This is a genomic window from Novosphingopyxis iocasae, assembly GCF_014334095.1.
In the GTDB taxonomy this organism is placed as follows: Bacteria; Pseudomonadota; Alphaproteobacteria; order Sphingomonadales; family Sphingomonadaceae; genus Novosphingopyxis; species Novosphingopyxis iocasae.
This window is the reverse complement of record NZ_CP060495.1, coordinates 1-56,263: the sequence shown is the minus strand read 5'-3', so window position 1 is coordinate 56,263 and position 56,263 is coordinate 1. Positions and strand designations below refer to the sequence as shown.

55 protein-coding genes, 1 other RNA gene and 1 pseudogene (1 of these 57 cut by a window edge) are annotated in these 56,263 nt (G+C 64.1%); 34 read left to right on the top strand and 23 right to left on the bottom strand.

Translation table 11 applies throughout. From position 1 onward, the window contains the following. The 5 genes from H7X45_RS00285 to dapA all read right to left on the bottom strand — a co-directional run. Positions 1–1,704, bottom strand: the 5' portion of a protein-coding gene (locus H7X45_RS00285) for a hybrid sensor histidine kinase/response regulator (RefSeq protein ID WP_187336903.1). Its footprint begins 654 nt before the window's first position; the window shows 1,704 of its 2,358 coding nt (coding positions 1–1,704); its start codon is at positions 1,702–1,704; its stop codon lies off the left edge, out of view. Between the two features lie 78 nt (positions 1,705–1,782). Continuing rightward, complete coding sequence (locus H7X45_RS00280) at positions 1,783–3,882, bottom strand: M13 family metallopeptidase (protein WP_187335610.1); 2,100 nt, start codon at positions 3,880–3,882, stop codon at positions 1,783–1,785. A gap of 158 nt (positions 3,883–4,040) precedes the next feature. Then, complete coding sequence (locus H7X45_RS00275; protein ID WP_246449514.1) at positions 4,041–4,643, bottom strand: DUF2062 domain-containing protein; 603 nt, start codon at positions 4,641–4,643, stop codon at positions 4,041–4,043. Beyond that, positions 4,636–5,118, bottom strand: a complete 483-nt coding sequence (gene smpB / locus H7X45_RS00270) for an SsrA-binding protein SmpB (protein WP_187335609.1) — start codon at positions 5,116–5,118, stop codon at positions 4,636–4,638. The genes H7X45_RS00275 and smpB overlap by 8 nt, the downstream gene beginning before the upstream one ends. Before the next feature lie 223 nt (positions 5,119–5,341). Continuing rightward, complete coding sequence (dapA, locus tag H7X45_RS00265; RefSeq protein WP_187335608.1) at positions 5,342–6,217, bottom strand: 4-hydroxy-tetrahydrodipicolinate synthase; 876 nt, start codon at positions 6,215–6,217, stop codon at positions 5,342–5,344. 104 nt (positions 6,218–6,321) lie between these two features. Here dapA and H7X45_RS00260 point away from each other — a divergent pair, with 104 nt between their 5' ends. After that, positions 6,322–8,577, top strand: a complete 2,256-nt coding sequence (locus H7X45_RS00260) for a lytic transglycosylase domain-containing protein (protein ID WP_246449513.1) — start codon at positions 6,322–6,324, stop codon at positions 8,575–8,577. 11 nt (positions 8,578–8,588) lie between these two features. Beyond that, positions 8,589–9,098 carry a GreA/GreB family elongation factor gene (locus tag H7X45_RS00255; RefSeq protein ID WP_187335607.1) on the top strand — a complete coding sequence of 170 codons (510 nt, stop codon included), beginning with the start codon at positions 8,589–8,591 and terminating at the stop codon, positions 9,096–9,098. A gap of 16 nt (positions 9,099–9,114) precedes the next feature. Here H7X45_RS00255 and H7X45_RS00250 read toward each other — a convergent pair whose 3' ends face one another. The 3 genes from H7X45_RS00250 to aspS all read right to left on the bottom strand — a co-directional run bounded on the left by H7X45_RS00250 (position 9,115) and on the right by aspS (position 12,050). Then, positions 9,115–9,309, bottom strand: a complete 195-nt coding sequence (locus H7X45_RS00250) for a hypothetical protein (protein WP_187335606.1) — start codon at positions 9,307–9,309, stop codon at positions 9,115–9,117. 47 nt (positions 9,310–9,356) lie between these two features. Next, the gene (locus tag H7X45_RS00245; protein ID WP_187335605.1) at positions 9,357–10,163 is read right to left on the bottom strand and encodes a polyphosphate kinase 2 family protein; all 807 of its coding nucleotides are present in this window, start codon (positions 10,161–10,163) and stop codon (positions 9,357–9,359) included. 69 nt (positions 10,164–10,232) lie between these two features. Next, positions 10,233–12,050, bottom strand: a complete 1,818-nt coding sequence (gene aspS / locus H7X45_RS00240) for an aspartate--tRNA ligase (protein ID WP_187335604.1) — start codon at positions 12,048–12,050, stop codon at positions 10,233–10,235. Positions 12,051–12,318: 268 nt separating this feature from the next. Here aspS and rnd point away from each other — a divergent pair, with 268 nt between their 5' ends. Next, complete coding sequence (rnd, locus tag H7X45_RS00235) at positions 12,319–13,491, top strand: ribonuclease D (protein ID WP_187335603.1); 1,173 nt, start codon at positions 12,319–12,321, stop codon at positions 13,489–13,491. A gap of 44 nt (positions 13,492–13,535) precedes the next feature. Further along, a complete protein-coding gene (locus H7X45_RS00230; protein WP_187335602.1) occupies positions 13,536–13,808 on the top strand; it encodes an I78 family peptidase inhibitor in 273 nt (90 codons plus the stop codon). A gap of 10 nt (positions 13,809–13,818) precedes the next feature. On the opposite strand, the gene H7X45_RS00225 is transcribed toward H7X45_RS00230, so the two are convergent. From H7X45_RS00225 to H7X45_RS00210, 4 genes are read right to left on the bottom strand one after another with little or no spacing between them, the layout of a single operon-like run. Then, on the bottom strand, positions 13,819–15,312 hold the full coding sequence (locus tag H7X45_RS00225) for a Ppx/GppA family phosphatase (protein ID WP_246449512.1): 1,494 nt from the start codon (positions 15,310–15,312) through the stop codon (positions 13,819–13,821). Next, a complete protein-coding gene (locus H7X45_RS00220) occupies positions 15,309–17,474 on the bottom strand; it encodes an RNA degradosome polyphosphate kinase (RefSeq protein ID WP_187335601.1) in 2,166 nt (721 codons plus the stop codon). The genes H7X45_RS00225 and H7X45_RS00220 overlap by 4 nt, the downstream gene beginning before the upstream one ends. A 1-nt stretch (position 17,475) precedes the next feature. Beyond that, on the bottom strand, positions 17,476–18,078 hold the full coding sequence (locus H7X45_RS00215; protein WP_187335600.1) for a P-loop NTPase family protein: 603 nt from the start codon (positions 18,076–18,078) through the stop codon (positions 17,476–17,478). Positions 18,079–18,095: 17 nt separating this feature from the next. Next, positions 18,096–19,376, bottom strand: coding sequence for a heavy-metal-associated domain-containing protein (locus H7X45_RS00210; RefSeq protein WP_246449511.1), 1,281 nt, complete (start codon positions 19,374–19,376; stop codon positions 18,096–18,098). A gap of 62 nt (positions 19,377–19,438) precedes the next feature. On the opposite strand from H7X45_RS00210, the gene purM reads away from it, so the two are divergent. The 3 genes and pseudogenes from purM to H7X45_RS00195 all read left to right on the top strand — a co-directional run bounded on the left by purM (position 19,439) and on the right by H7X45_RS00195 (position 21,830). Continuing rightward, on the top strand, positions 19,439–20,545 hold the full coding sequence (gene purM / locus H7X45_RS00205; RefSeq protein WP_187335599.1) for a phosphoribosylformylglycinamidine cyclo-ligase: 1,107 nt from the start codon (positions 19,439–19,441) through the stop codon (positions 20,543–20,545). A gap of 85 nt (positions 20,546–20,630) precedes the next feature. Further along, positions 20,631–21,143: pseudogene (gene purN / locus H7X45_RS00200) on the top strand (phosphoribosylglycinamide formyltransferase); the annotation flags it as partial. 30 nt (positions 21,144–21,173) lie between these two features. After that, on the top strand, positions 21,174–21,830 hold the full coding sequence (locus H7X45_RS00195; protein ID WP_187335597.1) for a YoaK family protein: 657 nt from the start codon (positions 21,174–21,176) through the stop codon (positions 21,828–21,830). 9 nt (positions 21,831–21,839) lie between these two features. On the opposite strand, the gene H7X45_RS00190 is transcribed toward H7X45_RS00195, so the two are convergent. From H7X45_RS00190 to H7X45_RS00175, 4 genes are all read right to left on the bottom strand, one after another. After that, positions 21,840–21,998, bottom strand: a complete 159-nt coding sequence (locus tag H7X45_RS00190) for a DUF2256 domain-containing protein (RefSeq protein WP_187335596.1) — start codon at positions 21,996–21,998, stop codon at positions 21,840–21,842. A gap of 11 nt (positions 21,999–22,009) precedes the next feature. Then, entirely contained in the window at positions 22,010–22,432 is a 423-nt protein-coding gene (gene ndk, locus H7X45_RS00185) for a nucleoside-diphosphate kinase (protein ID WP_187335595.1), read from the bottom strand. An 87-nt stretch (positions 22,433–22,519) separates the two neighbouring features. Beyond that, on the bottom strand, positions 22,520–22,960 hold the full coding sequence (locus H7X45_RS00180) for a DNA polymerase III subunit chi (RefSeq protein ID WP_187335594.1): 441 nt from the start codon (positions 22,958–22,960) through the stop codon (positions 22,520–22,522). 9 nt (positions 22,961–22,969) lie between these two features. After that, positions 22,970–24,418, bottom strand: coding sequence for a leucyl aminopeptidase (locus H7X45_RS00175; RefSeq protein ID WP_187336898.1), 1,449 nt, complete (start codon positions 24,416–24,418; stop codon positions 22,970–22,972). A gap of 154 nt (positions 24,419–24,572) precedes the next feature. Here H7X45_RS00175 and H7X45_RS00170 point away from each other — a divergent pair, with 154 nt between their 5' ends. The 9 genes from H7X45_RS00170 to H7X45_RS00130 all read left to right on the top strand — a co-directional run bounded on the left by H7X45_RS00170 (position 24,573) and on the right by H7X45_RS00130 (position 34,818). Beyond that, positions 24,573–26,876: an LPS-assembly protein LptD gene (locus H7X45_RS00170; RefSeq protein WP_187335593.1), complete on the top strand. Its 2,304-nt coding sequence runs from the start codon at positions 24,573–24,575 to the stop codon at positions 26,874–26,876. A gap of 110 nt (positions 26,877–26,986) precedes the next feature. After that, the gene (locus H7X45_RS00165; RefSeq protein ID WP_187335592.1) at positions 26,987–28,327 is read left to right on the top strand and encodes a peptidylprolyl isomerase; all 1,341 of its coding nucleotides are present in this window, start codon (positions 26,987–26,989) and stop codon (positions 28,325–28,327) included. A gap of 13 nt (positions 28,328–28,340) precedes the next feature. Then, complete coding sequence (gene pdxA, locus H7X45_RS00160; protein WP_246449510.1) at positions 28,341–29,348, top strand: 4-hydroxythreonine-4-phosphate dehydrogenase PdxA; 1,008 nt, start codon at positions 28,341–28,343, stop codon at positions 29,346–29,348. Continuing rightward, positions 29,345–30,166: a 16S rRNA (adenine(1518)-N(6)/adenine(1519)-N(6))-dimethyltransferase RsmA gene (gene rsmA, locus H7X45_RS00155; RefSeq protein WP_246449509.1), complete on the top strand. Its 822-nt coding sequence runs from the start codon at positions 29,345–29,347 to the stop codon at positions 30,164–30,166. The genes pdxA and rsmA overlap by 4 nt, the downstream gene beginning before the upstream one ends. A 58-nt stretch (positions 30,167–30,224) precedes the next feature. Then, the gene (locus H7X45_RS00150; protein ID WP_187335590.1) at positions 30,225–31,433 is read left to right on the top strand and encodes a hydrolase; all 1,209 of its coding nucleotides are present in this window, start codon (positions 30,225–30,227) and stop codon (positions 31,431–31,433) included. Beyond that, positions 31,430–32,452, top strand: coding sequence for an arginine N-succinyltransferase (locus tag H7X45_RS00145; protein WP_187335589.1), 1,023 nt, complete (start codon positions 31,430–31,432; stop codon positions 32,450–32,452). The genes H7X45_RS00150 and H7X45_RS00145 overlap by 4 nt, the downstream gene beginning before the upstream one ends. 9 nt (positions 32,453–32,461) lie before the next feature. Next, the gene (locus tag H7X45_RS00140; protein ID WP_187335588.1) at positions 32,462–33,715 is read left to right on the top strand and encodes an N-succinylarginine dihydrolase; all 1,254 of its coding nucleotides are present in this window, start codon (positions 32,462–32,464) and stop codon (positions 33,713–33,715) included. Positions 33,716–34,003: 288 nt separating this feature from the next. Beyond that, positions 34,004–34,471, top strand: a complete 468-nt coding sequence (locus H7X45_RS00135; protein ID WP_187335587.1) for a DUF1203 domain-containing protein — start codon at positions 34,004–34,006, stop codon at positions 34,469–34,471. 110 nt (positions 34,472–34,581) lie between these two features. Continuing rightward, positions 34,582–34,818, top strand: a complete 237-nt coding sequence (locus H7X45_RS00130; RefSeq protein ID WP_343061088.1) for a hypothetical protein — start codon at positions 34,582–34,584, stop codon at positions 34,816–34,818. Here the strand turns inward: H7X45_RS00130 and H7X45_RS00125 are convergent. The 3 genes from H7X45_RS00125 to H7X45_RS00115 all read right to left on the bottom strand — a co-directional run bounded on the left by H7X45_RS00125 (position 34,811) and on the right by H7X45_RS00115 (position 36,162). Continuing rightward, a complete protein-coding gene (locus tag H7X45_RS00125) occupies positions 34,811–35,155 on the bottom strand; it encodes a hypothetical protein (protein ID WP_187335586.1) in 345 nt (114 codons plus the stop codon). The two genes, H7X45_RS00130 and H7X45_RS00125, sit on opposite strands and share 8 nt — an antisense overlap. A gap of 74 nt (positions 35,156–35,229) precedes the next feature. Further along, positions 35,230–35,572, bottom strand: a transfer-messenger RNA (tmRNA) gene (gene ssrA / locus H7X45_RS00120). Between the two features lie 44 nt (positions 35,573–35,616). After that, positions 35,617–36,162 (bottom strand): hypothetical protein, encoded by a 546-nt coding sequence (locus tag H7X45_RS00115; RefSeq protein ID WP_187335585.1) that lies wholly within the window; start codon positions 36,160–36,162, stop codon positions 35,617–35,619. A gap of 180 nt (positions 36,163–36,342) precedes the next feature. Here H7X45_RS00115 and astD point away from each other — a divergent pair, with 180 nt between their 5' ends. The 14 genes from astD to dapE all read left to right on the top strand — a co-directional run bounded on the left by astD (position 36,343) and on the right by dapE (position 47,855). Continuing rightward, positions 36,343–37,779 (top strand): succinylglutamate-semialdehyde dehydrogenase, encoded by a 1,437-nt coding sequence (gene astD, locus H7X45_RS00110; protein WP_187335584.1) that lies wholly within the window; start codon positions 36,343–36,345, stop codon positions 37,777–37,779. A 109-nt stretch (positions 37,780–37,888) separates the two neighbouring features. Further along, positions 37,889–38,680 (top strand): uroporphyrinogen-III C-methyltransferase, encoded by a 792-nt coding sequence (gene cobA / locus H7X45_RS00105; RefSeq protein ID WP_187335583.1) that lies wholly within the window; start codon positions 37,889–37,891, stop codon positions 38,678–38,680. Beyond that, complete coding sequence (locus H7X45_RS00100; protein WP_187335582.1) at positions 38,677–38,967, top strand: DUF2849 domain-containing protein; 291 nt, start codon at positions 38,677–38,679, stop codon at positions 38,965–38,967. The genes cobA and H7X45_RS00100 overlap by 4 nt, the downstream gene beginning before the upstream one ends. A gap of 5 nt (positions 38,968–38,972) precedes the next feature. Then, on the top strand, positions 38,973–40,607 hold the full coding sequence (locus H7X45_RS00095; RefSeq protein WP_187335581.1) for a nitrite/sulfite reductase: 1,635 nt from the start codon (positions 38,973–38,975) through the stop codon (positions 40,605–40,607). After that, positions 40,600–41,028 carry a DUF934 domain-containing protein gene (locus H7X45_RS00090; protein WP_187335580.1) on the top strand — a complete coding sequence of 143 codons (429 nt, stop codon included), beginning with the start codon at positions 40,600–40,602 and terminating at the stop codon, positions 41,026–41,028. Before H7X45_RS00095 ends, H7X45_RS00090 begins: the two co-directional genes overlap by 8 nt. Beyond that, entirely contained in the window at positions 41,021–41,779 is a 759-nt protein-coding gene (locus H7X45_RS00085) for a phosphoadenylyl-sulfate reductase (RefSeq protein ID WP_187335579.1), read from the top strand. Before H7X45_RS00090 ends, H7X45_RS00085 begins: the two co-directional genes overlap by 8 nt. Positions 41,780–41,928: 149 nt before the next feature. After that, the gene (locus H7X45_RS00080) at positions 41,929–42,339 is read left to right on the top strand and encodes a BLUF domain-containing protein (RefSeq protein ID WP_187335578.1); all 411 of its coding nucleotides are present in this window, start codon (positions 41,929–41,931) and stop codon (positions 42,337–42,339) included. Positions 42,340–42,433: 94 nt separating this feature from the next. Continuing rightward, complete coding sequence (gene rpmH / locus H7X45_RS00075; protein WP_187335577.1) at positions 42,434–42,568, top strand: 50S ribosomal protein L34; 135 nt, start codon at positions 42,434–42,436, stop codon at positions 42,566–42,568. 29 nt (positions 42,569–42,597) lie between these two features. Then, positions 42,598–42,972, top strand: coding sequence for a ribonuclease P protein component (gene rnpA / locus H7X45_RS00070; RefSeq protein WP_246449507.1), 375 nt, complete (start codon positions 42,598–42,600; stop codon positions 42,970–42,972). Then, positions 42,969–43,181: a membrane protein insertion efficiency factor YidD gene (gene yidD, locus H7X45_RS00065; RefSeq protein ID WP_187335576.1), complete on the top strand. Its 213-nt coding sequence runs from the start codon at positions 42,969–42,971 to the stop codon at positions 43,179–43,181. Before rnpA ends, yidD begins: the two co-directional genes overlap by 4 nt. A 51-nt stretch (positions 43,182–43,232) precedes the next feature. Further along, positions 43,233–44,987 carry a membrane protein insertase YidC gene (yidC, locus tag H7X45_RS00060; protein ID WP_187335575.1) on the top strand — a complete coding sequence of 585 codons (1,755 nt, stop codon included), beginning with the start codon at positions 43,233–43,235 and terminating at the stop codon, positions 44,985–44,987. Positions 44,988–45,390: 403 nt separating this feature from the next. Next, positions 45,391–46,011: a ribosome biogenesis GTP-binding protein YihA/YsxC gene (gene yihA, locus H7X45_RS00055; RefSeq protein ID WP_187335574.1), complete on the top strand. Its 621-nt coding sequence runs from the start codon at positions 45,391–45,393 to the stop codon at positions 46,009–46,011. A gap of 45 nt (positions 46,012–46,056) precedes the next feature. Continuing rightward, on the top strand, positions 46,057–46,728 hold the full coding sequence (locus tag H7X45_RS00050) for a glutathione S-transferase family protein (RefSeq protein ID WP_187335573.1): 672 nt from the start codon (positions 46,057–46,059) through the stop codon (positions 46,726–46,728). After that, a complete protein-coding gene (gene dapE / locus H7X45_RS00045; protein ID WP_187335572.1) occupies positions 46,725–47,855 on the top strand; it encodes a succinyl-diaminopimelate desuccinylase in 1,131 nt (376 codons plus the stop codon). The genes H7X45_RS00050 and dapE overlap by 4 nt, the downstream gene beginning before the upstream one ends. Positions 47,856–47,967: 112 nt before the next feature. Here dapE and H7X45_RS00040 read toward each other — a convergent pair whose 3' ends face one another. Genes H7X45_RS00040 through H7X45_RS00030 form a run of 3 tightly spaced genes read right to left on the bottom strand, consistent with a single transcriptional unit; the run spans position 47,968 to position 50,536 of the window. Further along, on the bottom strand, positions 47,968–48,522 hold the full coding sequence (locus H7X45_RS00040; RefSeq protein WP_187335571.1) for a Smr/MutS family protein: 555 nt from the start codon (positions 48,520–48,522) through the stop codon (positions 47,968–47,970). A gap of 16 nt (positions 48,523–48,538) precedes the next feature. Then, a complete protein-coding gene (gene mltA, locus H7X45_RS00035) occupies positions 48,539–49,846 on the bottom strand; it encodes a murein transglycosylase A (protein WP_187335570.1) in 1,308 nt (435 codons plus the stop codon). A gap of 33 nt (positions 49,847–49,879) precedes the next feature. Next, positions 49,880–50,536: a Tim44/TimA family putative adaptor protein gene (locus H7X45_RS00030; RefSeq protein WP_246449505.1), complete on the bottom strand. Its 657-nt coding sequence runs from the start codon at positions 50,534–50,536 to the stop codon at positions 49,880–49,882. A gap of 256 nt (positions 50,537–50,792) precedes the next feature. On the opposite strand from H7X45_RS00030, the gene secB reads away from it, so the two are divergent. The 4 genes from secB to H7X45_RS00010 all read left to right on the top strand — a co-directional run bounded on the left by secB (position 50,793) and on the right by H7X45_RS00010 (position 54,812). Continuing rightward, positions 50,793–51,314, top strand: coding sequence for a protein-export chaperone SecB (gene secB / locus H7X45_RS00025; protein WP_187335568.1), 522 nt, complete (start codon positions 50,793–50,795; stop codon positions 51,312–51,314). 58 nt (positions 51,315–51,372) lie between these two features. Further along, entirely contained in the window at positions 51,373–52,965 is a 1,593-nt protein-coding gene (gene murJ, locus H7X45_RS00020; RefSeq protein WP_187335567.1) for a murein biosynthesis integral membrane protein MurJ, read from the top strand. Positions 52,966–52,967: 2 nt separating this feature from the next. Beyond that, the gene (gene trpS / locus H7X45_RS00015; protein WP_187335566.1) at positions 52,968–53,960 is read left to right on the top strand and encodes a tryptophan--tRNA ligase; all 993 of its coding nucleotides are present in this window, start codon (positions 52,968–52,970) and stop codon (positions 53,958–53,960) included. Between the two features lie 177 nt (positions 53,961–54,137). Then, entirely contained in the window at positions 54,138–54,812 is a 675-nt protein-coding gene (locus H7X45_RS00010) for a DUF4136 domain-containing protein (RefSeq protein WP_187335565.1), read from the top strand. Positions 54,813–54,895: 83 nt separating this feature from the next. On the opposite strand, the gene dnaA is transcribed toward H7X45_RS00010, so the two are convergent. Then, entirely contained in the window at positions 54,896–56,263 is a 1,368-nt protein-coding gene (dnaA, locus tag H7X45_RS00005; RefSeq protein ID WP_187335564.1) for a chromosomal replication initiator protein DnaA, read from the bottom strand.

The window sequence follows — 56,263 nt, the reverse complement described above, 5'->3', positions numbered from 1 at the left end:
GATATAGTCCCCTTCCGGCAACACATCGCTCTCCATCGCGCGCACATCGGCGGGGCCGACGGCGGCGGTCTCGATCGTCACCGTGCCGTTCTTCGCGCCGGAGCGGCGCACGGCATCGAGGATCGCATCGCGCGCGTTAACGCCCAGGTTCACGATCACCTGTTCCAGCTGCCCCGGATCGGCGCGCACGGGCCCCAGGCCCCGCCCATGCCGCACCTCCAGCTTCACCTGCTCACCCAGCAGCCGCTTCAGCAGGTTCGATACGTCGGAAACCAGATCGGGTAGCTGCAACACCTGCGGGCGCAGCGTCTGCTGGCGCGAGAAAGCGAGCAGCTGGCGCGTCAGGCTGGCGGCGCGGTTGGAGTTGTTCTTGATCTGTTGAATGTCGTCATAATGGCTGTCGCCCGGCGTCAGGCGCAGCAGCATGAGATCACAGTGGCCGATGATCGCGGTCAGGATATTGTTGAAATCATGCGCGACGCCGCCCGCCAGCTGGCCGACCGCTTCCATCTTGGTCTGCTGCGCGATCTGGCGCTTCAGCTTGGTCTCCTCGCCCGAATCCTTCAGGCTCAGCATGACCGCGGCCTCGCCGAGGCCGCGCACGCCCGACAGCGTAAGTGAGAGCACCTCGTCCGGCCGTCCATGCGGGCGCACCGCCAGGTCTCCGCTCGTCAGCTGGCCACCGGCATGGCGGCGCACCGCATCGGCCAGCGCGCCCTTGTCCTCGCGGATCACCAGATCGCCCGGGTACGGCGGCAGGCTGCCATCGGCGAGGCCGGCCATTTTCGCAAAGCTGTCATTGGCGAACAGGAAGCGCCCGTCGCGGTCCAGCAGGGCAAGGCCCAGCGGCAGATTGGCGAGCAGGTTCTCGACATGCGCAAGCGCGGCCGTGCGATCATGAACCGCGCCGTCATCGTCGCGCAGCAGAACGAGTGCGGGGCCATCATCCCGGTCCGCCTCGATCGGCAGATGGACCAGCCGCAGCGGCACGCCGCGCCGCCCTTCGGTCTCGAAAAAGATCGCGCCGCGTTCGTCCGACCGCAAATAGGATGCGAAATCGCGTCCCGTCAGGTTTGCCGCGCCGTCGCCCGTCGCGCGCAGGGCAAAGGCGCTATTGCAGGCGCGGATCCGGCCTTCGGGGCCAAGCGTGACCGCCATGAGGCCGGAACGGGCGAGCAGATCACCCAGATTGCCGGAAACGAGCTCGGCCGCTTCCACTGCAAGGCTGCGGCGCAAAAACGGCTCGAACTGCCAGACCATATAATCGTCGCTCGCGCCCGACCGGCGCAGCGCCACGCGATATTCGGCGGCGCCGCGCGACAGCATCGGCAATTCGGAGCGGCCATCGCGCCAGGCGCCGCGCAGCGCGGTGGCGATGTCTTCGGCACCCTTACCGTCGAACTGGAGCGCCGCCGGTGGACGCGGCCCACCCATCCAGCGAGAATAGAGATCGTTGGCGCAGACCAAGCGTCCGGCGCGGTCCGTGATCGCCAGGCCGAAATCGGCGAAGTCGGCGGCGGCATGGGTGACGGACCAATCCGGCGGCAGCACGTCCTGACGCGGGGCATGGTCCACATTCTGGCGGAAAAGCAGCGCAAATGCGCCCAGGCACGCCATGCCCGCAACAAGCCCGGCGGCCAGCACGACGCTGTCCGTTGCGGCCCATAAACAAAAGGCGGACAGCGCAAGCGCACCGCCCACCATCAAGGATAGGGGGAGCCGGGCCGCGGCATCGAAACCGCTTGTCGCTGCCTTGGCTCCCCCGTCGTTCAAATCAGTTCCTTACCAGATGCGCACCCGCTGATCCGGTGCGAGATAGAGCTTGCTATCAGGCTGCGGATCGAAGGCGTCATACCATTTGTCAAGGTTGCGCACGACCCATGCGCGCTGCTGCGACGGGCTGTGCGGATCGGTGTTGAGCCGCTGCGAGAGATTGGCCTCGCGATAATTGCGGCGCCACACCTGCGCCCAGCCGAGGAAGAAGCGCTGATCGCCGGTCAGGCCGTCCAGCACCGGAGCTTCCTTGCCGTTCAGCGAATGGCGATAGGCGTCATAGGCCACGGTGAGGCCGGCAAGGTCGCCGATATTCTCGCCGAGCGTGAACTCGCCCTTCACATGTTCGCCGGGCAGCGGCTCATATTCGTCATATTGCGCGACGAGCGCCTTGGTCGCCTTGTCGAAGGCGGCGACGTCTTCGGGCGTCCACCAGTCGGACAGGCGGCCGTTCTCGTCATATTTAGAGCCCTGATCGTCGAAATGGTGGCTGATCTCATGGCCGATCACTGCGCCGATGCCGCCATAGTTGATCGCCGGATCGGCATTGGGATCGAAGAAGGGCGGCTGCAGGATTGCGGCCGGGAACACCACTTCGCTCATGCCGAAATTGGCGTAGGCGTTGACGGTTTCGGGCAGCATACCCCATTCCCAGCGGCGGATCGGCTCGCCGAGCTTCGAGATATTATCGGCATATTGCCAGTTATTGCCGCGGATCTGGTTGCCGAACAGGTCGTCCGACGTGATTTCCAGATCGCCATAGTCCTTCCAGCGGTCGGGATAGCCGACCTTCACCGTGAAGTTGGCGAGCTTGGCCAGCGCGCGCTCCTTGGTTTCGGGCTGCATCCATTCCAGACCCTGGATGCGGCGGCCCATGGCAGCGAGCACATTGTCGACCAGCTTGTTCATCGCCGCCTTGGTTTCCGGCGGGAAGTAACGCGCGGCATATTCCTGGCCGACTTCCTGGCCGAGCACGTCCTCGGTGAAACCGACGCCGCGCTTCCAGCGCACTTCGCGCTCGGGCGTGCCGTTCAGCGTGGTGCCGTAAAAATCGAAGCTTTCATTGGCGATCGCTTCAGGCAGAACGTCCGACAGATTGTCGAGGCTGCGGATCATCAGCTGATCCTTCAGCACGCCCATGTCCGCATCGCCGATGATGCGGGCGATGCCCTGCACCGCGCTCGGCTGCGCCACGATCAGCTCCTGAATTTTGGGGCTGGTCTTCTGCAGCATCGCGGCAAGATCGAGGCCGGGTGCCATCGCCTGCAGATCGGCAACGCTCATCTTGTTATAGGTCTTGGTGGCGTCGGAACTGTCTTCCTTGTTCCAGTGCACCTCGGCAATGTTCTTCTCAAGATCGAAGACCGCCTGCGCGCGGGCGGCGGCATTATCCTCGCCCGCCAGTTCGAACATCTTCGTCAGATGCGCGATATATTTCGTGCGAATATCCTGAAAACGCTCGGAGTCGCCCAGATAATAGTCCCGGTCGGGCAGGCCGAGGCCGGCCTGATACATGTTGAAGATATAGGTGTCAGGGTTCTTGTCGTCCTGGCCGACATAGCTCGCAACCGGCCCGCGCACGCCGTTCTTGGCGGCATCGACCAGCAGCAGCGCATAGTCTTCCTTGTTCTGCAGACCATCGATCTGGCTCAGCCAAGGCTGGATCGGCGCGAGGCCCTTGGCCTCCACCGTATCGGTGTCGAGATAGCTAGAGAAAGCCCGGCCGATGCGGCTGTTCGGGTCCATCTTCGCCTGCTCGAGCACATTCTTCACGCGCTCCTGGCTGAGGTCCGCCAGCGCGGTAAACATGCCGTAATTGGACTTGTCGGCAGGGATGGCCGTGCTTTCTGCCCAGCCGCCATTGGCATAGCCGTAAAAATCGTCACCGGGACGGATCGAGGTGTCCATGCCTTGCATATCGAACCCGAAATCGCCGATTTCAGCCTTACCATCGGCGCGGCTTGCCTCCGCCGAGGCATCAGCATCGGCGGACAGGGCGCTCTCGGCCTTGGACTCGGTGTTCGCGCCCGCCTGCTGTGCGGCGGCGGGATTTGCGGCCAGCGCCAGCGGAGCGGCGGCCAGAAGAAGCATGGTGCGCAATGCAGTCATATTCGATCCTCGGTGAATTATTTTGTTGTCGGCCCCGATGAACCGGGAACCGGTGCCGCGCAAGCCATGCGGCCTGCCAATCGGCGGACGGCGAAAATCTGACGATAAACGACGGCGGTTTACGCCAGGCTGAATGGAAGCAGGAGCAACATCGACCTCTACTGGGCAGCGCGTTCGCGTTCGCGCTCCCGCTCGCGTTGCCGGCGGCGGATGGCATAGGCGCGCAAGCGCCCGCGCCGCTTCTTGCCCTGCTTGAAACGCCAGGCGAAGCTTGCCAGCAAATAGCCGACCGAGGCGAACAGGATGCCGAGCACCACCATGCCAAAAGCGGTCACCCCCGCCTCGCGCAGCAGCCAGCTTAGCCAGCGGCCGAACTCGCTCTGCACCTGATTGTTGAGCGGCGCGCCCACCGTCATCGCATCGATGCGCAGGATAAACCGCCCCAGCTTGTTCGCCACCACGACCCAAAAGGGATAGGTGATCGGGTTGGTGATGAAGGTGGTTGCCGCCGCGATCGGCACATTGGCACGGATCGGCCAAGCCAGCAGCGCGGCCGCGAAGATCTGTCCCACCGGAATCCAGAACCCAGCCAGCATGCCCAGTGCGATACCGCGCGGCACGGATCGGCGCGTGAAGCGCCACAGGTCCGGCCGCATCACACGGTCAGCAAAGGGTTTCAGGAAGCGATTGCGCCCCATCTCGTCGCGCGTAGGCATCTTCATGCCCAGCCGATGATGCAGCGGGCGCTTTTCGTCAGCCATGCTGACGCATCAGGCGGCCCTGTTCCCGTTTCCAGTCGCGTTCCTTCTCGGTCGCGCGCTTGTCCGGAGCCTTTTTACCCTTGGCGAGCGCCAATTCGACCTTCGCTCGCCCGCGCGAATTGAAGTAGATCGACAGCGGCACCAAGGTCATGCCCCTGCGCGCCACCGCGCCGTAGAGCTTCTCGATCTCGCGGGCATGCAGCAGGAGCTTGCGCGGCCGCTTGGGCTCATGGTTGAAGCGGTTGCCGTGGCTGAATTCGGGGATGTTGGCGTTCACCAGGAACACCTCCTCGTCGCGCACCTCTGCGAAACTCTCGGCGATCGATCCCTCGCCGAAGCGCAGCGACTTCACCTCGGTGCCGGTGAGCGCAATTCCCGCCTCGAACGTCTCATCGATAAAGAAATCGAACCGCGCGCGCCGGTTCTCGGCGACGGTCTTGGCTTTATCAAAGGTGGTGGGGCGAGGTCGGGCCATGGGAGGGGGCGTATATAGGAAGGTTGCAGCGAATGCGAAGGGGCGTTTGCGATCCGGGCAGGAAAGTTCGGTGCCGATCGAAAACCGCTGCGCCAAGCTTGACGAAGGGCGCCTTTCCCCAGCGAGCAGCGTCGTGAATACTGCGCACCATCTGCGCCTCTGACAGGCTCAGAACTTACGAATCCGTGTCTGTTGCCCCTCCTGCTTGTGGGAGGGGAGAAGGTCAGATCAGCCCGGCATGTTCCAGCGCCGCATCGATCGTCCTGCGGGCTTCCTCGCGCGGCTCCAGAATCGGCAAGCGTACCTCCGTCGGGAAGTCGGGGCGCATACGCGAAACCGCATATTTGGCCGGGCCCGGAGAGGTGTCGCAGAACATCGCGCTGTGCAGCGGATAGAGCTTGTCCTGCAACTCCAGCGCGCGGGCATAGTCTCCGGCAAGACAGGCATTCTGGAAATCGGCGCACAGCTTCGGCGCCGCATTGGCGGTAACGGAGATGCAGCCTTTGCCCCCCATCGCCATGAATCCCAACGCCAGATAGTCGTTGCCCGAAATCTGCGCGAAATCACCGCCGCAGGCGATGCGCTGGCGCGGGATGCGTTCCATATCCGCCGTCGCATCCTTCATGCCGACAACGGACGGAAGCGCGGCCAGCTTCGCCATCGTCTCCACCGAAATGTCGACCGCGGTGCGCCCCGGAATATTGTACACCACGATCGGCAGGTCGCAGCCCGCGGCGACATGTTCGAAATGTGCCAGAATGCCTTCCTGGCTGGGCTTGTTGTAGTAGGGCGGCACCATCAGTCCGGCATCGGCACCCGAATCCTTGGCGCGCTGCAGATTGACAAGCGCCACTGCGCTGTCGTTGGAGCCGCAGCCTGCGATTACGGGCACCCGGCCCGCCGCCTGCTCCACGCACACGCGCACAACGTTGAAATGATCGTCGATCGTCTGCGTCGCCGCCTCTCCGGTGGTGCCGCAGGGGACAAGCGCGTGACTTCCGCTCTCGATCTGCCACTCGACGAATGCGCGAAACGCCTCCTCGTCGAACGCTCCGTCGCGAAAGGGCGTCACCAGAGCGGGAATGGAGCCGGAAAACATTGATCGGATTCTCCCGAAAGGGCAGTGCATGAAGATCAACGGCGCGGCGCGCAGTTCGCGCCCGCCATCCCCGTTCAGCGCCTGATAAGGAGCCAAGCCCTATCATGTCCAGCATGGTAAAGCGTCTCTCCGTTCCCCTCGCCCTCCTCTGTTCCACCAGCGCCATGGTGCCCGCCTCCGCGCAGCAGCAGCTCGTGCCGGAAAGTTTTGCCGCGCGAAAGAGTGGTGCGCCAACCGCTCTTTTGCCGGCTGCACGGCAGGCCGCGCAGCAATCCGGTGGTGGTTATCGCAGTTCTCCGGAGTTCGGCGAGCCCAAGCCGCTTGCGCCCGCACCCGGCCAGCAGGCGCAGTCCACGATCGACTGGACCCCGCCGCCGACGCAGCAGGTCCAGCAGCAGGCACCTGTTCCGGCTCAACCGCAGCCAGCCACGGTTCAGCCGCTCGATCCCGCCGCCGCCTCGCAGCTTCAGCAGCAGTGGGATGCTGCAGCCGCGCAGCTCGCCGACCCGAGCCGCGGCAACATTCCTGCCGCCTTCCAGCGTTGGAAGGCCCTGAGCCAGAGCGATAATCTGGGCTTTGCCGATTATGCCGGCTTCCTGATGAGCTATCCCGGCTGGCCCGGCGAAGAGCGGATGCGCAAGAATGCCGAACAGTCGATCGAGCTGGGCAATTATTCGCCGTCGCAGCTTATCGGCTTCTTCCAGCGCTTCGAGCCGGTGACCAATACCGGCCGCGCGCAATATGCCATCGCGCTGGCCAATAGCGGAGACCGCGTGCGGGCGCTCGACTGGGCGCGAAAGGCATGGACCGGCGGCCCGCTGTCAGACACCGCCGAGACAATGCTGCTCGGCATGTTCGGCGCGCAGTTCACGCCGCAGGATTATGACCGGCGCATCGATTCGCTGATTTGGGCGGGCGCGACTGGCGATGCGGGCGATCTGCTCGCTTATGCGACGCCCGAAAAGCGCCAGTTGTTCATGGATCGCCTCGCTATCAAAACCGGTAGCGGGGACCGCGCTTCGGCGCTGGCCCGCAATGATCAGGCCGCGCTCAGCGATCCGGGCTACCTGACCGACCGCGCCACCTATGGCCGGGCCAATGGCCAAAGCTGGGAAACGCGCCAGCTTCTCGCCAATCGTCCCAACCTCGCCAGCTATCCGGAAGACCCGGAGGAATGGTATGAAACGCTGCTCGTCAACGCACGTGCGGCGGAGAACGACAACCAGAACGAGCTGGCCTATCGCATCGCCAGCCGCGTCGAAGATGCGTTTCCGCTGGGCACCGACATCACGGCGCAGCCGCTCGGTGTGCGCGACGATTACACCAGCCTCACCTGGCTTGCCGGGCAGACCGCTTATTACAAGCTGGGCCGACCCAGGGATGCCGCGCGCATGTTTGCGCTTTACGGCGCTGCCGCACGCTCGCCGCAGACTATCACCAAGGGCCTCTACTGGGCGGCAAAGGCTTCCCAGCAGGCCGGTGACACGGCCGCGGCCAACCAATATTGGGAGCAGGCCGCGAAATATTACGACCATTTCTACGGCCAGCTCGCGCTCGAAAAACTCGGCCGACCAATTCCGAAGGTGACAAAAGACGTCGCCAAGCTGACGGCATCGGGCAAGCCCGATTCCCGGCCGATCTACATGGCCGCACAGGCCGCCGGGCAATATGGCAGCTGGCAGGATCAATCGACCTTCCTGCGCGCCATCGCCAACGAGGCGAAGAGCGAGCAGGAGCATCTCGCCGCGGTCAACCTGTCCACCTATCTCGGGCGGCCCGACCTTGCCGTGATGGCAGGCCGGAATGCGCGGGTGAACGAGCTCGACGCCCTCATCCCCTTCGCCTTTCCCACCGTGCCGGTGCCCAGCGAGGAATCCTATAACTGGACGATGGTCCACGCCATTGCGCGGCAGGAAAGCCAGTTCGACCGGGAGGCGCGCAGCCACGCCGGGGCAAGCGGCCTGATGCAGCTGATGCCGGGTACCGCGCGCGAAGTCGCCGGGCGGCAAAACCTCAGCTATTCGCCGAGCGCGCTCACCAGCGATCCCAGCTACAATATCCGCCTCGGCTCCAGCTACTTCCAGCGGATGCTCGATTATTATGACGGCAATTATCCGCTGGCCGTGGCGGCGTATAATGCCGGGCCGGGGAACGTGAACAAATTCATCCGCGCCAATGGCGATCCGCGAAACGGCGGCGTGGATATCGTCAAATGGATCGAGGAAATCCCGATCTACGAGACCAAGAACTATGTTCAGCGCGTGCTCGAAAACGCGGTGATGTACGATCAGCTTTATCCCGAGCATGCGCGCTTTGGCAGCGGCAAGACACGCACGATCAGCAATTATCTGGGAAACTGAGCATCGTTTCCATGAGCGAGCGTACCAACCCGATTACGCATGCGGGCTATGCGGCTCTGCGGGCGGAATATGAGGAGCTGTTCCAGGTCGAGCGGCCAAAGCTCGTCGAAACGGTGAGCTGGGCCGCCGGCAATGGCGACCGCAGCGAGAATGGCGACTATATCTACGGTCGTAAGCGCCTGCGCGAGATCGACCGGCAGCTGAACCGCCTGTCGAAGAAGATGAAGCGCGCTCAGCCAATCGACCCTGCCGAGCAGCCGGACCGCAGCCGCATCTATTTCGGCGCCACGGTTGAACTGGCGGACGAAGACGATGAGCGCCGCACGGTGACGCTGGTCGGTGATGACGAAGCCGACCCCGGCGCGGGCCGAATCGGCTGGAACAGCCCGCTATCAAAAGCGCTGCGGCGCGCGGCGGTGGGCGATCTGCGCGTGGTACAGCTTCCCGCAGGGCCGAAAGAATGGGAAGTGATGGCAATCAGCTACCCGGACGCGGGCGACGGCATTAGCGGATCAGCTTGAGAAGGCGGCTTTAGCTTTACGCCTCTTCCCCGGTTGCCTTTTCCCACGCCACTTTTGCGCCCTTCTGCACGGCATAACCGATGGCAAAGGTGACGATCACCGGGAACACAACCTTCACCGCTTTCTCGGCCACCGCGCCCCAGAGAGCGCCTTCCACGCCGCTGTCGCCGTCTTGCCTGTCGATAAGTGCGCCGATGATGGATCCGAGCATGGTGGGTCTTTCTGATCTGGGATTGATCCCACCAAAGCGCCGGAAAGCTATTTCGGTTCCGCGCGGCCCTTCTCGTTCTTGCCCCAGCCGAGCGCCTTTTTCGCCGCCTTGGCGACCTGCTTGTCAAGCTCGGGAAAGTCCGCTGGCAACGCAGCATCCAATCGATCCGCCACCGTGGTCAGCGCAGCAATGCGCGCGGCTTTCTTGTCATTCCCGTCGACCACGGTCCACGGCGCCCAGCGCGTGTCGGTCCGCGCGAACATGTCGTGCATCGCCGCCAGATAGTCACCGCGCTTCTTGCGATTGCGGAAATCGTCGGTGGTGATTTTCCAACGCTTGTGGGGCTTTTCCAGGCGATCGATGAAGCGCCGGTCCTGCTCCTCCTGGGTCACATGGACAAACAGCTTGATCAGGATCGTGCCCAGATCGGCCTGGCTCGCCTCGAACTCGTTGATCTCGTCAAAGCCCCTCGTCCACTCCGCCTCGCTCGCAAAGCCTTCGACACGTTCCACCAGCACACGGCCGTACCAGCTCCGGTCGAAGATCGACCAGTCGCCCTCGCCCGGCAGATCGCGCCAGAAGCGCCAGAGGAAATGACGCTCCTTCTCCGGCGGGGTGGGCGCGGCGATCGGGAAGACTTCGAAATAGCGCGGATCGAGACCGGCGGTGAGGCGCTTGACGATGCCGCCTTTGCCCGCCGCATCCCAGCCTTCCAGTAGCAGGATCGCGCGCTTGCCGTGCACGATCATTCGCGCCTGCAGCCGTGCAAGCCGATCCTGCAAATCTTTCAGCTCATAGGAATAGTCGCCCGCCAGGGGCTCGCCGCGTTCGTAATCGGACAAGTCGATCGTCATGCCGTGCTTTTAAGCAAGCCGCCGCGGCCGCGCCAGAGCGTTGCCGCGGCTGTCCATGGGAGGGACGGATCAGTCGCCGATAATATCGGTGCGCGTGGTTTCCCCGGCTTCCGCCTTGGGCTGTTCCATCAGGCGAATATGCACGTCGCGCAGCTGGCGCGGGCTGACCGCGGAGGGCGCGCCCATCATCAGATCCTGCGCGCGCTGGTTCAGCGGGAAGGCGATGACTTCGCGGATATTCGGCTCGTCCGCGAGCAGCATGACGATCCGGTCGATGCCCGGCGCGGAGCCGCCATGCGGAGGGGCGCCCAGCTTGAAGGCTTCGATCATGCCGGAGAAGTTCGCGTCTACATCTTCCTTCGTGTAGCCCGCGACCTCGAACGCCTTGTACATGATGTCCGGACGGTGGTTCCGGATCGCACCCGAGCTCAGCTCGTAACCGTTGCATACGATGTCATACTGCCAGGCCAGGATATCGAGCGGATCCTTGGTTTCCAGCGCCTCCATCTCGCCCTGCGGCATGGAGAAGGGGTTGTGACTGAAATCGACCTTTTTGAGGTCTTCGTCATATTCGAACATCGGGAAGTCGACGATCCAGCAGAATTTGAAGCAGCCCTGTTCGATCAGCTCCAGCTCCTCGCCCACGCGGGTGCGCGCGGCACCGGCGAGTTTGGCGGCTTCCTTTTCCTTGCCAGCGGCGAAGAACAGGCCATCATTCTCGCCCAGGCCCAGCTCGTCATAGAGCGCGGCCATCTTGTCCGGCCCGTGGTTCTTCGCAATCGGCCCGCCGAACTCGCCGCCCTTGCGGGTGACATAGCCGAGGCCGGCGAAGCCCTCGCGGCGCGCCCAGTCGTTCATATCGTCGAAGAATTTGCGGCTCTTGCCTTCGGTGTTCGGCGCCGGGATCACGCGCACGCGTCCGCCGCCGCCCACTATCTTCTCGAACAGGCCGAAGCCCGATGTCTCGAAGTGCGAGGTCACGTCGCTGATGATCAGCGGGTTGCGCAGATCGGGCTTGTCGCTGCCATATTTCAGCATCGCTTCGGCATAGGGGATGCGCGGGAATTCACCGGCGGGCGTCACGCTCTTGCCGCCTGAGAATTCCTCGAACACGCCCGCCAGCACCGGTTCGATCGCCTGGAACACATCTTCCTGCGTCACGAAGCTCATCTCGAAATCGAGCTGGTAAAACTCCGGGCTGCGGTCGGCGCGCAGATCTTCGTCACGGAAACAGGGCGCGATCTGGAAATAGCGATCGAAACCGGCGACCATCAGCAGTTGCTTGAACATCTGCGGGGCCTGCGGCAGCGCGTAGAACCGGCCCGGATGCAGGCGGCTGGGCACCAGATAGTCGCGCGCGCCTTCGGGGCTCGACGCGCCCAGGATCGGCGTCTGAAATTCGGAAAAACCTTGGTCGGTCATGCGCCGGCGCAGCGAGGTGATGACCTGGTTGCGCAGCATGATGTTGGCATGAACGCGCTCGCGCCGCAGATCGATGAAGCGATATTTGAGGCGAATGTCCTCGGGATATTCCTGCTCGCCGGCCACCGGCAGCGGCAGTTCGTCCGCGGCGGATTGGATGGTCACATCGCGCGCGAACACCTCGATCTCGCCGGTCGGCAAGTTGGCGTTCACCGTACCTTCGGCCCGGGCCTTCACTTCGCCATCGATCGTGACGACGCTTTCCACGCGCAGGCGATCTAGGATCGGCAGCGCCGGGCTGTCCTCGTCCGCGACGATCTGCGTCATGCCGTAATGATCGCGCAGATCGACGAACAGCACACCGCCATGATCGCGCTTGCGGTGCACCCAGCCGGACAGGCGGACGGTCTCTCCGACATCGGCGGCGCGGAGCTGGGAGCAATTATGGGTGCGATAGGCGTGCATGGCGTGATACCGTTCAGGATAGTTTGAAATCGGCGCAGATGTGTTGCGCAATATGCGGGCGCTAACACAGGGCCGAGGGCATAATGTCAAGCGTCCCGCCCCGCGCGCGCCCCAAATCCGGAAGTCCTGAGCCTGTCGAAGGACGTTTCTCCTCCTAGCGCTGCATCCGATAAGCGCCCTTCGACAGGCGCAGGGCTACGGGAGTGGGGTGAACTGCATGCATGCCACTAGGCACTCCACCCCAAGCTGTGTAAGCCTTGCGACACTCATGAAAATACATCCCCTGATCACCCAGTCCGCCCCGCTTGCCGAACTTTGCGAGCGTCTTTCCAAGGCCGATTTCGTCGCCGTCGACACCGAGTTCATGCGCGAGAACACCTATTATCCGCTGCTCTGTCTGGTGCAGATCGCGGATGACAAGGAAGCCGCCGCGATCGATCCACTGGCCGACGGCATCGACCTGAAGCCGCTGTGGGACCTCCTCGTCCACAATGAGGACGTGTTGAAGGTCTTCCATGCCGGCGGACAGGACGTCGAGATCGTTTACAACCACGCCGGCGGCACCCCGCATCCCATGTTCGACACGCAGATCGCTGCGATGGCGCTGGGTCAGGGCGAGCAGATCGGCTATTCCAACCTCGTCTCGCTATGGCTCGGCCACACGCTCGACAAGGGCGCGCGCTTTACCGACTGGAGCCGCCGCCCGCTCGACAAGCGGCAGATCGATTATGCGATCGGCGATGTGACGCATCTGTCGGAAATCTTCCCGATGATGCTGGAGAAGCTGAAGGAGACAAACCGCGGCGTCTGGCTGAACGGCGAGATGGAGCGGCTGACCGATCCGGCCAACTACGCCAATGATCCCGAGGAAGCGTGGAAGCGCGTGAAGATCCAGTCGCGCAAGGCCGATGTGCTGGGCCGCCTGAAGGCGCTGGCCGCGTGGCGTGAGCGCGAGGCGCAGGACAAGGATTTGCCGCGCGGGCGCATAATGAAGGACGAGACGCTGGCCGATATCGCCGGCCATCCTCCGCGCGAACAGAAGGATCTAGCGAAGAAACGCGGGCTGTCCGGCGCTTGGGCAAATAATGACATCGGCCGCCGCATGATGAAGGTGCTGCAATCGGCCGAGCCGCTCGATTCCGACGACATGCCCGATCGCAAGAACCGGCAGGGGCCAGGCAGGGACGGCGCCCTGGTGGCGGACCTTCTGAAATTGCTGCTCAAGATCCGCTCGCGCGACATCGATGTGGCCTCACGCCTGATCGCCAAGGCGGGCGATCTGGAACGGCTGGCCGCGGGCGAGCGCGATGACATGCCGATGCTGGAAGGCTGGCGCTACGAACAGTTCGGCCGCGATGCACTGGACCTCGTCGAGGGGCGCCTTGCCTTCGCGGTGAAGAACGGCAAGCTGAAGATGACGCGCACGGAGGACACGGAATGATCCGCGCGGTCCTTCTTGCACCCTTCTTTCTTGGAGCATGTGCGATGACCCAGGACGGCGCCCGCCTGCCGGGCGACATGACGGCCGAAGTGCCGATGGACGAGGCTGGCGGCTTCGCCTGCAAGGCGGAGGCTGCGGCCAAGCTGATCGGCCAGCGCCCCAGCGAAGAGCTAGGGCAACGCGCAATCGACCTCAGCGGCGCGAGAAGCCTGCGGTGGATCGGCCCTGGCATGATGGTGACGATGGATTTTCGCGAGGACCGGCTGAACATCCGATATAACGAGGATTACCGGGTGACGAAAATCGACTGCGGCTGATCGCCGATACTCAGGCGACCTCCGCTCGCAGTCCCATATAGCTCGCCAGCTGGCCAAGGCGCTTTTCCACCGTTTCGGAGAGCAGCGCTTCGGCATCGGCGCTCAGGATCAGCCGCTCACCCTCCACCCGGATGCCGCTTTCCTTCAGCGGCGCGGCCATGCCGGCGCTGATCCGCTGCGCAAGTCGCATGGCGAGGCCCCAGGCGATGGCGCGCTCGATTGCTTTCGCCCCCGCCAGAGCGCCGCCGCCGGGAAAGGCCGAGGTGCCGCCGCCGAAGCTGGTGTAGAGCGCCTGCCCCAGCATCTCACGCCCCGCGCCGTCGATGCCGACCCAGTTCCCGTGAAGCCCCGCCTCCAGCCCGCGCTCGGCCCGGAAATCCGGGTTCGCGCGCCACGCGACATCGCCAAGGTTGCAGGCCGCGCGGCGCAGACGCTGCCATTCGGCGCTGTCGCTCTCGAACAAGGGCGCGATCCATTCATCAACCGCGATGCCGTGCAGCGGAAAGCGCCCCTCTGCCCGGCCCATGTCCGCGGTTCCGGCGAGCAGCGGATCGGCGCTCCGCATCTGCGCGTCCAACGCGTCGAAATGCGTGCCCTCGCGCACGCCGAAGGCGGAAATCAGAATATTGCTGGGCTTCAGCTGCTCCACCAGCAGCGCCAATAGTCTGCTCGCCTCGCGCATATAAGGCACGCGGCTCGATCCGACGCCGGGCACCTTGCCGATCTCCGCCGCGTCCATGGCAGCAACCCTGTCGGCGAGCTTCACGGCGCGCGCCGGCGCGATCTCATAATGATGGACCACGCGCAGCGGCCAGTCGCCTGCCTCCATGTCGATACGCGCCAGCGATCGCCAGCTTCCGCCGACCAGATATAGCGGCATCGGCTTGTCCTTGATGGCAAGATCGCTCTCGGCAAGGGCCTTGCCGAAGCGCTTGGCAAGTGCGCCCGTGCCCTTGTCCAGGATCGGCTTGGCGCGAAGCACGCCGAAGGGCAGCGATACGCCCTGCTTCACCTGCCCCTTGCCGATCCGGGCAATCTCCAGACTGCCGCCGCCCAGATCGCCGACCCAACCTTTGGCATCCGGAAAGGCGGCGAGCACGCCCATGCCGGCGAAATAGGCCTCTTCCTCGCCGCTCAACACCCGCGGTTCGAACCCGTGCGCGCGGGCACCTTCCAGAAACTGATCGCCATTTTCGGCATCGCGCACCGCGGCGGTGGCAATCACGTCCACCCGCTCCACCTCGAACCGGTCGCACAGCAAGCGGAAGCGCGAGAGGGCACGCAGCGCACGCGCGCTCGATTCCTCGCCGATCCGGCCCGTTGCCGCCAAGTCGCCGCCAAGGCCCGCCATTACCTTCTCGTTGAAGATCATGGAGGGCGCGCGCGGATGGCCGGAATGCACCACCAGCCGTACCGAGTTGGAGCCGATGTCCACCACCGCCGATCGCATGCTGGGCGTTGCCGCGGCTTCGGGGGCGGCGGCCTTGCTGCGGCGAAGGATCACTTGGGCTTGCGCCGGTCGAGCCGCAGCTTGGGCACCGATTTCGATTTCTTGAGCGCTTTGCCGCGCCCGGACAAGGAGGGGTTTGTCATGAAATACTGGTGCAGGTTGAAGCGCTTACCCTCCGGCTGGACGCGTTCATACTGCCCCTCACCATCCATTTCCCAGCTCTGTTCATTATCGATCAGATTGGCGACCATCACCTGATCGAGCACCTGGTCATGCACGGTGGGGTTTGAGATCGGCATCATATATTCCACGCGCCGTTCCAGATTGCGCGGCATCCAGTCCGCCGAGCTGATGAACAGCTTTGCGCCGTCATTGGGCAGCGCGCGGCCATTGGCGAAAGCCCAAATGCGGCTGTGCTCCAGAAAGCGCCCGATCACGGATTTCACGCGGATGTTTTCCGACAGGCCAGCGATACCGGGCCGCAGACAGCAGATGCCGCGCACGACCAGATCGATCTGTACGCCCGCCTGGCTCGCCTCATATAGTCGGTCGATCATCTGCGCATCGACCAGCGAGTTCATCTTGGCCCAGATGGCGGCGGGCTTGCCGTCTGCGGCGTTCGCCATTTCAGCCGCGATCAACGCCTCCAGATCCTGCCGAAGATAGACCGGTGAAATCGAGATGCGGCTGAGCTCGCCCGGTTCGACATAGCCGGTGATATAGTTGAACAGCTGCGCGGCATCATGCCCGGCAGCCGGATCGGCGGTGAAATAGCTGAGATCGGTGTAAATTTTGGCGGTGACCGGGTGATAATTGCCGGTGCCGAAATGGCAGTAGGTGCGGTAGCCGCCCTCCTCCTTGCGCACGATCATGGTGACCTTGGCGTGCGTCTTCCACTCGATGAAGCCATAGACCACCTGCACGCCCGCGCGTTCGAGCTGCGCCGCCCAGGCAAGGTTCTGTTCCTCGTCAAAACGCGCCTTCAACTCCACTACCGCCGTCACGGACTTGCCTGCCTCCGCCGCGTCAATCAGGGCACGGATGATGCGCGACTGGCGCCCCGCGCGGTAAAGCGCCAGCTTGATTGCGACGACATCCGGATCGGACGCGGCCTGCTCGATCATGGCAACCACCACGTCGAAGCTTTCATAAGGGTGGTGGACGATGATGTCCTTCGCCTGGATCGCGGCGAAGCAATCCCCGTCATATTCGCGGATGCGCTCCGGGAAGCGCGGGGTAAAGGCGGGGAATTTCAGGTCCGGCCGGTCTTCATTGCACAGGATCGCCAGATCGCTGATGCCGATAAAGCCGTGGACGAGCGCGCGGGAGGAGCCGACGACGAGGAGATCTTCACGGATCGTGGCGGACACGGCATCGGGCAGGCTGTCGTTCAGCTCCAGCCGGATTACCTGCCCCTTGCGCCGCCGCTTGATCGCGCTCTTGAAGTAGCGGACCAGATCTTCGGCCTCTTCCTCCACTTCGATATCGCTGTCGCGCACGATGCGGAATGTGCCCGATCCGATCAGATCATATCCCGGAAACAGCCGCTCCACGAAGAACAGCACCGTATCTTCTATGGTGACGTATCGCGCCGCGCCCCCTGGCACGCGCAGGAAGCGCGGCAATGCGGCGGGGATCATCAGCAGTTCGCGGATCGAGCGGCCATCCTTCTGCCGCTTCATGTCGAGCACGATGCTGAGGCCCAGGTTGGGAATGAAGGGGAAAGGATGCGCCGGGTCCAGCGCCTGCGGTGTCAGGATGGGGAAAATCTGATCGTTGAAATGATCGCGCAGCCAGGCCGCGCCCTCTTCATCCAGCGAGGACGGCATGACCACTGCGACGCCCTCTTCCTCCAGCGCGCCGCGGAGAAATTCCCACGCCTGCTGCTGCGCTTGCATCAGCCGGTCGCTCTGTTCGTAGATCGCCTCAAGCTGCTGGGCGGGGGTCAGGCCGTCGGGCGAGCACAGCTCCACCCCCTGCGCCACCTGCCCGACCAGGCCTGCGACGCGGACCATGAAAAACTCATCCAGATTGCTGCCGGAGATGGAGAGGAAACGCAGTCGCTCAATCAGCGGATGGCTGGGGTTGCGGGCCTCCTCCAGCACGCGTTCGTTGAATTTGAGCCAGCTGAGCTCGCGGTTGATGTAGCGCCGCGCGCCTTCCGGCGGATTGGGGCTGGGCGGCGTCTTCCGGAACTTTGCGTCGCTTTCAGCCATCTCAAATATCCAATTCGTCCTGATGTTCGAACAGATTGCGCGCCAGCTTCATGCCCACGGGGCCGCCTTGTTCCAGCGCGCGGGCATTGGCTTCGCGAACGAATCGCTCGGTCGCGGCGTAGCTGCGGTCGATGCGCTTCACGATATAAGAGAGCGTCTCGTCGGTCGCCCCGGTTCCCGCGCGCGCCAGATGAAGCCGCAGGAGCCCCTCCAGCATCGCATCGTCCGGCTCAGCCAGCTGGGTAAGCTGCATCGCGGCAAGGCGCGATCGCAAGTCCGGCAATGCAGTGCCCCATTCACCCGGCGGCGTGCGTGCGGTAAGGAGCAGCGGCTTGCCCGCCCCCTTCGCAGCGTTCCAGGCGTGAAACAGCGCCTCGTTCTCCCACTGATCGGCATCGTCGATCGCAGTGCCGGAGTGGCTGACTTCGAAATGCGCAGCCATCAGGCTTTTGCCCGATCGCGGCGGTCCGGTGAGGATCACGCCGCCCTGCGGCCAGTAGCTGTGATTTTCGATCAGTCCCGCCGCCCCTTCATTGGCGGGCGTAACGATCAGTTCCGTGCCGCTACCGGCGGACCAATCCAGGGGAAGCGCGATCTGCCGCATCGCCGGGCCAGCCTCGCCTAGCGGCTGATCCTGAGCGCGCCGCCCGCATCCTGGAGGGTGAAGCCGCGCGCCGCCAGTGCCGCGCGCAAGGCATCGCGGTCTCCGGCAAAGGTCACCCGCATGACAGATGTACCACCCAGCGCCAGGCTGGACGTGGTCGCGCCCTGCACGCCCGCTGCCCCGCGCACCGCGGCCTCGGCGGCGGTCACGGCAGATGCATCGGGCGTTGCGAACTGCACGTTGAAGCTCTGGATCGACGGTGCCGCAGCCGGAGTAGCCGCAGCTGTAGCGCTTGGCGGCGGCGGCCCGATCGAGGGCACATAGTTGTCGTCGCCCGGACGGCTCGGCCCGCTGTCCACAACCGGTGCCGGTTCTTCGAGATCGATCAGCTCGCTCTCGTCCACCGGTTCCTGCACGATCAGCGACTTGTCCGGTGCCAGCATGCCGGCGGCCAGGGCGCGCTCATAGATTGCATTGATGCGGCGCACGCCCTCGTCCATCATCTTGGCGATGCCGCCGGGGCCGGACGTGCGCAGCCCGAAGCTTTCCAGATAAGTGTTGTCCGGGCCGTAGCGCGCGGTGAAGGTCGCCTCCACCGGGCCGCCCGGCCACTGCCGCTCGATCCGCACGATCGGGATCAGGATGTCGGCCGCACCGAACTGATCGAGCAGGGCGCGCCACCAGATACGGCTGCGCCGGTCGATCTGCCCCGCCGTCAGCACCAGCGAATCGCCGCCGCCGCCATAGGGCCGGATATAATCGATCGCGCTTTCGGACGTGCGGTAACGCGCCCAGGCACGCTGCCAGTCGGTGCGCTGTTCGAACACCATCGGCGCGCCGGCATTGATTGTTACCGGGATGATCATCAGCGGCGCGGAGCGGGTCACCTTGCCGCTGACGCCCAGCAACTGCCCTGCCCGTGCCCGGTCGAACACTACGCCCAGACGCGCAACATAGCGGCGCGGGCCGATCTCCTCTTCCTCCACTACAATGGCGGAGACCATGTCGTTGAGCCGCGAATCGGGCAGGCTGGACTTCTGCCCGCCATGGGTGCGCGCCCACAATTTGGCCCAGCCCAGGCGCTGCGCCTCCGCCCAGCCATTGCGGCGGGCGTCTTCTGCATCCTTGCCGGTGACGTTCACCTCGATCCCGCTCACCTCGAAATCTCCGGTGGAGGCGATCGGTGGAACGCCGCGCTCCGGCCCTTCGATCTGCGCGTAGACGAGCGCGGAGGAACCGGCGAGCACGGTGGCCGCGGCGGCGATCATCCATTTACGGGGGGGACTGGGCAAACGCATCGGCGCTCTTTTGGCGACTGAAGCATGGAATTCCAAGCGCGATCTGGCTAGGCGCTCAAAGGATGAGCGACACAAACGACCCGTCCGCCCCTTATAGCTACGAACAGTCCGGCGTATCGATTGCTGCCGGCAACGCGCTGGTGCGCGCCATCGCGCCGCTCGCTCGTGCCACGGCGCGGCCCGGCGCGGACGCCGACCTTGGCGGTTTCGGCGGATTTTTCGATCCGAAGGCGGCAGGGTTCAGCGATCCGCTGCTGGTTGCCGCGAACGACGGCGTGGGCACCAAGGTAAAGCTCGCCATCGATCATGACCGGCACGACGCGATCGGCGTGGATCTGGTGGCGATGTGCGTCAACGATCTGATCGTGCAGGGCGCAGAGCCGCTGTTCTTCCTCGATTATTTCGCCACCGGGAAGCTGGACAACGGCGTTGCAGAGCGCGTGGTCGCGGGGATCGCCGAGGGCTGCAAGCAGGCAGGATGCGCGCTGATCGGAGGCGAGACGGCGGAAATGCCGGGCATGTATGCGGCGGGCGACTACGATCTGGCGGGTTTTTCCGTCGGCGCGGTCGAGCGCGGTGAACAGCTTACCGGAGAGGCGATCGCACCGGGCGACATCATCCTGGGGCTGGAAAGCTCGGGCGTGCATTCCAACGGCTTCTCGCTGGTCCGTCGCCTCGCCGCCGACAAGAACTGGGATATGCATGCGCCCGCGCCGTTCGATGACAGCCGCAGCCTGCTCGATGCGCTGATCGCGCCCACCCGCATTTATGTGAAGGCGCTGCTGCCGCTCCTTCGCGAAGGCCATATCAACGGCCTTGCCCATATCACCGGCGGCGGGCTGCTGGAAAATATCCCGCGCGTCCTACCCGAGGGGTGCCGCGCGATGATCGACGCGGGCGCCTGGGACCAGCCGGGCCTGATGGCATTTCTGCAGGAACAGGGATCGATCGCGCCGGGCGAAATGGCCCGCACGTTCAACTGCGGCATCGGCATGGCGGTGATCGTGCGCGAGGACCGCGCGGGCCGCGTGACGCAGGCGCTGGAAGACGCAGGCGAGACCGTTCACGCCATCGGCCGTATTGGCGCTGGCAAGCGCGGCTGCCGCATCGGTGCCGCCCACGGCGACTGGGGCGCGAGCGCCGAATGGGAAGCGGCACATGATGCGTGAGGGTGCGTAACTTCGATGATCATGGTTCCGCACTGTGAGCGGTAGAGCCAAGGTCGCCGTCCTGCTGTCGGGCCGCGGCTCGAACATGGCAGCGCTGCTGTACGCGGCGAAGGCGAAGGGCTGTCCGTTTGAGATCATTCTCGTCGCTTCCAACGATCCCGAAGCGCCCGGCCTGAAGCTTGCCGAGGCGGAGGGCATCGCCACCTTCGCCCACCCGCACAAGGGTTTGGCCCGCGCCGATCACGATGCGATCATGGACGCGGCAGTGCGCGAGGCGGGCGCCGATTACATCGCGCTCGCCGGATATATGCGCATCCTTGGCGAAGCGTTCGTGTCCGCCTGGAAAGGCCGGATGCTGAACATCCACCCATCCCTGCTGCCCAAATACAAAGGCCTCCACACCCATGAGCGGGCGCTGGAAGCAGGCGACGCCTTTGCCGGCTGCTCGGTCCATCTCGTAAATGCCGGGGTCGATGACGGGCCACTGCTCGCGCAGACGCGAGTCGCCATATTGCCGGACGACGATGCGGACAGCTTGGCCGCGCGCGTTCTGATCGCAGAACATCAGCTCTATCCGCGCACGCTCGCCGCCTATGTCGGTGAGCGCATGGAACGGGGCGGCTAATCCTTGGCCGATGCGCGCAAAAACCTTCCGGCGGCCGCAGTTCTGACGGCACTGGCGGGCTATGTCGATGCAACCGGCTATCTGGTGACCGGCGGATTCTTTCCTTCGTTCATGAGCGGAAACTCGACGCGTGCCGGAATCGGCCTAGCGGAGCAGTCGAGCGCGGCGACCATCGCGCTGATGCTAATCGGATCCTTCGTGCTCGGCGTGATCGCGGGCACGGTGCTGCGGATCATTTCGCGTAAGCATATCGCAAGCTCGCTACTGATCGGAATTGCAGCCTGTCTGGCGGTAAGCCAGCTCCTGTTCGATCATGACTGGAAAATGTTAGGCGTGGCGATCATCGCCTTCGGCATGGGCGCGGAAAATCTCGTGTTCGAACGCGACGGGGAGGTGCGCTTCGGCATCACCTATATGACGGGCACGCTCGTCAAGATCGGCCAACATATCGGCCGAGCGCTGGGCGGAGGGCCGCGCTGGGACTGGCTGCACTATGCAGCGCTCTGGATTGCCATGCTGGCGGGCGGAGCGAGCGGCGCGCTGATCTACGCGCACTGGAGCCTGGATGCCCTGTGGGGACCGGTCGTGGTGCTCCTGATTCTCGCCTTCGTGCTGCGCCATCATGACGAACAGGACGAGAGCGGCGAGACCGACCGCTGAGGCCGCGTTCTAGCTGGACGAGGAACGCGCCGAACCGTGGCAGCGCTTCGAGCAATATTTCACCTCGTCCCACACATCCTTCCACTTGCGCCGCCAGGTGAACGGGCGTCCGCAGGAGGCGCAGGTCTTGGTGGGCAGGTTCGCCTTTTCGACGCGCTTGCCCACCATGATCCGGTCGATCAGCCGACGATTTCGTCTTCGGTGAAGAAGAACTTGATCTCGTTCGCGGCGTTTTCTTCGCTGTCCGAGCCGTGGACGGTGTTCGCCTCGATGCTTTCGGCCAGTTCCTTGCGGATGGTGCCGGCTTCGGCGTCGGCGGGGTTGGTCGCGCCCATGATGTCGCGGTTGCGCTTTACGGCGTCTTCGCCTTCGAGCACCTGCACGACGACGGGGCCGCTGGTCATGAACTCGACGAGTTCACCGTAGAAGGGGCGCTCTGCGTGGACGGCGTAGAAGCCCTTGGCCTGCTCCTCGGTCATCTGGATGCGCTTGGACGCGACGACGCGCAGCCCGGCGTCTTCCAGCATCTTGGTGACCGCGCCGGTGATGTTGCGGCGGGTGGCATCGGGCTTGATGATCGAAAAGGTGCGGGTAACCGCCATGATGAACTCCTGAGATTTTAGGGATTGGTCTTGAAAGATTGAGCGCGCCCCTAGCGCCCGCGCACGCGGGTGGCAAGCGCGCGCGCTTCAGGCCGCCCGTGTCCAGCGGCGGCCATCCTGTTTCCAGTAATGGCATTGCCAGCCGTCGCGGGCAGACAGCGCCTTCCAGGCGGTGCGGGCGCCTTCGATCTTGTCGGGTTCGAAGAGGAAGAAGATGCGCTGATAGCCGTCAACGCCCTCACGCCAGTCGCCATCGGCGATTGCGCAATATTGCGCGCCGTTGCCGCCGATAACGCCCGAACCGAGCAGCACGGGCTGCGCCGCCTCATCGCAGGAGCCCACTTCGCCATGCGCCAGAAAACTTTCCGGAGACGCATTCCATAGCGCCTCGGACAGCGCATCGCGCGCTTCCTCGCTGGCGTGCGCGATGTGAAAGCGGTGCCCTTCGGCAAGCGATTTCTTGACCAGCACCGGCAGGATCGCCGCGGCGGGATCACGCGTGAGCTGATAGAAATCGACCTGGGGCACCGCTTTGCCTTACCCCTCGAAATTATCTGCGATCAGGCGATCGAGCAGGCGCACGCCGAAACCGGTCGCGCCCTTGGCCGCCGTCGCGCTATCCTTGTCCGCCCAGGCCATGCCCGCGATGTCGAGATGCGCCCACTTCACGCCGTCGTGGATAAAGCGCTGCAAGAACTGCGCGGCGGTGATCGAACCGGCGGACCGCGGCCCCACATTCTTCATGTCTGCGATCGGGCTGTCGAGCAGCTTGTCATAGGCCTTGCCGAGCGGCAGCCGCCACAGCGGATCGCCCGACGTCTTGCCCGCCGCGGTCAGCTTGTCGGCCAGACCGTCATCGTTCGAGAACAGGCCCGCCTGCTCATGGCCGAGCGAGATCAGCATCGCACCGGTCAGCGTGGCAAGATCGACGATATATTCCGGATCGTAGGTTTCCTGCGCCCAGTGCAGCGCATCGCACAGCACCAGACGGCCTTCGGCGTCGGTGTTGATGACCTCGATCGTCTGGCCGCTCATGGAAGTGACCACATCGCCGGGGCGCTGGGCCTTTCCGTCCGGCATATTCTCTACCAGGCCGCAAATGCCGATGACATTCGCCTTGGCCTTGCGCCCGGCAATCGCGGTCATGGCGCCGGCAACAGCGCCAGCACCGCCCATATCCCACTTCATGTCTTCCATGCCCTGCGGGGCCTTTAGCGAAATGCCGCCGGTATCGAAAGTAACGCCCTTACCGACAAACACGATCGGCTTCTCGCCGTCTTTGCCGCCCATATATTCGAGCGCGAGCAAGCGGCCCGGCTTCTCCGAACCCATCGAAACGCCGAGTAGCGCGTTCATGCCGAGCTTTTCCATCTCCGGCTCGTCCAACACGCGCAAGGTGACACCGAGCGGCTCCATCTTGGCACGCGCACGCTCAACGAAGCTTTCCGGATAGATGATGTTGGCTGGCTCCGACACCAGCTCGCGCGTGAAGGCCACGCCCTCTGCAATCGCGTCGAGGCGCGTCCAGCGATCCTCGGTGCCGTCCGGCGCACCGACCAGCGTCAGCGCGTTCAGGCTGGGCTTTTCATGATCCTTCAGCTGTGTGCGATAGGTATCGATCCGCCAGCTGCGCAGCTTCGCGCCATAGGCAATCTCGGCAGCCTGCTCGGCGCTCAGGCCGTCGGCCTTCAGCGAGGCATGCTTCGCGCCCGAGGTGAGCAGCTGCGCGCTGATGGCGCCGCCAGCCTTGTCGAAACCATCCTTGCCGGTGCCGACCAGCAGCACGCGCACGGCGCTGCCATCTTCTTCGGCGAAAGTGGAGAAGCTCTGCCCGGCCTTGCCCTCGAAACGGGCGGACTTGGCGGCACCTGCCACCATTGCGCCCTGCGCAATGCCTAGAGCACCGGCATCCGCGCCGCCCTCACCTACGGGAATGACGAGGACGTCGGCGTCTTGCGGGCGGTCTGCGGAAAAGCGGATATCGATCAAGGTTTAATCCTTCTGGTACTGAATTCTGCTGTCTATGGACTCAGACGGTTCACGGCCCGCGACGGTTCCACCTCGCGCATTGCGGGATCGGGCGCGCTGGTGCAAGGGGTGCGCTCTGAATGCGCCAGCAGGTGCGATAAGGGTTCGGTAGATGAGATCGCAAAAGCCGGGATTGTACGCTGCATGCGGCCTCGCGATGGCGATTGCGCTGGCCGCCGGCGCGCCTGCCGGGGCGCAAGAACGCAGCCAGCAGGACGGCGCTTTCGATGCGCCCGATGTTCCGATTCCGCCTGCCGAAAGCGCCGCAACCAGCACTCCGCCCGCGCCGCAAATGCCCTTAGCGCCGCCAAGCGACAGCGATCAGATCGGCTTTGCTGCCGATACCCTGAATTACGACAGCGATGCGGAAATCGTCACCGCCAGCGGGAATGTGGAGCTGGCGCGCGATGGCTATCAGGTGTTCGCCGACCAGATCGAGTGGAATCGCAACAGCGGAGAGGTGGTGGCAACCGGATCGGTCCGCGCGCTCAGCCCTAATGGCGATATCGCTTATGGCGACCGCGTCACCCTGTCGGACAGCCTGCGCGAGGGCGCGATCGAGAACCTGCTGCTCGTCATGAAGGAAGGCGGCCGCCTGGCCGCGGTACGCGGGGAGCGGTTGCCCAGCGGCGTGGTGCAGCTGCAACGCGCCGCCTACACACCGTGCGCGGTGGTCGACAGCAAAGGCTGTCCGAAGGACCCGACTTGGCAGGTCAATGCCGTGCGCGTCACCTATGATCCCAACAAGGAACGCGTCAGCTATTCCGGTGCGCGGATCGAATTGTTCGGCCTGCCGCTGATACCCCTGCCCGGCCTGTCGCATCCCTTGGGCGACCGCACCGAAGGCGGGCTGCTGGTGCCCAATATCGGCTATACCAACAATAATGGCGCAGAATTGCAGCTGCCCTATCTGATCCCGCTCGGCCCCAACCGGGACATCGTGATCACGCCCTATATTTTTTCCGAAGTGCTGCCGATGGTCAGCGCCAGCTACCGTGAACTGAACGAGCTGGGCGCCTATCAGATCACCGGATACGGAACCTACAGCCGGCAAACCTCGATCACCGGCGCGCCCGTATCGCAGCAGCAGTTCCGCGGTTATATCGACGCCAGCGGGGAACTGCGCCCGGACGAATATTGGACGCTGCGCGGATCGATCCGCCGGGTCACCGACCGCACCTTCCTGCGCCGCTACGACATCAGCCGGGACGATCGGCTACGTTCCACCATCCAGGCGGAACGGATCGATTCGAACAGCTATTTCCGCCTTGCCGGCTGGGCCTTCCAGACGCTGCGTGTCGGCGCGGACCAAGGGCTGGTTCCGCTGGTGCTGCCGGAGATCGATTATCGCCGCAAGATCGCCGATCCGCTTCTTGGCGGGCAGATCATGCTGCAGGCCAACAGCCTCGCCATCGGCCGGACCGAAGGGCAGGACACGCAGCGCGCCTTTGCGCAGGCACGCTGGGACAAGCGGCTGGTGTCAGACCTTGGCCAGCTTCTCACTTTCACCTTGCTGGGCCGCGGAGACCTTTACCACAGCAGCGAGAACGACCTGCCCCGGACGCTGATCTATCGCGGAGAGCCGGGGTTCCAGAGCCGCTTCATCGCCACCGCGGCGGCCGATGCCAGCTGGCCTTTTGTGGGCCAGGCGTTCGGCGGCACGCAGATCATCACGCCGCGCGTTGAGCTGGTCGCCACACCGGCGGTCGACAATAGCAGGATCCCGAACGAAGATTCGCGCGCCGTCGATCTGGAAGACATCAACCTCTTCTCGCTCAACCGCTTCCCCGGCTATGACCGTTACGAGGATGGCTACCGGGTGGTTTACGGCATCGATTACTCGCTGCTGACCACCAATCTGTCGATCCACGCCAATATTGGCCAGAGCTACAGCTTCACCGAAGAGCCAACGGCTTTCCCGGACGGCACAGGCCTGTCGCGGCAATTGTCCGACATCGTTGGGCGAACCGATATCCGTTACAAGAATTTCGTGCGGCTAACCCATCGCTATCGGCTGGACAAGGACGGGTTCAAGGTCCGCCGCAACGAGATCGACGCCCTGGTCGGCTCCGAGAAGACCTATGCCGAGATCGGATATCTGCGTCTCAACCGCGATATCAGCACCGCTGTGGAAGACCTGCGCGATCGTGAGGAACTGCGCGCTGGCGCGCGCGTGGCCTTTGCGCGCTACTGGTCCGTGTTCGGATCGGCCATCGTCGATCTTACCGATGCCGAGGAGGACCCGTTGGCGGACAGCGACGGCTTCCGGCCGATCCGCCATCGCCTTGGCATTGCCTATGATGACGAGTGCATCAGCTTAGGGCTTACCTGGCGGCGCGACTATCAGAAGGTGGGCGATGCCCAGCGCGGCAACAGCTTCCTGTTCCGGCTGGCATTTCGTAATCTGGGCGTATAAGGCACCGGCGTCCGGGGGACGGCCATCTTTCATCCGCGGTTCAGCGCGCGCGGACTAGCCCGCAATGGCTGATTGTCCCTGTAACCGTATGGAACCGACTGGCTGACCTTATGAAATTCACCAATCTTCTCGGCATGAGTGCGGCGCTGAGCCTGCTGGCCCCCACCGCCCTGCCCGCGCAGACGGTCAACGAAACGCCGGTGCCCAATGTGGGCCTTGATATGCCGGACGGCCTGACCCTGTTCGGCAATGATGATCCCAATGTGCGCCGCGCAACCGCGGTGGTGAACGGATCGATCATCACCGGCACCGATGTGGACCAGCGCATGGCGCTGATCGTGGCGGCCAATGGCGGCAATATTCCCGATGCCGAAAAGCAGCGGCTGCGTCTTCAGGTGCTGCGCAATCTGATCGATGAGACGCTGCAGATCCAGGAAGCCGCGGCCAACGACATCTCGATCAGTGCGGACGAAATCGGCCAGACCTATGCCCGTGTTGCCCAGCAGAACGGCCAGGGCAGCGCCGCCGCGTTCGACCAGTATCTGCGCTCCATCGGCTCCGCGCCCGCATCGCTGCATCGCCAGATTCAGGCTGAGCTGGCGTGGAGCCGGCTCCTGCGCCGTAACATCAGCCCTTTCATCAACGTCAGCGATGACGAGGTTCAGTCGATCATTGACCGGCTGAACGAGAGCAAGGGCACCACCGAATATCGCCTGGGCGAAATCTATCTCGCCGCGACGCCGGAAAATGAGGCGCAGGTGGTGGCGCAGGCGCGCAATATCGTGAAGCAGATCAGCGAAGGCGGCAGCTTCGTAGCCTATGCGCGCCAGTTCTCCGAAGCGTCTACCGCGGCGGTGGGCGGCGATCTGGGTTGGGTACGCCCCGCGCAGCTTCCCACCTCGCTCGCCGAAGCGGCGCAGCAGATGCAGCCGAACCAGCTGGTCGGCCCGATCCAGTCGCCCGGCGGCGTTTCGATCCTCTACCTGATCGACAAGCGGCAGATCCTGACGGCCGATCCCCGCGACGCGCAGCTCAGCCTCAAGCAGATCTCGATCAAATTCCCGGCCAATGCCAGCCAGGCCGCCGCGCAGCCGATCCTGGATCGCTTCGCGCAGGAAACGCAGGACATTCGCGGCTGCGGCAATGCGGATGATATTGCCGCAACGCTGAACGCGGACGTCGTGAACCGCGACGGCGTGCGTCTGGGCGATCTGCCGGGGCCGCTTCAGGAGGTGATGGCGAAGCTGGAAATCGGTCGCTCCACCCCGCCATACGGTTCGCTGGAAGAAGGCGTGCGCGTGTTCGTGCTGTGCGGCCGTGACGATGCGCAGGTCGGCAATGCCCCGTCCTTCGATCAAATCCAGTCACGCCTGGAGGAAGACCGCGTATCGCGCCGGGCGCAGATCTATCTGCGCGATCTGCGGCGCGATGCCATTATCGATTACAACTGATGGCGGTGCCTGCATGACGGACAGTCCCCCGATCGCTCCCTTCGCCATATCCTTGGGCGACCCGGCGGGCATCGGACCGGAAATTATCGGTAAAAGCTGGGAGGCCCGCGGCAGCGCGGGCCTTTCGCCGTTTTTCGCCGTGGGCGACGCCTCCGCTTTTGCGCCGCATTGGGACGGCCCGGTTCAGACGATCGACGATCCCGCCAAGGCAACCGATGTTTTCAAAACCGCCTTGCCGGTAATGCAGGTGCTGGAATGCGGCGCGGTGACGCCCGGCCAGCCGAGCGCGGCGGGCGCGCAATGCGCCTATCAGTCGCTGGAAGCCGCGGTAGGGCTGGCCCGCAGCGGCAGCGCGGGCGCGGTCGTTACCGCCCCCATTTCGAAAGCGCAGCTCTATTCCGTCGGCTTCACGCATCCCGGGCAGACCGAATTCATCGCCGAACGCTGCGGTGTCTCCCGGCAGAACGCGATCATGATGCTGGCAGGCCCCGGCCTGCGCGTCGTGCCGATGACCACCCATATCGCGCTGCGCGATGTACCGGATGCGCTCTCGATCGATCTGATCGTGGAGCGGGTCCAGGCCACCGCGCGCGGCCTGACCCGCAATTTCGGCATCGACAATCCCCGCATCGCGCTGGCAGGCCTCAACCCGCATGCCGGAGAATCGGGCAAGATGGGGCAGGAAGAAGAAGAACTGTTCGTGCCCGCGGTCGAGAGGCTGCTTGCCGATGGCTGCGATGTCACAGGCCCCCTGCCTGCCGACACCATGTTTCATGAGGAAGCGCGCGTCGGCTATGACGCAGCCGTGTGCGCCTATCACGATCAGGCGCTGGTGCCGCTGAAGACGCTGTATTTCGACGATGCGGTGAACATCACGCTGGGCCTGCCGATCGTGCGCACCTCGCCCGATCACGGCACCGCTTTCGGTATCGCCGGACAGAACAAGGCCCGCGCCAGTTCGATGATCGCCGCGATCCGCATGGCCAGCGAAGCCGTGCACAACCGTCAGGCGCTCGATTGAGCCAGCCCGCTCTGGCGCCGCTGCGCGAAGTGATCGCGAAGCACGGGCTCAGCGCGTCCAAGGCGTTGGGGCAGAATTTTCTGTTCGACGAGCAGCTTCTCGATCGAATTGCCGCCGTGCCGGGCGATCTGGACGGCGCGCGCGTCTATGAAGTCGGCCCAGGGCCCGGCGGTCTGACCCGCGCCCTGCTGCGCGCGGGGGCGCAGGTAAGCGTGATCGAACGCGATGCACGCTGCCTGCCAGCGCTCGCTGAAATCGCGGAGGCCTATCCGGGCAAGCTGGCCGTGCAGGAGGGCGATGCACTCGCTGAGCAGCCGCCTCTCGCCGCGCCGTACCACATCGTCTCCAACCTGCCCTATAATGTCGGCACGGCACTTCTCGTCCGCTGGCTGAGCGGGGAGAGCTGGCCGCCGGACTGGGCCTCGTGCACGCTGATGTTTCAGAAGGAAGTGGCGGACCGCATCGTCGCCGAGCCCGGCAGCAGCCATTACGGGCGGCTCTCGGTGCTCGCCCAGTGGCGCAGCAGTGCCAGGCTGGCGATGAAGGTCCACCGGAGCGCTTTCACCCCACCGCCCAAGGTGATGAGCGCGGTGGTGCATCTCGTGCCGACACCTGCGCCCGAAGGGGTGCGCTTCGCTGTCCTCGAAAAGCTCACCGCCGCCGCCTTTGGCCAGCGCCGCAAGATGCTGCGGCAGAGTCTGAAGGCGCTGCCGGGCGCTCTCGATGCGCTGGAAGCGGCGGGGATCGATCCGACGCGGCGGGCGGAAACGCTAAGCGTGGATGAATTCGTGTCGGTGGCACGGCTGCTGTCGAACTGAACCAACGTGATTGCACGGCACTGGCCTACCCGCCCTGCCCGCGCTATCCCCTTGCGCCATGACACAGATTACGAAAAGCGAAGCCGCCGTGCTGGAGCGGATCGAGCAGCAGCCCATGCTCGATCGCACCATGACATGGGCAAAGATCAACAGCGGCACCGCCAATCTGGAAGGCCTTGCGGCCATGGCGCAGCAACTGGGCGATGCCTTCGCCGAGCTGCCCGGAGAGGTCGAGCTGGTAAAGCCCGATCCGGTCGAGACCATGCAGCCCGACGGAGCGATCCAGACGCTAGAGCGCGGCAAGCATCTCGTCGCCACGGTGCGGCCCGATGCGCCCGTCCAACTGCTCTTCACCGGCCATATGGATACCGTCTTCCCGGTGGACAGCGGCTTCCAGGAGCTGAGCTGGCGCGAAGATAATATCCTGAACGGCCCCGGCGTCGCCGACATGAAAGGCGGCATCGCCGTCATGCTGCACGCGCTCATGGCGCTGGAAGGCTCCGACGCGAAGGATCAGATCGGCTATCAGGTGATGATCAACAGCGATGAGGAGGTGGGTTCCGGCTCTTCCGCCGCGCTGATCAAGCGCCTTGCGCAAGGTAAGACCGCGGCGCTGACCTACGAACCCGCGCTTCCCGATGGCACGCTGGCAGGCGCGCGCGGTGGCAGCGGCAACTACTCGATCAAGATTGGCGGGCGCAGCGCCCATGCCGGGCGCAATCCGGAGGACGGGCGCAACGCCGTCGTCGCCGCGGCGGACCTCGCGCTCCGGCTGAAAGCGCTGATGCGCGACGGCCTTTCGGTCAATCCGGCGAAGATCGACGGGGGCGGTGCCAACAATGTGGTGCCCGATCATGCGATCCTGCGCGTCAATTTCCGCCCGCGCGATCCACGCGATCAGCGGCAAGCCGAGGAAGCGCTGGAGCGCGCCTGCGCCGCTATCGCGATGGAACATGATGTCAGCGTCCACCCGCATGGCGGCTTCGGACGCCCACCCAAGCCGCTGAGCGAAGGCGCGGAGAAGCTGTTCGGTCTGGTCAAGCGCTCGGGTGCCGATCTCGGCCTGGACATCGGTTGGCGCACCACGGGCGGGGTGTGCGACGGCAACAATATCGCCGATTGCGGCATCCCGGTGGTCGACACCATGGGCGTGCGCGGCGACGCCATCCACAGTGCGGACGAAATCCTGATCGTCGATAGCCTCGCCGAACGCGCGCGCCTCTCCGCGCTCACCATCCTCCGCCTTGCCGAAAAGGGTCTCGCATGAGCTACATCATCCGCGCCGCGCGCCCCAGCGACCTGGGCGCGCTCTACGAGATGGCGAAGCTCACCGGCGGTGGATTCACCAACCTGCCGCCCGATCGCAAATCTCTCACGGCCAAGCTGGATCGATCGAACCAGGCCTTCACCCGCGCGGGCGACGAGTTGCAGGACGATCTGTTCGTGCTGGCGCTGGAAGAGGTGGAGACCGGCGAAGTGCGCGGCACCTGCCAGCTGTTCGCGCAGGTGGGCCAGCGCTGGCCCTTCTACAGCTATCGCCTCAGCACCCTGACGCAGCAGAGCGAGGAGCTCAACCGCACCTTCCGCGCGGAGATGCTCAGCCTCGTCACCGATCTGGAAGGTTCGAGCGAGGTGGGCGGCCTGTTCCTCCATCCAAACCACCGTGCAGGTGGCCTCGGATTGCTGCTCGCGCGTAGCCGCTATCTGTTCGTCCGCCAGCACCGCGCGCGCTTCGGCGATCGCATCCTGGCGGAGCTGCGCGGCATCATCGACGAGGCGGGTGGATCGCCTTTCTGGGACGGTCTGGCGGGCCGCTTCTTCGGCATGAGTTTTCAGGAAGCGGACTATTTCAACGCCATCCACGGCAACCAGTTCATCGCCGATCTGATGCCCAAGCACCCGATCTACACCGCGATGCTGAGCGAAAGCGCGCGCTCCGTGATCGGCCTGCCCCATCCATCGGGCCGCGCGGCCATGCGCATGCTGGAAAATGAAGGCTTCGCCTATGAAGGCTATGTCGACATTTTCGACGGCGGCCCCAGCATGGTCGCGCGCACCGATCAGGTGACCACTGTGCGCGATGCGCAAGAAGCGCAGATCGTGGCGGTGGAAGAGCTGGAGAAGGACGACTGCGAACAGGCGCTGGTTGCCACCGGCCGCCTTGCCGATTGGCGCGGCGGATATGCCAAGGTGGCGCGCCGCGAGGGCGGCATCGTGCTTAGGCCGGACGCAGCGAAGCGCCTGAAGGTGGATGTCGGCGACACCGTTACCTGGATCGCGCGCTAAGGAAGAAGCATGACCATCACCGAAATCAATTTCGACGGCATCGTCGGTCCGAGCCACAATTACGCAGGCCTCAGCCCGGGTAACCTCGCCGCGACCAACAACAAGGGATCGGTCTCGCATCCGCGCGCGGCAGCGCTGCAGGGGGTTGAGAAGATGCGCGGCAATCTGCGGCGCGGGCTGCCGCAGGGCTTCTTCCTGCCGCTCGATCGGCCCAATCGACAGTGGCTCGACAGCCTTTCCACGGATTTATCCACAGCCGAAAATCATATCCGCGCTGCCGCTTACAGCGCGTCTGCCATGTGGACCGCCAACGCCGCCACCGTTTCGCCTGCGCCGGATACGCAGGACGGACGCTGCCATCTGACGGTCGCGAACCTCATCACCATGCCGCACCGCAGCCACGAATGGCGCGGCACACTGGCGCAGCTGAAGCTGGCTTTTGCCGATGAAGCCCATTTCGCGGTGCATGGCCCCGTGCCCCCGCCCTTCGGAGACGAAGGCGCGGCCAACCATATGCGGATGGCGGCCAGCCATGATGCCGCCGGGATCGAATTGTTCGTGCACGGCCGAACGGGCGGTTCCTTCCCCGCGCGCCAGCATATCGAGGCCAGCAAGGCCGTCGCGCGGGCGCATGGGCTGGACCCCAGCCGCGTGATCCATATCGAACAGGCCGCGAAGGCGATTGCCGAAGGCGCGTTCCACAATGATGTGGTCGCCGTCGCCAACGAGAATGTGCTGTTCGCGCATGAGCAAGCCTTCGCCGATCCCGACGCGACCTATGCCGAGATCCGCGCCAAGCTGCCGGAGGCGGAAATCGTCACCGTGCCTGCCGCGCGCGTGTCCCTGGCCGATGCCATCGCAAGCTATCTGTTCAACGCACAGCTCGTGACGCTGCCGGAGGACGAGATGGCGCTGATCGTGCCGCTGGAGGCCAAGGAGACACCGTCGGTCTGGGACTGGCTGCAGGAAATGACCGCCGGCAACGGCCCGATCCGCCGCGTAATCCCGGTCGATGTGCGCCAGTCCATGGCCAATGGCGGCGGCCCTGCTTGCCTGCGTTTGCGCGTGGTCGCCGATCCCGCGACGGTGGATCCACGCTTCCTGGCAGACGAGGCAAAGCTGGATCGGATCGCCGAAGTGATCGCCCAGCACTGGCCCGAGGATATTGCGCCCGCGCAGCTCGCCGATCCGAAGCTGGCCGAAGAGGTCGAAAGGGCCCGTGCCGCGCTGCTGCAAGCGCTGGAGCTGGGCGAGTTGCGCTGATCCGTCCTTCTCCTGCCGGGGGAAGGATACCTAACCTTGCTAGCTCCGCCAGCTAGGCGGAGTTGGATGAGGGTAAGGCCGGTTTTATGGACCGTTAGCGCCTTCCGGAACCACCACCCCCACCGCTGCGACCAGGTTCGCTGCGCTTAGCAAGTCTCGCGCCTCTGCCATTGAGGGGGAGGGGATTGCACACGCATGCAAAAGAAAATCGCTTCGACCGCAAGGTTCGGGAAGCCGTCCATGCCCTTCTGACTTAGCTTCGGTCCCGACTCACGAAAGGACCTCCCTATGACCTATTGCATCCGCGGACTCGACCCCGCTCCCTTCCAATCGCTCTACGGCCTCAGCGACACCGAGCTCGCAAAACTGGGCGCGCGGCGCGTGGTGGCGGACAGCAGCCCCGGCGTGCCGGACCGCATCGAACTGCGCGACCTTGACGTCGGCGAAACCGCCATCCTGCTCAATTACGAGCATCAGCCGGCTGACAGCCCCTACCGATCGCGTTACGCCATATTCGTACGCGAGGGCGCCGATACTCGCGCCCAGTTTCGCGACGAAGTCCCCGCCGTTATGCGGCAGCGGATGGTGGCGCTACGCGCATTCGACGCCGACGGGAATATCGTCGACGCAGAGCTGGCCGAAGGGGACGCCATCGAACCGGCGATCAAAAGGCTGCTCGGCAGCGGCGCAGCGGACTATCTCCACGTCCACTATGCCAAATATGGATGCTTCGCCGCCCGGGTCGACCGGGACTGACGGTTCTGCTGTCAGGGTTAACTGTCGGGTAACTTTACAATCGGGTCTCGCCGGACCCGTAATGATCCGCAGCCATCCGCGCTTGGCATGATGGTTGCTAAACCGTTAACATGTCTTTGCTGCATCGAATTCTGCGCCTGTTCATCGTAAAATCCCGGGCCGAGGTGTTTCTGATCACCTTCGGTTTGGCGCTGGGCGCCACGCAGCGCGGCGCGACCTATGTGCAGACCTATCCGGGCTGGCTGGGCTGGATCATGTTCGGCTGCTGCTGCGCCGCCGTGTTCATGGCCGGCGCAAAGATGTTGCAGGCCGTGGATCTGGAGCGCGAGCGGGACGGGCTCAGCTAGGCGTCTCGCCGTCCGGTTTGCGCCGTTCGATCTCGCGAGCGCGGCGGATGCGCAGGCCGATCATGAGCATAAACGGCCAGAACAATGTGTTCACCACATCCAGGCCGGTATCGGCCGGTCGCCAGCTACCTGTGGCCAGCCGGTCCATCACCTCGTTGAACAGCTCGGCCAGGCAGACGACCAGGAAGGGGATCGGCGTCGCCAGCGATTTGCGCGTCACCAGCCGCGCGATCAGCATGATCGCCAGCCCGGCATGGACATGCAGCAGCGAATCCGATGCGCCGGTATCGTCTCCGATCGCGATGATCGTGCCGTGATAGAGCTCGACGAAGTTCATATCGATCGGTTCGCCGTCTTAGGAATGTGGGGAAACTAGGTGGGAGGCTTCTGTTGCCCGGTGCCCCCCAAACCGCTGTAGTCTTTCTGTTGCCCGGCCGACCCGGCCGCGTTCTATTTGTGTAATGTCAGCCCGTTAGGGCATCAATTACGCAGCAAGAGCAAGTGCTTCGTTATCGTTGGCACTTATGAGTTTTGAGCCTTTAACGGGTTACTCAGCCCGGGCGAAAGCGCTGTCTTTCAACACACGTCGATCCTGGTTCGGCCCCGTCATGAGCCGCAGAAACTGCGGTTTATGGTGGAGCCGCCGGGTACTGCCCCCGGGTCCGCTGCGCCTATTGCACAACACACTTTATCGCCATAGCCGATCGAAACCGGCAAGCACCCATATAGGCGCTTGAAGCTGAATGAAAAGTGATTGCAAACCGCAGCTGGCGGAAAGGCGTGGGGTCGCCCTCCGCCTCAGCGTCCCGGCCGGGCCTCGGGCGCGGTCTGCAACGGCTCCGGATCGCCCGGCTGCACGGTGCCGAGGCTGGCGGGCGCAATCGAAACGCCGACAAGCCGCCAGCGCCCTTCCACCCACTGATAGCTGAAATCGAAATTCACCGCCGTGGGCCGCAGCCCGAAATAACCCTGCACGCGCATGACGCCGGGAGACACGATGGCGGGCGGCGCGCGATAAGTGGGCGCTAGCAGCAGCGTATTGGACAGGTCCGTTCCGCTCGCCCGCAAGCCGGCGAATATGCGCGCAAGCTGGCCGGGATCGTTGGCAATCTGGAATGCGGGCGCGCTGATATCGCGCAGCACCGAATAATTGCTTGAACGGTTCGCCTGATCGACCGCAACCATCGTGCTCCAAATCAACTTGGCCATCTCCAGCTCGCCCGGCACCGGCTGGCTGCTGACCGGGGGGGGCGCGGCACCCTGCGCCGAAAGGCCCGCCGGGATGGCAAGGCCCGATGCCAGAAAAACCATCGCGCCCAGCATCGGCCGATACATCCTGGTCATATCATCACCTCCATCTCTCTCCAGCACGGCCTCCTGCATCAGGCCATGGCGTTGCCTGATCAAGCGGTTTCGCCCGTGGCCCACCACACCGGAACGCCGGAGACACCCACGCATTTACCTCTCTCCGGACATGCTATAGACCCGCGTCCGAACTGCATCCACGTTTATGAACAGGTAGTTATGGTCCAACTAATCTCCCGCGAGCCGGCGACGGGCGAGCGCCTCTGGGAAGGCACGCAGTCCGACGTGGATGCCGAAGTTGCCGAAGCACGCGCCGCCTGGCCGAGATGGGCAAGCGCATCGCTGACCGACCGGATCGAGGTGATCCGCCGTTTCGCCAATATCGCGCGCGATGCCGAGGATGAGCTGGCGGACCTGATCGCGCGAGAGACCGGCAAGCCGGTGTGGGAAGCGCGCACCGAAGTGGCCGCCGTCGTCGGCAAGGTGGATATCTCGATCAAGGCTTATGCCGATCGCACCTCGCAGCGCCGTGTCGAGGGATCGGGCGCGCGCAACGCGCTGCGCCACAAACCGCATGGCGTGCTGGCGGTGCTTGGCCCCTACAATTTCCCCGCGCATCTGCCGAATGGCCACATGATCCCGGCGATGATCGCGGGCAATACGGTTCTGTTCAAGCCGTCCGAAAAGACCCCCGCAGTTGGTGAGAAACTGGTGGAGCTTTACCACCGGGCAGGCATCCCGAAGGGCGTGGTCCGTTGCGTTCAGGGCGGCCCGGATGTCGGCAAACAGCTCAGCAGCCATGACGACATCGATGGGCTACTGTTCACCGGCTCCGCGCGCACCGGCATTGCGCTCAACCGGCAATTCGCCACGCGTCCGGACAAGATCCTGGCGCTGGAAATGGGCGGCAACAATCCGATCATTGCCTGGGATGCGGACGACATTCACAGCGCCGCCGTGCTGGTGATCCAGTCTGCCTTCCTCACCGCCGGACAGCGCTGCACCGCCGCGCGCCGCCTGATCGTGAAGCGCAGTCAGGCCGACCAATTGATCGCCGAGGTAAAACGTACCGCGGACCGGCTGATTATCGATCACCCCCATGCCGATCCCGCGCCGTTCATGGGCCCGGTGATCGATAACAATACCGCCGACGGCCTGACCGAAAGCTTCGTCGCGCTGATGAGCCATGGTGGCCGGCCCATCAAACACATGCGCCGCCCGGATGAGACCCTTCCGTTCGTAACGCCGGGCATTATCGATGTCACCGACATGCCCGAACGCCCCGATATCGAGCTGTTCGGACCGCTCCTCCAGGTGATCCGCGTCGATGAGTTCGACGAGGCGATCGCGGAGGCGAACAACACCCGCTTCGGCCTGTCCGCTGCGCTGGTGGGCGGCGACAGCAAGCTCTATGACAAATTCTGGGCGAACAGCCGCGCCGGGATCGTCAATTGGAACGGCACCACCAACGGTGCCACCAGCCACGCGCCGTTTGGCGGCATCGGCCTGTCCGGCAACCACCGCCCGAGCGCCTATTACGCCGCCGACTATTGCGCCTTTCCGGTGGTATCCGCGGAGAACGACAAGCCCAATGCCCGTATCGGCATCGGCATCAAGGCCGACGAATATCACCCTGCCGAAGCAAGCGAGGAATAGGTCTGCGCGAAAGCGGACGGGTTAGAATATTCTTAGCTAAAGCTTCCCTTCACCCCGGCCAACGCTTCCTCATTTGCGCCGGAGGACGCCCGCCTCCATCTCCTGCATCATGACTGAAGCTACCACCATCGGCACCGTCCATCTGGTCGGTGCAGGCCCCGGCGACCCTGAGCTGCTGACGCTGAAAGCCGCGCGGCTGATCGAGCGGGCGCGGTTGATCGTCCATGACGGCCTTGTCGCGCCGGAAATCATGGCAATGGCGCGCCCTGATGCGCGCTTGATCTCGGTCGCCAAGAAGCGCGCGCGCCATACGCTGCCGCAGGAAGACATCAACGCTCTGCTGGTGGCTGAAGCTAAGGCGGGTCATGATGTCGTGCGGCTGAAGGGCGGCGATCCGTTCGTCTTCGGGCGCGGCGGCGAGGAGGCCGAGGAACTGCGCGCCGCGGGCGTTCCGGTGGAAGTCGTCCCCGGCATCAGCGCCGCGAATGGCTGCGCGGCCGAAGCGCTGCTCCCCCTTACCCACCGCGAGGATGCGAGCGCGGTCACCTTCGTCGCGGGCCAGTGCAAGGGGCTGAGTGATCAGAATTGGGCGGGGCTAGCGGGCAAGGGCCGCACGCTCGTCATCTATATGGGCGTCGCGACGGCCGATGCGATTTCGGAAAAGCTGATCGACGACGGCCTGTCGCCCGATACGCCGGTTGCCGTGCTGGAAAACGGCACCCGCGGCGACGCCCGCGCTATCCGAACGCTGCTGACCGATCTCGGCGCGATGATTGCGCGCGAAGAGGTGAAAAGCCCCGCGCTGATCGTGGTGGGCGATGTAGTGAAGCGCTCGAACGCGCTGGATAAATTTCGGCAGTCCGTTCGCGCTGCGCTAATGGTTTCTGGAGAATTGCGATGATCATTCTTACCGGCAACGACCTCAAGACCGGCGACGTCATCTGGTGGGCGGGCGAGACTGAATGGTCCCGCCATCTCTCCGATGCCGTCGATGCGGGCACGGAAGCAGACGCGATCCTGCAGCGCGAGGATGCGGCCCGCCGCGTCAATGCGGGCTACAGCGTGGAAGCCGAACAGACCGATCGCGGCCCGATGCCGCTCCACATCAAGGACCGGGTGCGCGCCAGCGGCCCGACGGTGCGGCAAGACCTTGCCATCGACACCAGCGTACCGATCGAGAAGGCGTAAGACCGATGTACCAGTACGATCAATATGACCACAGCCTCGTCGCCTCGCGCGTCGCGGAATTCCGTGACCAGTGCGAGCGCCGCCTGTCCGGCGAAATGACCGAGGATCAGTTCAAGCCGCTGCGCCTGCAGAACGGCCTCTATCTTCAGCTGCACGCCTATATGCTGCGCGTCGCCATTCCCTATGGCACGCTGTCGGGCCATCAGATGCGTATGCTGGCTAAAATCGCACGCAAATATGACCGTGATTATGGGCACTTCACCACGCGCCAGAACATCCAGTACAACTGGATCAAGCTGGAGGACGCCGCTGATATCCTGGCCGATCTCTCGACCGTGGAGATGCATGCGATCCAGACGAGCGGAAACTGCATCCGCAACATCTCGTCCGATCAATATGCCGGTGCCAGCGCCGAAGAGGCCGCCGATCCGCGCCCCTGGGCGGAACTGCTGCGGCAATGGTCCAGCTTCCACCCGGAATTCGCGCATCTGCCGCGCAAGTTCAAAATCTGCGTCATCGCGTCCGACACCGACCGCGCAGCCATGCGCCTGCACGATATCGGCATTCAGCTGGTGACGAACGATGCGGGTGAGCTTGGCGCACGCTTCTATGTCGGCGGCGGCATGGGCCGGACGCCCATGATCGCCCCGATGATCCGCGAGTTCGTCTCCGCCGACGATCTGATCAGCTACTGCGAGGCGTGCCTGCGCGTCTACAACCGCTACGGACGGCGCGACAACAAGTACAAGGCGCGCATCAAGATCCTGGTGCATGAGCTTGGCGCGGAAGAATATACGCGCCAGGTCGAGGAAGAATTCGCGCACATCAAGACGCTGGACCTCGATCCTCCGGCGGCCGAGCTGGAGCGTATCAAGGCCTTCTTCGCGGCCCCCGCATTCGAAGACGATGCGCCGACGCAGGTCGATCTGACCGATCCCGATTTCCGCATCTGGCACGATCAGAATGTGGCTGAGCACAAGCATCCCGGCTATGCCATCGCCACCATCAGCCTGAAGCCGGTCGGCGGCATTCCGGGCGATGCGACGGCGGATCAGATGGATTTGATGGCCGAGCTTGCCGAGCAATACAGCTTCGACGAGTGCCGCGTGACGCATAGCCAGAACATCGTTCTGCCGCATGTGAAGAAGGCCGATCTTTACGCGCTGTGGCAGAAGCTCGACGCGGCCGGCCTGGCGCCTGCCAATCTCGATCTGATCGGCGACATGATCGCCTGCCCCGGCCTCGATTATTGCAGCCTGGCCAATGCCCGCTCGATCCCGCTGGCGCAGAAGATTTCGCAGCGCTTCGCGGATCAGAGCCGCCAGAAGGATCTGGGCGAGCTGAAACTGAAGATTTCGGGCTGCATCAACGCCTGCGGGCATCACCATGCCGGCCACATCGGCATCCTCGGCGTCGATCGGAAAGGCGTGGAAAATTACCAGCTGCTTTTCGGCGGATCGGGCGCGGAGGATGTGAGCCTGGCCAAGATCACCGGCCCCGGCTTTACCGAGGACGGCGTGGTCGATGCGATCGAAACCGCGACCAACCTCTATCTGGAACGGCGCGAAGAAGGCGAACGCTTCGTCGACACTTATCGCCGTATCGGCATGGAGCCATTCAAGGAGGCGCTTTATGGCTGACGTCCAACTCCGTTACCGCGACGACGAACCGTCCGCCGAACCGGCTGTTTCGGTCGAAGCCTTCCAGGGCCAGACCAACGCATCCACCGTCCTGCTCGAATCGGGCGAGGATGCGCGCGAGCTGCTGCCCGTGCTGGATCGGCTGAAGCTCGTCATCGTGCATTTCCCCTCCTTCATGGATGGGCGCGGCTATTCTGCCGCCCGCATCCTGCGCGAGGCAGGATATAAGGGCGAACTGCGCGCCAGCGGCGACGTGCTTGTCGATCAGATCCGCTATATGCGCCGCTGCGGGTTCGACAGCTTTGCGCCGGACGAACCGCTGGACGAGGCCGCCGTCGAGCGCGCGCTTGGCTTTTACGACCATGTCTATCAGCCCGCCGCCGATGACGCAGTGCCGGTCTGGAAGCTGCGTCATGGGTAAGGAAGTGCGCATCCGCGACCGAATCGACGTTTCGCCGCGTTTCGTGGAGAGCGATGCGATTCGCCTGAACAACATGTTCCGGGGACGCGACACGGCGGAAATGCTGGAAAGCGTCATTCGCGATCAACTTGCCGGGGATGTCGCGCTTGTTTCGTCCTTCGGGGCGGAAAGTGCGGTGTTGCTGCATCTGGTGTCGCAGGTTGACCGCAGTCTTCCGGTGCTCTTCCTGGAAACCGGCAAGCACTTCCCCGAAACGCTCGCTTATCGCGATGAGCTGACGGATCGGCTGCGCCTCAACCTTATCAACCTTACGCCCGATCCGGACGAGTTGGCCGCAAAGGATGAGTCGGGCCTGCGCTGGTCCTATGATCCAGATGGCTGCTGCGACATCCGCAAGGTGCGTCCGCTCGCCCGAGCGATGGAGCGCTTCGATGCTTCTATTACGGGCCGTAAGGGCTTCCAGTCGGCCACCCGCCGCGGCCTGCCCCGGTTCGAGATCGATGCCAGCGATGGCGAGGGGCGGCTTAAGATCAACCCGCTGGCCGATTGGGACACCGCGCGGATCGAGGACTATTTCGAGCGCCATGATCTGCCGCGCCATCCGCTGGTGGCCGAAGGTTATCCCTCGATCGGCTGCGCGCCGTGCACCAACAAAGTGCGCCCCGGTGAAGACCCTCGTTCGGGCCGCTGGTCCGGCTGGGACAAGACCGAGTGCGGCATTCATTCGGACGGCGACCAAGCCGTATTCTGAAAACGCGCGGGAACTTTCCGCCATTTCCGTCATTCGTTGCGCGGCAGCAACAGCGACCATTAACTGACATAAATTTGTCAGTGGCCGGAACCGTGCGCATGGCTCATGCGTCTGATTGCCTACCCCATATGCTCAGCCGTGGTTAGTTTATGATTCACCAGTTGCTCTATCGGAGCCGAGCCGACATCGAAGTGTCGCCCGTGATTCTCGCATGCATCGGGCATCAGGCGGAAGAACGAAATCCCACCCTTGGTATCACCGGTTTGCTTTGCCATCAGGATGGCATGTTCATTCAGGTGCTTGAAGGCCCGCGCAGCGCCGTGGAGCTGATGATGGAAAAGATCGCCGACGACGGGCGCCATCATGAGATTGAGGTGATAAGCCGCCGCGATATTCCCGAGCGTGAGTTTGGGCAGTGGGCGATGGCGGTAATCTGCGAGAATGACGAGCGCGCGGTAGAACTGCTCGATCGCGGGTTCGAGAACGTATCTGGCGAGCCGATGGTGGTCAGCGCTGGCTATCACGATATCGAGCGCATCAATATGCTGCGGGCCGATTGACTTTCACGCGCGCGGCGTTATGCAGCCGCACATAGAAATTCGCGGTCGCCGGAGACGGCGGCCCTTTTTGTTTTGACGAAGTGGACTTGATGTCATGAAGCGCACCTTTCAGCCGAGCAATCTCGTGCGCGCCCGCCGCCACGGTTTCCGCAAGCGCATGGCGACTGCCAGCGGCCGCAAGATTCTGCGCGCCCGCCGTGCACGCGGCCGCAAGAAGCTGTCCGCCTGAGCGAAAGTCGGCCCGCGCTCCCGCCTCTCATGAAGATGCGGGATCGCAAATCCTTTCTTGCCGCCAATCGCGGGCGTCGCTTTGCGGCGCCCGGTTTCGTGCTGCTCGTCCATGACAGGCGAGACGGCGATGCCGCGATTCGCGTCGGCTACACCGTCACCAAGAAAATCGGCAATGCGGTTGTGCGCAACCGCATGAAGCGCCGCCTGCGCGAACTCGCGCGCGAGGCGCTGCCGGGAGGCGGCCAGCCCGGCGCGGACCATGTGCTGATCGGACGCGCCGGCGGGATCGAGCGCGATTTCCAGGCGCTGCGCGCAGAGCTGGCGACAGCGTTGCGCAAAACGGTGCGCTTGCCCTCCCCCAAGACCGAAAGCGCTACCGATTTCGGGAAAGCTGGCCAGTGATCGCCCGCGCGCTGATCCTGATCGCGCGCGGATGGCAGCTCGGCCCCTCGCGCATCCTGCCGCCCACCTGCCGCTACACGCCCAGCTGTTCCGCTTACGCGATCGAAGCCCTGCAGCGACACGGCGCGATTAAGGGTAGCTGGCTTGCGGCGAAGCGGTTATTGCGCTGCCAACCTTGGGGCGGCCATGGCCATGACCCCGTGCCCTGACGCTTTCCGAGGCCTGTTCGTCTCGCGTCCCCACTGACCAACGGAACCCACGTGGAAGATCGCCGCAATATCATCATCGCCGTCCTGCTGATCGGCATCATTCTGTTTGGCTGGCCCTATATCACGGGCCATTTCTTTCCGAACAACGAAGCCGCGTCCGCGCCGGTTGCGACCACGGATGAAGCCGCGCCGCCGGCCAATCCCGATGTGGTCGTGCCCACGAGCGCGGCGGGGCAGCGCAATCTGCAGGCCGCCTTGTCCGACGGGCCGCGCATCCAGGTCGATACGCCAAAGCTCGACGGCTCGATCAGCCTCACCGGCGCACGCATCGACGATATGATGCTGAAGAAATATCGCGTCGGCCTTGCCAAGAATTCGTCGGAGGTCCGCCTGCTGGCCCCTCCGGGCACCAAGGACGCCTATTTCTCGCGCTTCGGCTGGCTCGGCGAGGGCATCGAGCTGCCCAACGACAAAACCGTCTGGCAGGCAAGCGGCCCGCGCCTGACGCCCGAGACCCCGGTCACGCTCAGCTGGCGGAACGGCACCGGGCAGATCTTCCAACTGGTGCTGTCGATCGACGACAATTATCTCATCACCGTCGATCAGAAGGTCGCCAATCAGGGCGGCGGCCCGGTTGCGGTGCGCCCCTACGGCCTCATCAGCCGCCGCGGCGGCTCTCCCGACAAGAGCACCTGGACCATCCATGTCGGTCCGATGGGCGTGTTCGACGGCGCCGCCGATTATGACTGGAACTATGACGATGTCGAGGAAGCCGGGCCCAAGGGCGCGCAGTTCGAGACGACCGGCGGCTGGTTGGGCTTCACCGACAAATATTGGCTGACCGCGCTGGTGCCCGACCAGAAATCGCCGATCGACGCGGCCTTCCGCGCTTCCGGAGACGTCTATCAGGACGAGATGCTACGCAAGACGCCCAGCGTCATCCAGCCCGGCAAGCAGATTACGCAGCGCAGCTATTTCTTCGTTGGCGCGAAGGAAACCGACGTTCTGGATGCCTATCAGGACAAGCTGGGCTTCGAGAAATTCTCGCTCGCGATCGACTGGGGCTGGTTCCGGCCGATCGAGAAGATGTTCCTCTACATCCTCACCTGGCTGTACGATCTGACCGGCAATTTCGGTGTGGCGATCATCTGCCTGACGCTGATCGTGCGCGGCCTGATGTTCCCGATCGCGCAGAAGCAGTTCAAATCGATGGCGCAGATGAAGGCCATCCAGCCGAAGATGAAGAAGCTTCAGGAAAAGCATAAGGAGGACAAGCAGAAGCAGCAGCAGGAGCTGATGAAGCTTTACAAGGAGGAAAAGGTCAATCCGCTGGCCGGCTGCCTTCCCATGTTCCTTCAGATCCCGGTGTTCTTCGCGCTCTACAAGCTCTTGATGCTGTCGATCGAGATGCGCCACCAGCCCTTCGCGCTGTGGATTCAGGATCTTTCCGCGCCGGATCCGCTGACGCCGGTGAACCTGTTCGGCCTGCTGCCGTTCGATCCGCCCGGCATGCTGCACATCGGCCTGCTGCCGATCCTCTTGGGCGTCACCATGTTCTTCCAGTTCCGCATGCAGCCGATGACCGATCCGGTGCAGAAGCAGATGTTCTCCATCATGCCCTGGGTGATGATGGTATTCATGGCGCCCTTCGCCGCGGGTCTGCAGCTCTACTGGGTGGCGAGCAACCTGTTCACCATCGCCCAGCAGCGCCTGCTCTACGCCCGCCATCCCGAGCTGAAGGAGCAGATGAAGCGCGACGCCGAGGAAAAGCAGCGCGAACGCGAGGCGAAAAAGGCTTCGAACTGATCCTGTCCTCCCCGAGTTTGGCTCGGGGAGGATGTCCGCGCATTCGAAGGTTAGTTGACGACCGATTCCGTAGCCCTGAGCCTGTCGAAGGGCGGTTCTCCTTCGAGAACCGTGCTTCGACAAGCTCAGCACTCACGGATTTGGGCCAGATGTAACCCCGATGCAGGGCGGATGCCGGATTTGCTCAGCTTCTCAAAACGCCCCCCATTCGCGCAGGTAGGATTTTCTATCCTACTCGGCCCCCCTCCCCTAGGATCGCCCGCATGACCATCACGCCCTCCCTCCATATGCCGCCCACTCTCAATAGGCCGGGGGAAAACAGCCTCCCCCGTATGCGGACGTTCGTGACCTTACGATCACCGGCTGCCCTATTCATCGATTCGATCGATCAGGAGACGCACCCGTGATTGCAGACCACAACGCTCTTTTCTCAGGGCCGGTGAACTTCCTGAAGTCGGCGCCGAAGCTGGAATTCCTGCCCGAGCCGGACGCGCCCGAGATCGCCTTTGCGGGCCGTTCCAATGTCGGCAAATCCTCGCTGATCAACGCGCTGCTCGGCCGCAAGGCGATAGCGCGGACATCGGTGACGCCGGGCCGGACACAGGAACTCAACTTCTTCGAAGTCGGCACCCCGCCGCTCTTCCGCATCGTCGATATGCCCGGCTACGGTTACGCCAAGGCGCCGGTGAAAACGGTGCAGCGCTGGCGCTATCTCGTGAACGATTATCTGCGCGGGCGGCAGGTGCTGACGCGCACCTTCCTGCTGATCGATGCGCGCCGCGGCATCGGCAAGGTGGACGAGGAGATGATGGCCATGCTGGATGCCGCCGCCGTCAGCTATGCCGCCGTCCTCACCAAGACGGACAAGGTCAAACAGACCGAGCGCGATTCGGTGGCCGCGAAAGTGGAGGCCGAACTGCGAAAGCACCCCGCCGCCTTTCCGGGCCTGATCCTGACCTCTTCCGAAAAAGGCTACGGCATCGAGGAACTGCGCAACGCCGTGCTCGACGCGGTGCCGGAGTGAGCAACGCCCTTCCCCCCTTCCCCGCCAACCGTTAGGCCCAGGCACATGAAACTGATCATCGGCAACAAGGCCTATTCCAGCTGGTCCATGCGCGGCTGGCTGGCGGCCAAGCAATCCGGCCTGTCCTTCGAGGAAATCCTCGTGCCTCTCTATACCGACGACTGGGATGACCGGAAGCGCGAGGAAGACATGGCGCCCAGTCACGGCAAGGTGCCTATCCTGTGGGACGGGGAAAGCGTGATCTGGGATTCGATCGCGATCGTCGACTGGCTGGCCGACAAGACCGGGCGGGATCGCTTCTGGCCCAAGGACGAGGTCGCACGCGGCATGGCCCGATCCATGTGCGCGGAGATGCACTGCAGCTTCATGGCGCTGCGCCGCGAATGCCCGATGAACACGCGCCGCCAGTTCCCCGATCATGAAATCAGCGAAGATGCGCGCGCCGATGCCATCCGCGTGCTGCAATTATGGGCGGAGGCCCGCGCCCGATTCGGCAAGGCCGGGCCGTTCCTGTTCGGCACGTTCAGCGCTGCGGACATCATGTACGCGCCCGTCGCCTCGCGCTTTCGCACCTATGATTTCAAGCTGCCGGGCTTCGCCGCATCTTATTGCGACGCCATCCTGGGGCACCAATGGGTGCGCGACTGGTATGAGGCCGCCGAGGCGGAGGACTGGACGCTGGATCGGTACGAAGATCTTGGGGCCGAGACGGCATGAGTAGCGCGCCGGAGCATGCCAAACGTCTGATCGCTTGTGAGAGCGTGACCCCCGCCACCGGCGCGGTGTTCGATGCGCTGGAGGCGATGCTGGAGCCGCTGGGCTTCAACGTTACGCGCTTCACCGCAGGCGAGGATGCGCCCGCCGGGCCGGTAGAAAATCTCTACGCCGTGCGCGGCACCGGCGCCCGCCATTTCGCCTTTGCCGGGCATCTCGACGTCGTCCCCGCCGGTAACGGCTGGACGGGTGACGCGTTCGAGCCGGAAGAACGCGGCGGCCTGCTCTATGGGCGCGGCGCGGTGGACATGAAGGGCGCGATCGCCGCCTTCGTCGCCGCGCTGGACGATGTGCCGGAAGATGCCGGGCGGATCAGCCTGATCATCACCGGGGACGAGGAAGGCGATGCCGTCCACGGTACGCGCGCGCTGATGGAATATATGGCCGAGCATGCCATCGTGCCGGACATGTGCCTGGTGGGCGAGCCGACGTCCGTCGCCAAGCTGGGCGATATGGTGAAGATCGGCCGGCGCGGATCCGTAAACATGTGGGTCACGGTAAAGGGCACGCAGGGCCATGTCGCCTATCCGCAAAATGCCGACAATCCGATCACCAAGCTGGTCTCCATCCTCGCCGAACTGGACCGCGTGACGCTGGACCGCGGCACGGACTGGTTTCAGCCGTCGAACCTGGAGGTGACCGATCTTACGGTCGGCAACCGGGCGCACAACGTCATCCCGGGAGAGGCGAGCGCGCGGCTGTCGATCCGCTTCAACGACCGGCATACCGGCGCTGGGCTGACCGAGATGGTCCGTACCGTCGCGCAGCTGCACGGCGGCGAAGTGGAAGCGATCGTATCTGGCGAACCCTTCCTTACACCGCCTGGCGAACTTAGCGAAATCGTGGCGGGGGCGATCACCAAGGTGACGGGGATCGAGCCCGAACTCTCCACCAGCGGCGGAACGTCCGATGCGCGTTTCCTGTCCAAGCTGTGCCCGGTGGTGGAATTCGGCCTGCGCAATGCGACCATGCACAAGCTGGACGAGGCGGTGGAACTGGACGATCTGGACAAGCTGACGGTAATCTACCGCGAAATCCTGCTGAGCGCGCTGAGCGATCCGGCGGGATAATATTCACTTCCGTTCGGGCTGAGCTTGTCGAAGCCCCGTCCTTTCTGGCCGAGTAGAAGTACGGCCCTTCGACAAGCTCAGGGCAAACGGAATTTATTTAGGTCACAAACACTTACCGGCTTTTTCTCAGCACGATATACAGTGCGCCCTCGCCGCCATGGCGCGGATGCGCGCCGCGGACCGAGGCGATGCGACCCGCATGGCGTGAGGCCGCCAGCCAGTCCCGCACCGCCGCGCGGATTGCGCCGCGCCCTTCGCCGCTCGCCCGGTCATGCCCTCGGTCCCTGCCTGTCACGAGCAGGATGGTGCGGTAACCCATCGCCACCGCCTGCTCGAGCGCGCCGTCTAAGCGATCATAGGCCCCGGCCAGATTGCGGCCGTGCAGGTCGATCTGGAGATCGGGCTCCAGCCGTCCCTTGCTGATCTTGCGGTCCCAACTGCCGTCGAGGCGCTGGGACGACGGCGGTGGCGGCGGCGGCACTGGCAGCGGACGCGCCACAGGCACCCGCCCCTTCGGCTTGTTGGGTGGCGGCGCCTGAGGGGAAGCAGCTTTGGCAGGCGGAACGGGCGGCGGCGGAGCGGGCCTTGCTTTCTCGATCGGGCGCACCGTCGCAATCACCCGGGCCCACAGCGCCTGCTCCTCCGCATCCAGTTGGCGGCGGCTCATCGGATAGGCCTGCCGGTCAAAGCCCCAGCCGTGCAGCCGAGGCCTTGGGGATCAGCACCAGCGCACTGCCGCGCGCGGACATACCGCCAGCAATAGCCCGCGCTTCCTCGCCCGCGCCCCAGAAAGTGTCGAACCGGTTCGCGCCCTTGATAGCCCCGCCGGTATCCTGCGCCACCCAGATGCCGTTCGGCTCTGCCCGGTCGAGCGAAACCCAGACCGGCGCGCCCAGCGGAACGAAATTGGGGTCCGCCGCCACCGTGACGCGGGGTGTGACGGCATAGCCCATCGCGCCCAGCGGTCCCGGTCCGGTCAGTTCCTGAAAGAACACATAGCTTTTGTTCTCATCCATGATGCGCCGCCCTTCCTCTGGGTGGCGGCGAAGCCAGGAAACGATACCTTGCATAGAACTCTCGCCGGGGCCGAGCAGCCCGCGATCCTTCATCAGCCTGCCGATGCCGGTATAGGCGCGCCCGTTCTGGCTGGCATAACCGATGCGCATCACGCCGCCGTCGGGCAGACGGAGCCGCCCCGAACCCTGCACCTGCAGGAAGAACAGCTCGACTGGATCGGCGGCCCAGCCAATCACCGGCGCGCGTCCTTCCAGCGATCCGTTCACGATCTGGGCACGGTCATCGTAAAGCACCAAGCTTGTGCCATCGACTTTTCCGCGGACTTTCTTGCCGGCCAGCTCTTCGTTGAACTGGCCCAGGTCCACATCGATCAGATCGCGCGGGCGACCATAGATGGGCGTATCGTAACCGGCGCGGCGATGGCGCGATCCGGCAATCTCCGGCTCGAAATAGCCCGTTGCGAAGGCGGTCCCATCGCTCACCTGCACGGGCGTGAACCAGCGCGCAAAGAAGGCGGCGGCATCGCGGTCCGAAGCACTGGCGGCGGCAGCGCACGCTTCGCTCCAGTCTTCATTTTGCGTCAGACCGCTGCGATCGGTGCGGCGTTGCAGGCCGGGGCAGCTAAGCCGGAAGGCCCCGAGAGCCGAAACCGCACGGGCGGGATCGAGGTTGAGCGAAGCAATCGCGGGGCCGCGCTGCAGGGCGCTGGCCGCCGCCGTCAGCCCGTCACCGCGCGCGGCGCCCGAAGGCAAAGGCGCGCGCGCCGTCGCCGGGATCGGCACAGCCGCGCGGTCACCTGAAGCGGGGCCGCGCATCGGCACGGGCGGCACCGGCACAGGGCTGGTCGAAGGCGTTTCATAGCCAAGCTGTGGCGGGCGCTCTCTCGATGCGCTGCGCACGCCGCCATCGGGGACGATACCCGAACAGGCAGACAGCAGAACGGCGGCCGAAGCCGCCGCAACCAAATTTCTCATGGAATGGAAAAGACCGGTCATCCCGGTCTGATGTCAAACCGTTGCGGTCTCGACAAGCGTCCAATTGGGATCGTTCGAGGTCAGGTCGCGCTGGAAGGTCCACACATCATGAGCTTCGATCGCGTCCGTCATGGATCCGCCGATCACATTGCCGTCCTTGTCCCGCACCAGCGCCGCAATGTCCGAATCGAACTGCAGCGTGACGCGCGCGATCGGGCGGCGATAATCCGCCTCGGTAATCTTGGCTTCCTCGATACGCACGAGGCGGTGCTCCAACGTCTCGCCGCGCTCCTCGCGGGCATCGATCGCTTCGATGAAGCTGCGGCCGACTTCTTCATCGGTCAGATATTCCAGCGTCTCGCGGTCACCGCTCCAGAAAGCCTCCAGTACCATGCGATAGGCCGACTTGGCGCCTTCCACGAAGCGGGCAGGATCGAAATCCCGGTCGGCAGCGGCGATGGCAGCCAGATCGCGGCTTGCGGAAGCGGCGGCAGGAACATCGCCGATCTGCGGTGCGCCCTCGCGCTTGTCCTCATTCGGGCGCGGCGCGGCGACCGGCGCGCGCGGCGCTTCTTCCACGCGGCGCGGCATCGGCTCCTGCTCATGCCCCGTGCGCTTGCCGAGCACGGAATAGAGGCGCAGGCCAAGAAAACCTGCGAGCAACGCTAGGATGATGATTTCGGGCGTCACGATGCCTCCGATAAGCGCAAATTGGCCGCAACCCAAAAGCGGTACGGCTTTCCGATACATAGGTTGAATGCGGTCAGCTTTCAAATCTCTTTACAATGTTTGGCCCGCTAGCGCCGCGATGCGGTGCTGGGACGCGCTGAGCGGCGCATGGATGCGGTGCCGGTTGCTCTATCCCCCCGCCACTGCTAGTCGCGCTCGCAATCCGATGCCGGGGCCGAACGGCCGCCTGCACCACCCAACAGACAGGACGCATATCATGGCCGAAGAAGGCATCGATCTGGAAAATCTCAACGCGGGCGAGACGATGGCGAACGGCGCCGACAACGGCCCGACCGTTGGCGTACTCAGCCAGTATGTGAAAGACCTGTCGGTCGAGAACCCGAACGCTCCAGACAGCTTCAATTGGGCCGGCCAGCCGCAGATCGACGTCAGCGTCAACATTCAGTCCAACGCCCTGAATGAAGAGGTTCACGAAGTTGCGCTGAAGCTGAACGTCCAGGCGAACAGCGAAAAGGGCGTCAGCTTCATCGTCGAGCTGGTCTATTGCGGCCTTTTCGGCCTACGCAATGTGCCCGAAGAAGCGGCGCACCCGTTCCTCTTTGCCGAAGCGCCGCGCATCATCTTCCCGTTCGCCCGTCGCATTCTGGCCGATGCCGTGCGCGATGCCGGCTATCCGCCGCTGATGCTGGAGCCGATCGACTTCAACCAGCTCTATCTGCAGCAGCGCGAGCAGGCGGCAGGTCAGCCGGGCGGCGAAGCGCCGGTCGGCCAGGCCTGAGCCTGATGGTGGCGGCCGCCGCTCCGGCGACGGCCGCACCGCTTGAAAAGAGGCGGGCGTGAACCTCGCCAAATCTCTCGGCTCCATCGGCGGCCTGACGCTCGTCAGCCGCGTGCTTGCGCTCGTGCGCGATGCGTTGCAGGCCCGCTATGTCGGCGCAGGCTTCGCTTCGGACGCCTTCCTCGTCGCATTCCGCCTGCCGAACATGTTCCGCGCGCTCTTCGCGGAAGGGGCGTTCTCGGCGGCGTTCATTCCGATGTTCAACCGCCGCGTGGCCGAGGGCGGCGGCAAGCCCGCCGGCTTCGATTTTGCCGAGCGCACGCTGTCCGTGCTGTTCCCGATCGTCGCGGTCTTCACGATCGTGCTTCTGCTCGCGGCTTTTCCGCTGACCTACGCCTTGTCGGGTGGCTTTAACGATCCCACGCCCGCACAATTCGCGTTCGCGGTCACGCTATCGCGGATCACCATTCCCTATCTGCTGATGATCAGCCTGGTGTCGCTCCTTGGCGGCATATTGAACTCGCTCGATCGTTATTGGGTCAATGCCGCCGCGCCGATTCTGCTGAACCTCGCGATGATCGCGGGCCTCGGCCTTTTCCATGGTGACGATGCCTATGAAACGGCGATGGTGCAGGCGCTTTCGGTCACCGCGGGCGGGGTGCTGCAGCTGCTGTTCCTGATCTGGGGCTGCCGCCGCGCCGGCATCAAATTGTCGCTCAAGCTGCCGCGGATCGACAAGGATATCCGCCGCCTGTTCAAACTGATCCTCCCTGCCGCCGCGGGGGCGGGCGCGACCCAGATCAACCTGCTTATCTCCACCGCGCTGGCCGGAGGCCTGCTGGCGCCGGGCGCGATCAGCTACATCTATTATGCGGACCGGCTGAACCAGCTGCCGCTCGGCCTGATCGGCATTGGCCTCGGCACCATCCTGCTCCCCACGCTCTCGCGGCTTCTGGGCGAAGACAAGCCGGACGAGGCAATGCACATGCAGAACCGCGGGATCGAACTGGCGCTGTTCCTGACGCTGCCCGCCACCATCGCGTTCCTGACCATCGCGGACCCGATCGTGCGCGGGCTTTTCCAGCGCGGCGCGTTCAGCGCGGAGGCGACCCAGGCCACCGGCCAGGTGCTCGCCGCCTTCTCGATCGGCCTTCCCGCTTATGTGATGATCAAGGTGCTGACGCCCGGCTATTATGCGCGGCACGACACGCGCACGCCGGTGCGTTTCGCCATGATCGCGATTGCGGTCAACATCGTCGGCAATCTCGCGCTCATCCCCACCATCGGCTATCTCGGACCACCGCTGGCAACGGCTGTGTCGGCGAGCATCAATGCGTTCCTGTTGTTCTGGACGCTGCGCAAACGCGGGCAGTTTGAGGCCGATGCGCAGCTTGTGCGCCGTCTGCCGCGCCTTGCGATTGCAGCGCTTCTGATGGGCGCAGCGCTGTGGTTTTCCCGCCCCCTCGCCGTCCCGCATATGAGCGGGTCGCTCATCGAAAAGTCCATCACGCTTGCCATCCTTTGCTCGGCTGGCGGCGCGGTCTATTTCGCCGCCTGTTTCCTCACCGGCGCCTTTCGTTTAGGCGACATCCGCGCGATGGTTCGCCGCCGCGCGCCCACTTCTTCCGCACCCCAACAGGAAACCGACTGATCATGCGCGTCGTCTCCGGCATTCAGCCCACCGGCAATCTCCACCTCGGCAATTATCTCGGCGCGATCGTCAACTGGGTGAAGATGCAGGACGAGGGCGAGTGCCTGTTCTTCCTGGCGGACCTACACGCCATCTCCATGCCGCACGATCCCGCCACCTTGCGCGCCGGCACGCGTGAGATGGCGGCTGCGCTGATCGCCAGCGGCGTCGATCCCGACAAGGCGACCTTGTTCAATCAGGCCAGCGTGCCCGCCCATGCGGAGCTGCAATGGCTGCTCAACGGCACCGCGCGCATGGGCTGGCTGAACCGCATGACGCAGTTCAAGGACAAGTCGGGCAAGAATCGCGAAGGCGCCAGCATCGCCCTGTTCGCCTATCCCGTGCTGCAGGCGGCGGACGTGCTTCTTTACAACGCCACCCATGTGCCCGTGGGCGACGATCAGAAGCAGCATCTGGAGCTGGCCCGCGATATCGCGGAAAAGTTCAACCACGATTCCGGCACCGAAACTTTCGTGCTGCCCGAACCCTATATCGGCCAGCACGCCGCGCGGATCATGTCCTTGCGCGACGGTAGCGCCAAGATGAGCAAGTCCGATCCGTCGGACATGAGCCGGATCAATCTGGCGGATGATGCCGATACCATCGCCAAGAAGATCAAGAAGGCGAAGACCGATCCTGAGCCTCTACCTGAGACGATGGAAGAGCTGGAAGGTCGCCCCGAAGCGCGCAATCTGGTGGCGATCTACGCCGCTCTGGAAGACCGCGCGCCCGCCGACGTGCTGGCAGACCATAGCGGTAAGGGTTTCGGCCAGTTCAAGCCGGCTCTCGCCGATCTCACCGTCGCGAAGCTGGCGCCGATTTCCGAGCGCTTCAACGCGCTGAAAGACGATGACGCCGCAATCGACGCGATACTTGCCAAGGGCGCAGCCAAGGCGTCCGAAACCGGCGCACCGATCCTTGCCAGCGCGTACGAGGCTTTGGGCCTCCTGCGCTGACCGGGATCGCGCGCCTGCGCGCGCATCTTTCGAGACCGTGAACAAATGGCGGCAATTGCAGCCAAGCGTGTTCCGTGTGCGTTCAATTGATGTTCAGTGGCGGAACGCTATGTTCTGTCATAACATCAATCCCGCGCCCCGTTTGTGTGTCGGCGTGTGTATCGGAGGAGCCCGCCCATGTTTTCCATTCAGTTCAAGAAAGCCGCGAAAATCGCCGCGCCGGCCATGCTGCTGGGACTAGCGGCCTGTGCCACGCCGTTTCAGGCCAATGTGTCCCGCTTTCAGCAGCTGCCGCCCGCACAGGGGCAGACGTTCACCATCGTCGCTGAAGATCCGGCCAATGCCGGCGGTATCGAATTTGGCGAATATGCCAACATCGTTGCGTCCGAGATGGTCCGGCAGGGCTATCGTCCGGCAGCCAGCCCCGCTGCCGCCGATCTGGTCGTGAGCTTCGGTTACGGTGTCGATGATGGCCGCGAAAAGATCGTAAGCGATTATTCGCCCTTCGGCCGCGCCGGATTTTACGATCCGTTCTGGGGCCCCCGCTTCGGCCGTGGGTTCTACGGTCGTCGATTCATCTATGGCTGGAATGACCCGTTCATTTATGGCGGCGGCCTGGGCTTCGGCGGGCCGGACATCCGCAGCTATACCGTCTATACCGGGGAGATCGATCTGAAGATCGACCGCGCCGGAACCGGCGAGCGTCTGTTCGAAGGCCGCGCTCAGTCGCATTCGCGCACCGATAATCTTACCTATCTGGTGCCCAATCTGGTCGAGGCCATGTTCACAGGCTTCCCCGGCAACAGCGGAGAAACGGTACGCATCTCGGTTGCGCCGCCCTCGCGGAGCTGAGCCGCGGCGATAGCGAATACGAAAAAGGCGGCCTGCGAGGCCGCCTTTTTTATGGGTCGATTCTGTCGAGCAAAATAAGGCGCTCAGGCCTCCAGCTGACGCAGCAGCGCGCGGACGTCGTTATCCATCTCGCTATCCTTGCCGCGCAGTTCCTCCACCAGACGAACTGCGTGGATCACAGTGGAATGGTCACGGCCGCCGAATTTACGGCCGATTTCCGGATAGCTGCGCGGGGTCATCATCTTGGCGATATACATCGCTACCTGACGCGGGCGCACCACGGCGCGGGCACGGCGCTTGGAGCTCATCTCGCTGCGGTCGATCCGGTAATACTCGCACACGGTGCGCTGAATCTCATCGATCGTGATGCGGCGGCGACAGGCGCTGAGGATGTCCTTCAGCTGCTCTTCGGCCAATTGCTTGGAGACGGGCTTACCGGTCAGCTGCGCATAAGCGAGCAGCTTGTTAAGGCCGCCCTCCAGCTCGCGCACATTGCGGCTGATCGTGCGGGCCAGGAATTCGACCACCTCATCGCCGACCTGAACCGACGGCATACGCTCCAGGCGCTGTTCCAGGATCGTGCGGCGCAGCTCCAGATCCGCCGGCTGAATATCCGCGACCAGACCTTGCGACAGGCGCGAGAGGATGCGCTGATCTACGCCGTCCAACGCCTGGGGCGCGCGGTCCGCAGCCACCACCAGACGGCGGCCCGAGCCGACGATCGCATCGATCGTGTGCAGGAACTCCTCCTGCGTGGACATTTTGCCGATGATGAACTGGATGTCGTCGATCAGCAGCAGATCGGCAGCGCGCAGGCGCTGTTTGAACGCCATCGTGTCCTTGGCGCGCATCGCGGTCACGAATTCCATCATGAAGCGCTCGGCGGGCATATAGACCACCTTCGCGCCCGGATTCCCCTCTCGCCAGGCATGGCCGATGGCGTGCATCAGATGGGTCTTGCCCTGCCCCGTCGCCGCCTGAAGATAGAGCGGATTGAACAAGGGCGCTTCGGGCGCCGCCATACGCTCGGCTGCGGTGAAAGCCAGCACATTCGCCTGTGCCTTAACGAAATTGGCAAAGGTGTACCGCGGATCGAGCGCGCTGTCCTGCGCCGCTGCGCTATCGCGTTCGATCGGCGCGGCATCCTCGACAGGGCGCAGGCGATGGATCTGCGCGCCATTGGGCTGCGACCGGATCGCCAGCGTGCGCACCTCCGGAATCACGCTCTTCCACGCCAGGCTCAGCCGATCGACATAATGATCGCGCACCCATTTGGCCGAAAAGTCGGACGGCAGCAGTAGCTCCAGCGTGCCTTCATCCGAATTGAAGCTGCCGAGCTTTATTGGGCGGATCCATTGCCCGAAGATCTGTGCGCCAAGATCACGGCGCAGCCCCCCCACGATGCTCTGCCAGGCTTCGCCCAGCATCTCGTCCGTCGATCCTTCATGCAT

Bases quoted from the DNA above. Each gene is read 5' to 3' on its own strand.
- H7X45_RS00280 (WP_187335610.1), bottom strand. From the start codon at position 3,882: ATGACTGCATTGCGCACCATGCTTCTTCTGGCCGCCGCTCCGCTGGCG.
- H7X45_RS00275 (WP_246449514.1), bottom strand. From the start codon at position 4,643: ATGGCTGACGAAAAGCGCCCGCTGCATCATCGGCTGGGCATGAAGATG.
- smpB (WP_187335609.1), bottom strand. From the start codon at position 5,118: ATGGCCCGACCTCGCCCCACCACCTTTGATAAAGCCAAGACCGTCGCC.
- dapA (WP_187335608.1), bottom strand. From the start codon at position 6,217: ATGTTTTCCGGCTCCATTCCCGCTCTGGTGACGCCCTTTCGCGACGGA.
- H7X45_RS00260 (WP_246449513.1), top strand. From the start codon at position 6,322: ATGTCCAGCATGGTAAAGCGTCTCTCCGTTCCCCTCGCCCTCCTCTGT.
- H7X45_RS00255 (WP_187335607.1), top strand. From the start codon at position 8,589: ATGAGCGAGCGTACCAACCCGATTACGCATGCGGGCTATGCGGCTCTG.
- H7X45_RS00250 (WP_187335606.1), bottom strand. From the start codon at position 9,309: ATGCTCGGATCCATCATCGGCGCACTTATCGACAGGCAAGACGGCGAC.
- H7X45_RS00245 (WP_187335605.1), bottom strand. From the start codon at position 10,163: ATGACGATCGACTTGTCCGATTACGAACGCGGCGAGCCCCTGGCGGGC.
- aspS (WP_187335604.1), bottom strand. From the start codon at position 12,050: ATGCACGCCTATCGCACCCATAATTGCTCCCAGCTCCGCGCCGCCGAT.
- rnd (WP_187335603.1), top strand. From the start codon at position 12,319: ATGAAAATACATCCCCTGATCACCCAGTCCGCCCCGCTTGCCGAACTT.
- H7X45_RS00230 (WP_187335602.1), top strand. From the start codon at position 13,536: ATGACCCAGGACGGCGCCCGCCTGCCGGGCGACATGACGGCCGAAGTG.
- H7X45_RS00220 (WP_187335601.1), bottom strand. From the start codon at position 17,474: ATGGCTGAAAGCGACGCAAAGTTCCGGAAGACGCCGCCCAGCCCCAAT.
- H7X45_RS00215 (WP_187335600.1), bottom strand. From the start codon at position 18,078: ATGCGGCAGATCGCGCTTCCCCTGGATTGGTCCGCCGGTAGCGGCACG.
- H7X45_RS00210 (WP_246449511.1), bottom strand. From the start codon at position 19,376: ATGCGTTTGCCCAGTCCCCCCCGTAAATGGATGATCGCCGCCGCGGCC.
- purM (WP_187335599.1), top strand. From the start codon at position 19,439: ATGAGCGACACAAACGACCCGTCCGCCCCTTATAGCTACGAACAGTCC.
- H7X45_RS00190 (WP_187335596.1), bottom strand. From the start codon at position 21,998: ATGGTGGGCAAGCGCGTCGAAAAGGCGAACCTGCCCACCAAGACCTGC.
- ndk (WP_187335595.1), bottom strand. From the start codon at position 22,432: ATGGCGGTTACCCGCACCTTTTCGATCATCAAGCCCGATGCCACCCGC.
- H7X45_RS00170 (WP_187335593.1), top strand. From the start codon at position 24,573: ATGAGATCGCAAAAGCCGGGATTGTACGCTGCATGCGGCCTCGCGATG.
- H7X45_RS00165 (WP_187335592.1), top strand. From the start codon at position 26,987: ATGAAATTCACCAATCTTCTCGGCATGAGTGCGGCGCTGAGCCTGCTG.
- pdxA (WP_246449510.1), top strand. From the start codon at position 28,341: ATGACGGACAGTCCCCCGATCGCTCCCTTCGCCATATCCTTGGGCGAC.
- H7X45_RS00150 (WP_187335590.1), top strand. From the start codon at position 30,225: ATGACACAGATTACGAAAAGCGAAGCCGCCGTGCTGGAGCGGATCGAG.
- H7X45_RS00145 (WP_187335589.1), top strand. From the start codon at position 31,430: ATGAGCTACATCATCCGCGCCGCGCGCCCCAGCGACCTGGGCGCGCTC.
- H7X45_RS00140 (WP_187335588.1), top strand. From the start codon at position 32,462: ATGACCATCACCGAAATCAATTTCGACGGCATCGTCGGTCCGAGCCAC.
- H7X45_RS00135 (WP_187335587.1), top strand. From the start codon at position 34,004: ATGACCTATTGCATCCGCGGACTCGACCCCGCTCCCTTCCAATCGCTC.
- H7X45_RS00130 (WP_343061088.1), top strand. From the start codon at position 34,582: ATGTCTTTGCTGCATCGAATTCTGCGCCTGTTCATCGTAAAATCCCGG.
- H7X45_RS00125 (WP_187335586.1), bottom strand. From the start codon at position 35,155: ATGAACTTCGTCGAGCTCTATCACGGCACGATCATCGCGATCGGAGAC.
- H7X45_RS00115 (WP_187335585.1), bottom strand. From the start codon at position 36,162: ATGACCAGGATGTATCGGCCGATGCTGGGCGCGATGGTTTTTCTGGCA.
- astD (WP_187335584.1), top strand. From the start codon at position 36,343: ATGGTCCAACTAATCTCCCGCGAGCCGGCGACGGGCGAGCGCCTCTGG.
- cobA (WP_187335583.1), top strand. From the start codon at position 37,889: ATGACTGAAGCTACCACCATCGGCACCGTCCATCTGGTCGGTGCAGGC.
- H7X45_RS00100 (WP_187335582.1), top strand. From the start codon at position 38,677: ATGATCATTCTTACCGGCAACGACCTCAAGACCGGCGACGTCATCTGG.
- H7X45_RS00095 (WP_187335581.1), top strand. From the start codon at position 38,973: ATGTACCAGTACGATCAATATGACCACAGCCTCGTCGCCTCGCGCGTC.
- H7X45_RS00090 (WP_187335580.1), top strand. From the start codon at position 40,600: ATGGCTGACGTCCAACTCCGTTACCGCGACGACGAACCGTCCGCCGAA.
- H7X45_RS00085 (WP_187335579.1), top strand. From the start codon at position 41,021: ATGGGTAAGGAAGTGCGCATCCGCGACCGAATCGACGTTTCGCCGCGT.
- H7X45_RS00080 (WP_187335578.1), top strand. From the start codon at position 41,929: ATGATTCACCAGTTGCTCTATCGGAGCCGAGCCGACATCGAAGTGTCG.
- rpmH (WP_187335577.1), top strand. From the start codon at position 42,434: ATGAAGCGCACCTTTCAGCCGAGCAATCTCGTGCGCGCCCGCCGCCAC.
- rnpA (WP_246449507.1), top strand. From the start codon at position 42,598: ATGAAGATGCGGGATCGCAAATCCTTTCTTGCCGCCAATCGCGGGCGT.
- H7X45_RS00050 (WP_187335573.1), top strand. From the start codon at position 46,057: ATGAAACTGATCATCGGCAACAAGGCCTATTCCAGCTGGTCCATGCGC.
- dapE (WP_187335572.1), top strand. From the start codon at position 46,725: ATGAGTAGCGCGCCGGAGCATGCCAAACGTCTGATCGCTTGTGAGAGC.
- H7X45_RS00040 (WP_187335571.1), bottom strand. From the start codon at position 48,522: ATGAGCCGCCGCCAACTGGATGCGGAGGAGCAGGCGCTGTGGGCCCGG.
- mltA (WP_187335570.1), bottom strand. From the start codon at position 49,846: ATGAGAAATTTGGTTGCGGCGGCTTCGGCCGCCGTTCTGCTGTCTGCC.
- secB (WP_187335568.1), top strand. From the start codon at position 50,793: ATGGCCGAAGAAGGCATCGATCTGGAAAATCTCAACGCGGGCGAGACG.
- trpS (WP_187335566.1), top strand. From the start codon at position 52,968: ATGCGCGTCGTCTCCGGCATTCAGCCCACCGGCAATCTCCACCTCGGC.
- H7X45_RS00010 (WP_187335565.1), top strand. From the start codon at position 54,138: ATGTTTTCCATTCAGTTCAAGAAAGCCGCGAAAATCGCCGCGCCGGCC.
- dnaA (WP_187335564.1), bottom strand. From the start codon at position 56,263: ATGCATGAAGGATCGACGGACGAGATGCTGGGCGAAGCCTGGCAGAGC.